Raw genomic sequence first — 53,288 nt, forward strand, 5'->3', positions numbered from 1 at the left:
TAATAACTGATTATAAATTTTATGTTGAAATTCATATTGATCTAAATAAGAATGTAAAAGTTATAAATACAAGTGAGAAAGATAAAGATTTACATAAGGAAATCGTACGAGTGGTAGAAGAGTTTAAAGTTAAAAAAGCAGCAAAGCTAAATGGCAAAAGTGTGGCAGTAACATTTATTCTACCTTTTAAGATAAATAGTAAAATTAATAATTTATTCAATTAATATGATTACAGTTATAGCTGCTATTGCACAAAATTACGCTTTAGGTAAAGACAACGATTTAATTTGGCATTTACCTGCAGATTTAAAAGATTTAAAAAAGTTACAACAGGTCATTATATTTTAATGGGTAGAAATACTTTTGAATCTATTGGTAAGCCTTTGCCAAATAGAACCACAATTATTATTACAAGAAATAAAAATTACTTTAAAGATGGTTGCTTAATTGCTAATAGTTTAGAAGAAGCTATTGAAATGGCGAAAGAAGAAGAAAAGATTTTTATAATTGGTGGTGCACAAATTTACAAAGAAACAATTGCTAAAAATTTAGCAGATCGACTAGATATTACATTGGTGCATAAATCTTTTGAAGCGGATGTATTTTTTCCGGAAATAGACCCAAAAATTTGGAAAGAAGATTCTAGAGAAGATTTTACAGCGGATGAAAAAAATAAATTAGATTACAGTTTTGTTTCTTATACAAAAGCTAATTAATTCTTCCGGTTCTAAAACCGCCTCCCAAACTCATTTTATATTTTCTTTGAGCAAATAGAAAATAATTAAAAAGTTTGTAGTTAACTTCATAGCCATAATCTGTGTTAGAATTATAATCTATTATGTTTTCATAAATTCCTTGATTATAACTTGTTGGATTCTGAGCGCGCTGATTCCAGGTAAGTACCCAAGCTTTATTTCTAGCTTCTAGATAATTTTGGTCATAAAACCCTTCGGTTTTGCAACACTAGCAAGGTAAGATGAAAAACCCGGATCAATAATAATTATCTCGTATTCTAAACTATCATTTGCAATTACCACAGGTTCTTCTTTTGTGCTATTATTTGAGTTGCTTAATGTAGATGCACAAGAAAAAAGTACAATACAAGATAAAATTAGAAAAGAAATATATTTTAAGATTTTCATAATCAGAGATTTTAATGTTAGTAAAGTTGCAAAAAATAATCTGAAATAGATTGATTTTTAATTGATTTAACATTAATTTTATCCATTAACTAACCTTTAATTATGAAATATTTAATTCTACTTTTTGTCTTTACTTTTCAATTTTCTCAAGCTCAGATTTTATCAGAAAGAGAAAGAGCAATATTAAAAGATAATTTATTAGAAGATCGATTTACTAATTTATTGCCACAATTAATGGATGCTGCAGACATAGATATGTGGCTGTTAATTTCTAGAGAATACAACGAAGATCCTGTTTTAAAAACCATGTTACCCGCTACTTGGTTAAATGCACGAAGAAGAACTATTATTGTTTTTTATAGAGATAAAGCTAAAAATACGTTAGAAAGATTAGCAGTTGCAAGATATGATATTGGTAAAAATATAAAATCTGCTTGGGATAAAGAAAAAGAGCCAGATCAATGGAAAGCTTTATCGGAAATTATAAAGAATAGAAATCCGAATAAAATAGGAGTAAATATTTCTAAATATTTTGCTTTGGCAGATGGTTTGGTTAAAACAGATTATGATGAGTTATTAGAAAACCTACCAAAATCGTATGTTAATAAAGTGGTTTCTGCAGAAAAACTTGCCATTGGTTGGATTGAAACAAGAACTGCCAAAGAAATGAAATTGTACAAAGAGCTAGTACAAATTACACACAATATTATTGCAGAAACTTTTTCATCAAAAACAATCATTCCAGGTAAAACTACTACAGAAGATTTGGTGTGGTGTCTACGTCAAAAAGTAACCGATTTAGGTTTAGAAACATGGTTTCATCCTACTATAGATATCCAAAGAAATAACGAAGTTTTAAAATCGCATATAGAGTCTTTTTCTAAAGGAAAAGAGAAGAAAATTATCTTAAAAGGCGATTTATTACATTGCGATTTCGGAATTACCTATATTGGTCTAAATACAGATTGCCAGCAGCACGCATATGTTTTAAAGGATAACGAGAATTCTGTGCCAACATTTTTAGTAGATGCCTTTAAAAAAGGAAATCGAGTACAAGATATTTTAACTTCTAACATGAAAGTTGGTAAAACAGGAAATCAAATATTAAAAGAATCTTTAATTCAAGGAAGAAAAGAAGGTTTGATTCCTTCTATATATACGCATCCTTTGGGTATGTTTGGGCATAGTGCTGGTACAACAATTGGTATGTGGGATTCTCAAAACGGAGTGCCAGTAAACGGAGATTATCCTTTACATAAAAATACAGTATATGCCATAGAATTAAATACAACTGTAGCTTTAAAAGAATGGGGCAAAAACATTAGAATTATGTTAGAAGAAGCTGGTTTTTTTGGAAATAATATTTTTGAATATGTAAATTCTAGGCAAACAGAAATTATACCAATTAAAATTAAGTAGATGAAAAATAGGTGTTTTTGGGTAACAGATAGTCAATTATATATTGATTATCATGATAACGAATGGGGAAAACCAGTTTTTGATGATGAAACACTCTTTGAATTTTTAGTTCTAGAAACTTTTCAGGCAGGTTTAAGTTGGATAACAATTTTAAATAAAAGAGAAAACTTTAGAAAAGCATTTGATAATTTTGATTATGAGAAAATTTCTAAATATTCAGAAAAAAAATATGAATCTTTGCTTCAAGATGCTGGTATTATCAGAAATAAACTAAAAATAAGAAGTGCAATTACAAATGCGCAATTGTTTCTTGAAGTACAGAAAGAGTTTGGTTCATTTTCTAAGTTTATTTGGTCATATGTAGATCATAAACCAATTTTAAATAAATTTCATAAAAGAGAAGACGTGCCAGCAACTACTAAATTATCTGATATTATATCTAAAGATTTAAAAAAACGCGGATTCAAATTTGTTGGTTCTACCGTGGTTTATGCTTATATGCAAGCTGTCGGTATGGTTAACGATCACACAACAAACTGTTTTAAATATCCAACAGAATGAAAATTTTAAAAGTACCTGCTAAAGACTTAAAAGCTATATTTTATACATTTAGCAGAAGAATAGGCATATTTATAATATTTGTGTTTTTTCTGTTTTTTGATAGTTTATATTTTGCAGAAAACGTTACAAACTCTCAATTACCCATTAATATTTTAATGTTAATTGGCTTTGTAGTAATGTATTTTAGAGCGAATAAAAGAACCCAAGAGTTAATGATTTATGCGGTAATTTTAGGTTTTGGAGGCGAGTATCTTTTTTCGAGACTTTTAAATATGTACACATATAGATTAGAAAATGTGCCTTTATATGTACCATTTGGTCATGCAGCATTATATGGTCGAATTTTTATGTTTAGCAAAGCACCAATAGTTAGAAAATACCACGAGGCAGTAGAAGAACTGTTTGCTTTAATAATTGTTTTATTGGCAACAGTTTATGTAGTTTTCTTTAACGATGTGTTTGGTTTTGTAATGACTATTGTAGTTTTCTTGCTACTGTGGACTCGTCCAAAAGAAAAGTTATTCTTTTTTTCGATGTACATTTTGGTGGCGATTTTAGAAATAGGAGGTACAGCGTTTGGTTGCTGGAAATGGCCAAGTACGGCCTTTGGTGTTTTCGATTTTTTACCTAGTAATAATCCGCCAAGTGGTATTAGCTTGTTCTATTTTTTATTAGATATTGGTTGTTTCTTTATCTATACTCAACGCAATAAAATAGCTTGGAAAAGATTAAAAAATATAGAAAAGATATAAATTAACTACCTGCCAATAATCGTATAGTTACAAATATAATGATAACCAAACTACCATAAATTAGTACTTTTTTACCAGCGTTTTTGTAATACCTTTCATGACTTTTAATATCTTTTCTGTAGCTATAAACCATTAAAGCTATAAATGATAGAATAAAGAAAATCATAAAAATAATTCTACCGGTTGTAAAATAAGCGCTTAAAAACATAGGTTATAATTCTTTGTAAAATTGAATAATTATTATTTTTTCTTATCTAAAATTTTTCGATACCTTGTAAATATGTAACAAACATTATAAGTTGCAAAATTACGAATTTATAAACTTCTAATAATTAAAATATATATGAAAGATAAAATTAATTCTGTACACGATTTTCATACAGCATTTGGTGCAGGAATAAAAAATGAACCAACTGCAAATATTACAGAAAATAGAAATTTGCTTCGTTATAATTTAATGAAAGAAGAAAATGAAGAATATTTAGAGGCTGCAAATAATAACGATTTGGTAGAGGTTGCAGATGCTCTAGGTGATATGCTATATATTTTGTGTGGCACAATCATAGAACACGGTATGCAAGATAAAATTACCGAAGTTTTTAACGAAATTCATAGGAGTAATATGAGTAAGTTAGGCGAAGACGGAAAACCAATTTACCGAGAAGATGGTAAAGTTTTAAAAGGACCTGACTATTTTAAACCAAATATTAAAGAAATATTAGATAGATAAAACTCAATCGAAATTTGATATATTTTTTTCAACATAAGCTAAAGTCAACTTTACAATATCGTCTTCATATTTATAAAATCGATGATCTAATTCATCCCAAAGATCGATATTAGATTCCTTTTGCATTAAGATGCGTTGTCTTATTGTTTGATCTTTTGGAACTGGAATTTGCGGAAATAACATAATCGCTTCCGATAGAATATCTATTGTTTTTTCTGCATTTATAGCTAAGTACGCGTGAAAAATCTCATGTGCAAATTGACCTGCTGAACTAAAAAAGAATTGAATAAATCCGCCATTTGTAACATTATCTTCTAAAATATCTATATAAATAAACGTTTTTTCAAATTCGTTTAAATTTTCAAAATTATTTTTTTCAGGTATTTTTTTACCAATAATTTCTCCAATTCTTGTAATTTTTTCAGAATCATCATTTAATAAAAGTGCAATTTCTGTTGATGTCATAAATTATAATTTCACACGTTTTAATGCCATAGCTTTAATCATCCAATTGGGTAAAGGTTTTTTAGGGTTTCTATTTTTTAGATTGATATGAATGCCTAAATTTTTAATTAGCGGTACTTTATTTGTTTCGATAAATTCGATAAGCGTACCATCATTATCTTCAATATATCCCCAATGCCCATTTGCATCACCCATATTAAAAGAAGGCTGACTAATCACCTGAAAAGGAACTTCTTTTTGTTTACATTCTTCTTTTAATACCTTTAAATTTTTAACGTCAAAACATAAATGAATATAACCTAAATCTCCCCAATATCTATTTTTAAATATTTTTGTTGGCTCGTTTTCTAAACACTGAATAAGTTCTATTTCACTAGTTCCAAAAACTTCGAAAAGCCACCAACTCGCTTTTTAGAATGTGTAAGTAATATGCGTCTAAACCTTTTACTACCATTTTTTAAATCTTCAAGATCATCAAAATTATCAGTTTTATCGAAAATAACTTTATCATAACCCAAAACGTCTTTATAAAGTTTTAGTGAAACATCAATATTAGAAACTCCGATTGCTGCTCCGTAAATACCACCAACATCAATTTTTTTATTTTGATAGAAAGAAGTGTGCTCTTTTATTTTTAAAATATTATCAAAAGGATCTTTTAAAAAGAAACATTTTACGCCGCTTGGATCTTTTTTAATTTCAGAAAGAATATTTTCGTTGCTGCTTTTTAAGCGGTTATAGGTTGCTGTAATATTATTTGTTTTAACAAATGGAAACTGAATGCCTAAATCGCCTACTTTAAATTCATTTTCTGGTTTAGATGGTTTTCTATTTGTGTATTGCCAAATTTCGTAACCGCCACCACCTTGCATGTTTAAGCCTAGTAAAGCTCTTTTTTTCTTGGTTTACCGCCCATATATTTTGCCATATATGTTGCTTCATTACTATCGTCAAAAATTAAAGCATCTGCACCAAGTTTTGTTGCGTACCATTTAAAAGCAATGTCTGCATTTTTTACACCAATACCAATTTGCTGAATACCGTAAATTAATTTTTCTTTCATTTTATAGTTAGTTTGCAATTTTTGTAAAACAGAGTTTCAATGTTTTCAGAACAAACCTTTTTTAAGCTCTACTAAATTACTGAATCTATTCTGAAGTCTCTTTTATAAGTACGTAAATTTTTTGTAAAGAGTTTTCTTCTAATTTTTCTAAGCAAAAAAAGTCTTGATAAATTAATATCAAGACTTTTAGTATGTGTGTAGAATTGTTTTTATTTCGTTGCTTTATCAAAAGCGTTTTTTCCGCCAACAATTGGTAATGTTATAGAAGTACCATTTAAATCTACAGTTAGTTCTGTGCCAGGTTCTGGTAATAAAGTAAAATTATTATCACTAGAAAAAATCATCAACCCAATTTGTTGTCCTTTTTTGATAATTTGATCATCTGGTTGTAAATCAAAAGTCATTTCATAAAATTTACCTGGTTTTAAAGGAGCACTTTTAGTTAAGGATTTATGATTTTGTAAATCTGCCCAACCACGAGTAATAATATTGTCTGTTATTTTGGCTCTTCTACCTTTGGTCCATGGTAAAGAAACTAACCATACAGATAAGTTTACTGCAGGTTTACTACTTGATGCTTTAATTGTAATAGAAGATAAACCAGAAATATGTAAATCTTCTTTTAGAACATCAGAAACATAAATTAAACGATGATTTGTGTTCTCTGCTTGCGCTAAACTTTCGCCGTAAAAAGAATAATTATCAACTAAAGTTTCTTTTGTATTAGACGAATTAGTTGTTACTAGTTTTCCAGCTTTTGGAGCACCAGATTCTAAATAAAGAGTTACAGGTTTAGCCGCCGGATTTGGATAATCTCTATACGGAGTTGGCTGCGTTCTTTTATCATTTTCTCTAACAATCCAAGCTCTATCATCTTTTTCTACATTATTTTGAACACCGTGTAAATAACGCGTAAACCAACGATTCATCATTTTCATAGGCGGCGGACCACCATGACCGTTTTGGTGATAGAATATCTGAGACGGAAGTCCCATTTCTTTTGCTTTTGCATAAATTCTGTAACTATGCTCTGGCATTACGTTCCAATCATTAAAACCATGCGACATTAATAATGCAGCTTTCATTGGTTTCATATCATTTAGATAATCTCTACCAGCCCAAAAATCATTATAATCTCCTGTTTGCCTATCCATTCCGTTAGCCAGTTCAGTATCTCTAATAACTTTATTATTATGTGGTCTGTTTTCTTCTTTACCACTATGAATGTAATCGTATAAAACATCAATATCTTCACCTAAATATCCGCCAGGAGATCTAACCAAACCGTTAGATCTGTAATAATGATAATAAGAAGTATTTGGTGCAACAGGTATAATTGCTTCTAAGCCTTTAACACCCGTTGTTGCTGCAGCTAACGGAATTGTACCATTGTAAGAAGTACCTGTCATACCAACTTTTCCGGTACTCCAATATGCCTTAACTTCTTTGTTTCCTTCTCTTTCGGTATAACCTTTTGCTCGTCCGTTTAACCAATCTATTACTGCTTTTGGCGCTAAAGATTCATTGTCTCCTCCAACAGTTGGAGATCCATCAGATAAACCAGTTCCTGGTGATGATGAATGCACAACAATATAACCTCTAGGAACCCAAGTTCTAACTTGAGAATTTGAAATTATAGGTCTTTTTCCTCTTCGAACAACTTCTACTCTTGTTCTTTGTTTTTCTTTTGCGCCAATTTCATGTTTAACATCCCAAAATAAACCAGGTGTGTCACTTGCTGTTCCTGCATAATAAGGGCTAGATTCGTAAACAATAGGTAATTTTAAACCTTCTGTTTCTGTTTGTAGAGGTCTTGTAACATCTACATGCATTCTATCTAGTTTTCCGTCACCATCGGTGTCAAAGGTGGTTTCTACCCATAAATCTGTTCGAATCCACTTGCTTGAATCTTTAAAACCTTCAACAATTTGTGCTTCGCCATCTTTAAAAAAAGGTTTCGATTTTTCTTGAGCACTAATGGTAAAAGCAATAAGAAAGATAATTAAAAATTGATGTATTTTTTTCATACGTTATTATTTATTTTAAAACAGAAAATTCTATTGAAGAATCTGTAAATACAGTGTGTGTTTGAGTTTTAAAATCTTTTTCATCTGCTTTGTAAATGTTATCTACATAGGTCTGCGGATTTAAATCGATTAGAGGAAACCATGTACTCTGCACTTGTATTTGTAGTTTGTGTCCTTTTTTAAATGTGTGAAAAACGTCTTGTAATTTAATATTTACAGCTGTTTTTTTATTTGGAGTAAAAGGTTCTGGTTTTTCAAAACTATTTCTAAATCTTCCTCTTAAAACTTCACTTCTAACCATTAAATGGTAGTTGCTCATTTTTAAGTGGTTTTGAAGTTTTTTATTGTCTTCTTTCACATTATCAGGATGTACATCTATAACCTTTACAACCCAATCTGCTGCAGAACCTGTAGTAGCTACTTTTAATTTTGCTAAAATGTCTCCTGCTAATGTAAAATCTTCAGTTAAAACATCTGTTTCAAATACTAAAACATCTGGTCTTCTAGCGGCAAAACGTTGGTCATCTGTCATGTACTTTCTTGGTGTAAAAACCGTTTTAATGTCTTCAGAATAAGGTACAGGATGTTTAATGTCACTAATAAACTTAACAGCTTTCGTCGATTTTTTTGATGCAGTTAATTCTTGGTTTTCAGATAAAAACCAGTTTTCTTTTACAATGTTTTTTGGTGGCCAAGTATCATAAGATTTCCATACTTTTCTACCGTGAATCAAAAACATAGGCTTCTGGTAAACCGTAGTTTTTATCTCCATTTCCTTTTAAGAAATGATTAAAAAATTTAGTTTCAATTTCTTTTTGAAATTTTAAAGAAATAGAGTCGCCAAAATAATAATTACCAACATAATTCTCTACGCCAGTTCTAGACCATTTACCATGATCCCAAGGGCCGAAAACCAATGTGTTATAATTGTCTTTACCGTGTTTTTCTATAGCTTTGTAAGTTTCTAAAGGTCCGTATAAATCTTCTGCATCAAACTCACCAGCAACAACCATTGTTGCAACTGTAGATGGAACTCTGTTTAAATGCTGAATAATTCCTTTACTTTTCCAGTTTTCATCATAATTAGGATGTTCTACAATTTCCTTCCGAAAAAATCATCAATTCTATCTTTGTTTTCAGCAGAAGTTACATCTAATTTGTCATATTGAAAATACTCATTTAAATTTTTTAAAGGTCCTTTGTCTAAGAAAAATTGATATTGATCTTTAGATTCCATTTTAGGAAAAGAGTACCAAGCAGAATCTGTTGGTGTGTCTTTGTAAGTACCAAATAAAGAAATTGCTCTAAAATAACTTAATAAAAAAGCTCCGTTATGATGAAAATCATCAAAGAAAAAATCACCAATACTTGCTTGAGGTGAAGCAGCTTTTAATGCCGGGTGTGCATCTATAGAAGAAACAGTTGCATAATGTCCAGGATATGAAATTCCCCAAGTACCAACATTTCCGTTATTATTCTCAACATTTTTAACCAACCAATCGATAGTATCGTAAGTATCAGAAACTTCATCAGATTGGTCTGCTTCTTTATTTGGGATGTAGGCGCGCATGTTGTCATAAACACCTTCACTCATCCATCTACCACGAACATCTTGATAAACCACAATGTTGCCTTCTTTCATTAGATGAACGTTTGGGCCAATTTTAGATTTCATTTTACCTTCTCCGTATGGCGCAGAACTATACGGAGTTCTTTGCATTAAAATAGGGTATTTTTTAGAAGTATCTTTTGGTGAATAAATTGTTGTATGCAATTTAGTACCATCTCGCATTTCGATATCAACCTCTTTTTTTGTGTAATTATCTGCAACGTAAGAATCTTTTTTGTTTTCTTTTTCTGTTGTTTTTTCACAAGAAGTGATGATAAAAATGCTAAATAATAATAAGATAAATTTTGTTTTCATAATGATGATTGGTTTGTGGTTATAAAACTACAAAAACTTAACTTAAATTGCTCTAGTAAAGCATAGAAGAGGCTTAGTTAAAATCATAATTATTTCTTAAAATTGATTGTGTCTTCTAGTTATACATGGTTTTTTAGACTTTATCTTTTATTTTTGTATTGATAAATTTAAAAACTATAAATTATGAAAACTTCAATTTTTACACTTGTGATGTGTTGTTTTTTGTCATTTTCTAATTTTGCTCAATCTAAAAGTGACGCTATTAAAGTAGGTGATGTTTTTACAGTAGGCAAAGTTGAAATGAATAATTATAAGCACATTAAATTTCCTAGAAATAACTTTATTATTAAAAGAGGTGGTATTGCAACTTATAAAAATGTTGTAAATAAAGAAGTGAAAGTTACTTCTTTAGAAGAAAAAAAGATGGTAGTTTAGAAGCTGTAATTGAACTAACATCTCGACGTTATTTTTTTAAAAGCCACAAATACATTAAAGTAGATTTAAATAAAGCATTAAATTCTAAAGAATTAATTGCAAGTTAATTTTGCTTTTATAAACTAAATTAAAATTAAAAAACTTTCTTCCTAGAAAGTTTTTTTATGCTTTATATTGTGATTTCTTAAAATTCTATACTTATGAAAAATATATTTTTATTGTTTTTGTGTTTTTTTAGCTTGAGTTGCTCAAATAAAAAAGTAGAACAAGTAGACATAAAAGAAAAACCATTACCAACATTAGTAGACGGAAGATATAATGTTGCATTTCTTATTATGGATGGTACATTTAATACAGAACTAACAGCACCATTTGATATTTTTCAGCACACTATTTTTAGAAAAAATATAAAAGCTATGAATGTTTTTACGGTAGCAAATACAAATGAAGCTGTTACAACATTTGAAGGAATGAGAATTTTACCAGATTATAATTATCTAAAAGATAAGTTACCTAAAATAGATATTTTAGTTGTTCCGTCTGCAGAACATCATTTAGATACAGATTTAGATGATACAAAAATGATAGATTTTGTAAAACAAGCTGCTAAAGATGCAAGTTTTATTACTTCTCATTGCGACGGTGCTTTTGTATTAGCCAAAGCAGGGTTGTTAAAAGATAAAATTTCGACAACTTTTCCTAGTGATATAGATAAAATGAGAGAAACCTTTCCTGGTTTAGACATTAGAAAAGAAGTTTTATTTGTGCACGACGGTAACGTAATTACTTCTGCTGGTGGCGCAAAATCTTTTGAAGCTGCTTTGTATTTATGCGAGTATTTGTACGGAAAGGAAATAGCGAAATCGTTAGCAGGTGGTTTAGTTTTAGATTGGAATTTAGAAAATGTACCACATTTAATTGTAGATTAAGCAATAATTTTGCGTAATAAATTCCTATTTACTTGCGCATTTCTTGTAGAGCTTGTTTTTCATCAAAAAATAGAAAAATTCCTTTTAAGTCTAAGTAGTTGACAGATTTTCTCCTTATTTTTGCAAACTATGCAAGAAACAAAGAAACATCAACTAACAGATTGGTTACCAACTACAAACAAAGAAGTTAAAATTCGAGGTTGGGAAGAATTAGACGTGATTCTATTTAGCGGAGATGCTTATGTAGATCATCCGTCTTTTGGGCCTGCTGTAATTGGTAGAATTTTAGAAAGTTATGGTTTGCGTGTGGCAATTGTACCACAACCAAGTGTAAACGATAACTTACAAGATTTTGAAAAATTAGGTAAACCTCGTTTATTCTTTGCCGCTACTGGTGGTTGTATGGATCCGATGGTTTCTAATTATACAGCAAGTAAAAAAAGACGAGATAAAGATGCATATACACCTAACGGAGATAAAGGTTTTAGACCTGATTATGCAACCTCTGTATATTCTAAAATTTTAAAAGAAAAGTTTCCTGATGTACCTGTTTTAATTGGAGGAATTGAAGCATCGTTAAGACGTGTAACTCATTATGATTATTGGTCGGATAAGTTACTGCCTTCTATTTTAGAAACTTCTAAAGCAGATATGTTGGTTTACGGAATGGGAGAACAACCCTTGCGTGAAATTGTAGAGTTGTTGCAAAAAGGTGTGCCTTTTTCTAGCTTAAAAAACATCAAACAAACTGCGGTTTTAATCAATCAAAAAGAAGAAAAAATACCTGTAGTTAATGGTTGGGAAGATGTTACAATTAATTCTCATGAAGCATGTTTAAAAGATAAAAAAACATTTGCTTCTAATTTTAAAGTGATAGAACAAGAATCTAACAAGTTAAAAGCTAGAAGAATTCTACAAGGAATAGGAGAGAATACCTTGGTAATTAATCCGCCTTACCCAACAATGACAGAAAAGGAAATTGATGGGTCTTTCGATTTACCTTACACTCGTTTACCGCATCCAAAATATAACAAACGTGGACCAATACCTGCGTTTGAAATGATTAAATTCTCAATAAATATACATAGAGGATGTTTTGGTGGATGTAGCTTTTGTACAATTTCTGCGCATCAAGGTAAATTTATTGCAAGTAGAAGTCAAGAATCTGTCTTAAAGGAGGTTGATAAAGTTGCAAATATGCCGATTTTAAAGGATATTTATCTGATATTGGTGGTCCGTCTGCAAATATGTATCAAATGAAAGGTAAAGTACAATCTATTTGCGATAAGTGTGTTGCACCAAGTTGTATTTCGCCAGTAATTTGTTCTAATTTAGATACTTCTCACAAACCTTTAACAGAATTATATCAAGCTGTAGATAAACATCCGAAGATAAAAAAATCTTTTATTGGTAGTGGAATTAGACATGACATGTTGGTGCGGAATTCAATAAAAATGCAGATGCAAAAGAATTAGATGCGTATACAGAAGAAGTAATGACAAAACATGTTTCGGGCGTTTAAAAGTTGCGCCAGAACATACATCTGATCCTGTTTTAAAATTGATGCGTAAACCCTCGTTTAAATATTTTCATTTATTTAAAGAGCGTTTTGACAAAATAAATATCAAGAGAAGATTAAACCTACAATTGATACCTTATTTTATTTCAAGTCATCCGGCAAGTGAAGTAGAAGATATGGCAAATTTAGCTGCAGAAACCAAAGATATGGGGTTTCAGTTAGAGCAAGTTCAGGGTTTTACACCAACGCCTATGACTGTTGCAACCGTAATTTATTATTCAGGTTATCATCCATATACATTAAAACCAACCAAAACTCCTAAAACAAAAAAGGAAAGAGAAGATCAGCATAAATTTTTCTTTTGGTACAAAAAAGAAAATAAAGATTGGATTCGAAATACGTTAAGTAAAGTTGGTAGGCGGATTTATTAAAAGTATTATTACCCGAAACAAATTCGTGGCAAAAGAATAAAAAAGCAAAACCTGCTAAAAATACTTTTGATGATGCTGTTCCTTTTAATAGAAGAAAGAAAAAGTTAGTAGAAGTTCTTCTAAAAAAGAAGACGATAAATTAATAAAAAGTGATAACCATTAAATTTACTATGATTTAATGGTTATTTTTTTACAGCAATCATCATATGCGGACTAAATGGAAGTAAATACTCGTCATTCTGAGTTAATTTCTGTAAAGATTTTAAAGTTTTAGATTTCTTTTTATCTAACATATTTGCAAAGTATTCATTGTCTAACCAAATCATACCTTCGACAGCATAAAGATTTATAAAAGAAAGGTTTTGCTCTAAAAACTCTGTTTTTAAAGTTGCAGGTTTATGATAATAGGCATCAGCTAATAAAAAAGGAAAATCTTTAGGTGCATTATGCACACCAGTAGTCAATTCTTTTTTACACATATCAAAAAATGAATTTGCATGTATCATTCCGTTCATGAGCCCAACGACAGTAGATGCAGTAGCGTTTATTGCGAAACCTAAAATAATTCCGCCTTTTTTAAGAACTCTTTTTGCTTCTAGTATTGCTGCAATTCTATCTTCTCTTTTTGTAGATGATATAAAGGGCCATGTAATATCACTAAATCTGCTGAGTTGTCTTTGAAAGGAAGTTTTTTTGCTTCGCCAATAGTTGCAGAAAAAGGTCTTTTTAATTTTTTTGCTCTTTTTTCTGCAAGTTTTATATGTTTTAAAACAGGTTCTATTAAATGCACTGTATGATTTTGTTTTGCTAACCATTCAGAATATTTGCCAGTTCCACCACCAACATCTACAACAGTAATTTTATCTTTTAAAATATGAAGTTGTATTAATTCTTTAATACGTTCAAATTCAAAAATCCCCATACCTTTTTCTAGGCGAGTTTCTTCGGAAGCTTTGTTGTAAAAATCTTCTAATTCTTTACTAATTAATTGCTGTTTCTTCAAGTTGTACTTTTAAAAAAGTTAAAAGTAAATAATTTAAAACAATTAAGTATAAAACCGTAAAAGTGATTGTAAATAAATATTATCTAACGTGTGTTTTTAAGAAAGCTATAGTTCTTTCCCAAGATAAATCTGCAGCAGCTTCATCAAATCTTGGTGTTGTATTGTTATGAAAACCATGATTAACTTCGGGTAAAAATGTGCAGTATATGTTATTTTATTTTCTTTCAATACTTTTTCAAATGTAGGCCAACCTTCGTTTACCCTTTTGTCTAAACCAGCATATTGTAAAAGTAAAGGAGCTTTTATTTTAACTGCATCTTTTGCTTCGGTTGTCTACCGTAATAAGGTACAGCAGCAGATAATTCTGTAATCTTACCGCCATCATATTAGAAATCCATCCGCCAAAACAAAAACCTACAACACCAACTTTACCGTTGCAATCTTTATGATTTTTTAAATAATTGTAACCAGCAATAAAGTCTTCTAGCATTTCTATTCGATCTCTTTTCTTCTGCATTGCTCTACCTTCATCATCACTTCCTGGGTAACCTCCTAAAGGGGCTAATGCATCTCGAGCTAATGTTATAAAACCATCTAAAGCTGCTCTTCTACCAACATCTTTTATATACGGATTTAAACCTCTATTTTCATGAACTACTATTAAGCCAGGTAGTTTTCTAATATTTTTTGCACGTTTAGAAAGTAATCCATTCATTTTTTTACCTCCTTTTGGAGATTCGTAATGTATTGTTTCTGATTTTAATCTTGGATCGTCTGGTCGAACCGTAATGGCATCAATATAATTAGGAGAAATAAAACTTAACAAAGAAGGTAAGGTAATTGCACCAACAGCAAATAAAGAAAGTTTTTGTAAAAATTCTTTTCTGTCCATTTTATTGTGCGCATAATCGTCATATAAATCAAAAACTTCTTGACTTATATCTTCTTTTTTTAAATTTTGCATATTGCTTTTATTTAGGATTCTAATTTAAATCTAAATTACTTAAAAATGAAGTAAATATTATATTTAACGGTTAAGTTTAAGTTAAACTGCCTTTTCGAGAGCTATATAATGCGTTGTGTTTCTTATTGATAAAGGGAAGATTTTAATTTCGCATTTATATGCAGTTTTGTCTTTCTTATAATTTAAAACTGTTTCTTCAAAAGGCTTGTTTGCTATTAATTTTTTTCTAATTCTAGCTCTTGTCTCTTCACATGTATTATCTCCCTGAAGAAAAGTTGGCGTTTTGTTAATAGCGTACTTTTTACTGAAACCTGTCATTTTTTTAAAGCCATCATTCACCCAAATAATTTCCTGAGCTTTATTCGTTAGCACAATTGTTTCGAAATCTTGATTTTTAAAAATAGCATCTACATCATTACACCAATTAAACTTATTTGCAAAGTCTTTTATTGTATTGATATCGTTTTTCCTGTTGATTTTTTTATTTCTTCAGTAAAATAATCTATGTAAAAGTCAAAACTTTTTATTGGGGCTTTAAGAAAATCCGAAGATGAAATTTGACTTTTTAAATACGTATAATCGTGTTCACTTTGTGAAGACATAAACAAATCTAAACACATCATACCAGCCAAATTATTTCTCATAATAAAAAGAGTTTTTAAATTAAAAAGCTAAGCTATAAAAAAATGCTTAGAATTTGTGTTAAAAAACTTATTTACAGACTTTACAGTCCTTTTTATCTTGAATTTCACCTATTAAATTCCCTTTTTTATCGAATTTAAAGCCACAACAATCGATAAAGCCTTTTGCAATTAGTTTTCTTGCACGTTGAATTTGAGATTTTGTGGTTGATAAACTTTGTTCTAATTTAAAGGCAATATCCTGTTGTTTTAGACCTTTGATATCAGATAAAAATAATGGTTTTCTATATTTTTCTCGGCAGACTTTGTATAATTCCTCTAAGGCAATCTTTTTCTGTGTGGTTATTTAGAGTAATGTTCGTTTCAGATTCGAAATTTGCGATTTCAAAAGTTTGATTTGTGGTTTTCCAATAATTTAAAACTGAATTTCTAGCAATGGTAAAACACCAAGATTTTAATTTATTTAAATCTTTTAAAGTATGAAGATTGGTGTGTATTTTTATAAAAGTTTCTTGTAAAATATCATCTGCTATTTCAGAGTTTTTTACTTTACTTAGTATAAAATTTTTTAAATCATCAGAATAAGATGTCCAAACTTCTTTTGTAGTCATTTTTAAATGTAAAAAAATATAAAAAACGAAACAATTTTAAAGTGTTAAGATTGTTTCGTTTTTTGTGAATTAATTTTTAGCAATTACAAGAATTACATGTGCAATTAACGCAAGTGCAGTCTTTACAAGATCCGTTTTTGCAGCCATTACAATCGCATGTACAATTTTTATTTTTCATGATATTTGTTTTAATGTTCATATAATAGACTCAAAAAAGTTTAAAAAGACGCATTAATTTAAAATCTTTTTTATTTAAAATAATAGTATTATTAAAAAAAGAGTGGAGATTTGAATTTTAAAGTACAATTGATTGAAGTAAAAAACAGATAAAAACGCTATTAAAAAGATTTAAGTAACGCAGTAAGTTTATAAAAAAACTCCGCATAATTTATGCGGAGTTTATCAATTATTAAAAGAATGATTTTTTTAGACTTATTAGAACTTAAAAGTAAATTACTTAGTTTTAATAACAATAACACCATTTGCTCCTCTAACACCATAGCTAGATGAATCTGGTCCTTTAAGTATGGTGACTTTTTTTACTTCATTTGGATCTATAGCTGCAAATACACTTTCCGGTACTTCAATATTATTAAGAACGAATAACGGATCCATATTTCCGGAGAAACTATTATAACCTCTTATTCTTATAACATTATCAGCAGAAATACTAACTCCGAAACTTTTCCTCTTAGATAGTCATAAATAGAATTAAACTGTATTGAGTTTCCTGAGACTTCATTTGCAGCATTTTTTACTATTACTTTTTCATTACCACCTCTTATGTAAATGTTAATTTTCTCTTTTCCGTTGTATGCAATTTTAGTAATTCCAATCTCTGGATGAAATGCACTAATTGTTTTTGGTTTTTTATTTAATCGAGTTTTAAATACTCCATTAAAATTAGTAGTTTTATCTTGCTTTACATCATCTATTAAAATAATTGCACCGAGAAATAGGTTTATTTCTTTGGTTTTTTACTTTGATAGTGATTTTTTGTGATTGAGAATTAATACCAAAACTTAATAATAAAAAGCTTAGTAGAATAGTGAATTTTTTTCATGTAAATAATTTTTAGGTTGTTAAGGTAATAAAAAGATATTACATATTTCTTCTATACTGTCCACCAACTTTAAACAGCGCTTCTGTAATTTGTCCTAACGAACAAACTTTGGTCGCCTCCATTAGTTTATCAAATAAGTTTTCATTCTGAATAGCCGCTTCTTGTAAAATTTCAATTTGAGCAGCAACTTTTTCAGGATTCGCTTTGTTTAATAATTCCTTAGTTTGTATTTGATGTTTTTTCTCTTCTTCTGTTGCTCTAATAACTTCTGCCGGTTGCACTGTTGGTGAACCTTTAGAACTTAAAAACGTGTTAACACCAATAATTGGGAATTCTCCGTTATGCTTTAGTGTTTCATAGTACAAGCTTTCTTCTTGAATTTTCGAGCGTTGGTACATTGTTTCCATAGCTCCTAAAACACCACCACGTTCTGTAATTCTATCAAATTCTAATAAAACAGCTTCTTCAACTAAATCGGTTAATTCTTCAATAATAAAAGCACCTTGTATTGGGTTTTCATTTTTAGTTAAACCTAATTCTTTGTTGATGATTAACTGAATCGCCATTGCTCTTCTTACAGATTCTTCTGTAGGTGTTGTAATAGCTTCATCATAGGCATTTGTGTGTAAAGAATTACAGTTGTCGTTTATTGCATATAGAGCTTGTAACGTAGTTCTAATATCATTAAAGTCTATTTCTTGAGCGTGTAAAGATCTACCGAAGTCTGAATATGATACTTTAACATTTGTGCTCTCGAATTTGCTCCGTATTTATTTTTCATGGCTTTTGCCCAAATTTTACGAGCAACTCTACCAATTACAGAGTATTCAGGATCAATTCCGTTAGAGAAGAAAAAAGATAAGTTTGGTCCGAATTTGTTAATATCCATTCCTCGACTTAAATAATATTCTACATAGGTAAATCCGTTAGATAAAGTTAACGCCAATTGGGTAATTGGGTTTGCGCCAGCTTCTGCAATATGATAACCAGAAATAGAAACAGAATAAAAATTTCTAACTTGTTTTTCTATAAAGTATTCTTGCACATCACCCATTAAACGTAATGCGAATTCCGTAGAAAAAATACAAGTATTTTGTGCTTGATCTTCTTTTAAAATATCTGCTTGTACAGTTCCTCTAACTTGCGCTAAAGTGTCTTTTTTAATTTGCTGATAAACATCCGAAGGTAAAACCAAATCACCAGTTAAACCTAATAACATTAGTCCTAAACCATTGTTTCCTTCGGTAAATTACCTTGATAAGTTGGTCTTTCTAATCCTTTATCATCATAAATTTCTTTGAATTTTGCTTCAACATCTGCTTCAAGATTATTTTCTTTGATATATTTTTCGCAGTTCTGATCGATGGCAGCATTCATAAAGAAACCTAGCAACATTGGTGCAGGACCATTAATTGTCATTGAAACTGATGTCATATTATGGCTCAAGTCGAAACCAGAATACAATTTCTTAGCATCATCTAAACAACAAATCGAAACTCCGGCATTACCAATTTTACCATAAATATCCGGTCTTTCACCAGGATCATTACCATATAAGGTAACAGAATCGAAAGCTGTAGACAAACGTTTGGCATCCATTCCTAAACTTACATAATGAAAACGTCTGTTGGTTCTTTCCGGTCCTCCTTCTCCAGCAAACATTCTTGTAGGATCTTCACCCGTTCTTTTAAACGGATACAAACCTGCTGTAAACGGAAATTCTCCAGGAACATTTTCTTGTAAATTCCAACGTAATAAATCACCCCAAGCTTCATATTTAGGTAATGCTACTTTTGGTATTTGCGTATGAGAAAGTGATTCTGAATGTGTTTCTATGTTAATTTCTTTATCACGTACTTTAAACGTATAAATAGGGTTTTTATATTTTTCTACTTTTTCTTGCCAATTTAAAATGATTTCCCAGTTATAAGGATTTAAATTTAGTTTAACCTTTTCAAATTGAGCTACTAATAATTTTACAAAATCAGTATCATCATTGTTTAAATCATTAATTATTGTATCTAAATCAATACCAGCTTTTGTAATTGCTACGGATTTTTCTACAATAGATTCGATAGTTTTGTGAATTCCGTATAACTTTTGCGCAACCTTAACTTGGTCGTTAGCAGTTTTGTCGTAAGCTCTGTTATTCTCTGCAATTTCAGATAAATAGCGAACTCTTGCTGGCGGAATTACAAAGATTTTTTCTGACATCTCTTTAGTAATTTCCATTTTAGATTTCAAATCAGCATTTGTTTTTTCTACCAATTTATCCATAATACTTTTATACAAAGTATTCATTCCTGGGTCATTAAATTGAGAAGCAATTGTGCCATAAACAGGTAAGTCATCTTGATGTATATGCCATAAATTATTATTACGCATATATTGTTTTTTTACATCTCTAACAGCATCTAAAGCACCTCTTTTATCAAACTTATTAATTGCAACTAAATCAGCAAAATCTAACATGTCTATTTTCTCTAATTGAGTAGCAGCACCAAATTCTGGCGTCATAACATATAAAGAAGTATCAGAATGTTCTATAATTTCTGTATCAGATTGCCCAATTCCGAAGTTTCTAAAATAATTAAATCGAATTCAGCAGCTTTTAAAACCTCTACCGCCTCGTTTACATATTTAGATAAAGCTAAGTTAGATTGACGAGTTGCTAAAGAACGCATATAAACTCTAGAGTTATTAATTGCGTTCATCCTTATTCTGTCACCTAAAAGTGCACCACCAGTTTTTCTTTTTGATGGATCAACAGAAATTAAACCAATTGTTTTTTCTGGAAAATCAATTAAAAAACGTCTAACCAATTCATCTACTAAAGAAGATTTTCCTGCACCACCAGTTCCTGTAATTCCTAAAACCGGAGTTTTAGAATTCTTATTTTTATTATGGATTTCATCTAAAGTATCCTTTGCAATTTCAGGAAAGTTTTCTGCAGATGAAATTACTCTTGCAATATGTCCGATTTCTTTTTCGGCTAATTTAGATACATCAATATCAAGTTTATCTCCAATTGCAAAATCAGATTGTTGTACCAAGTCATTTATCATTCCTTGCAAACCTAATTCTCTACCATCATCCGGAGAATAAATTCTTGTAATACCGTAATCCATTAATTCCTTTATTTCTTCCGGAAGAATTACACCGCCACCGCCACCAAAAATTTTGATGTGTCCGGCGCCTTTTTCTTTTAATAAATCGTACATGTATTTAAAATACTCGTTGTGACCACCTTGGTAAGAAGTAATTGCAATGGCATTTACATCTTCTTGTATTGCGCAGTTCACAACTTCTTCTACAGATCTATCATGGCCTAAATGAATAACTTCTACGCCAGTAGATTGTATAATTCTTCGCATGATGTTAATAGCAGCATCGTGTCCATCAAAAAGAGCGGCAGCTGTTACTATTCTAACTTTATATGTAGGTTTATATGGTGTAATTTGTTCCATTCGTAATAAATGTTATAATTTGAAGTTGCAATTTACGAAAATCTTAAAAAATTCTACAATTCTTTATCGTTTTATAAATTAAAATTATCTTATTAAGTTGATGTTGGTTAATTTCTTTAAATATGGCATAATAATTGGTGTATTTTAAGCAGAATTTAACTGTTAAAATAATCATTATGAGATATATTAAAATTACGTTATTGCTATTTGTTATTGTTTTTTCGTCGTGTAATTCTGTAAAAGTAGTTACAGATTACGATACAAAAGTAGACTTTAATAAGTACAAAACCTTTGCTTTTTATAAAACAGGCATAGATAAAGCAGCTATTTCAGATTTGGATAAAAAAAGAATTTTGAATGCTATAGAAAGTGAGTTATTGCTTTTAGGATTCACAAAGTCTACAAACCCGGATATGTTAGTGAGTATTTTTACAAAATCTAGAGAAAAAGTAAATGTAAATCAAAATAATAATTTAGGTTATGGTTTTGGTTGGGGATGGAATCCTTGGATGTGGAATGGAAACAATAATATTAATGTGTCGCAGTATACAGAAGGTACTTTATTTATTGATTTTATAGATAAAAATAAAAAAGAGTTGGTTTGGCAAGGTGTTGGTACGGGTGCCTTAAAAGTTCAGAACAGAGAAAAAAAGGAAGAAAGAATAAAGGAGTTTGTAAAAGAAATTGTGTCTAAATTTCCTCCAGAAAAAAAGAATAATATTTAATTGAAAAGCGCTCGTAAGAGCGCTTTTTTTATGTTTTAAATTGATACTTTTGCATTATGTATAATAAAAGAATTCCTTTAGAAGAAGGCGATTACTATATAAACGAGCAGGGTTATAAGGTTTTTACAGAAAAGTTTCATCTTAGAAGAGGTTACTGTTGTAAAAGTGGTTGTAAACATTGCCCTTATGGTTATGATAAAAAAACAGATTCTTTTAAATAAATAGTGACTTTAAAATTTTAAAAGTATCTTAATAGTATAAAGTGTAAAAAAATAAATAATGATAAAAAGAATATTAGTTTTAGTTGTAGCGCTTCAATTTGTAGGTTGTGCAGAGTTGCAAAATGTAGTAAAGAATTTACCTAGTGGAGGTGGCTTAACCCAAGATCAAATTGGTAATGGTTTAAGACAAGCTTTAGATAACGGTATCAAGAATCAAGTTACTAAGTTAACCTCTAAAGATGGCTTTTATAGAAACGAATTAGTTAAAATAATTTTACCGGAAGAACTTCAGGCTGTAGATAAAGGTTTAAGAAGTTTAGGGTTAGGTAATTTAGCTGATGAAGGTATTAAGGTTTTAAATAGAGCGGCAGAGGATGCTGTTAAAACTGCCACACCAATTTTTGTAAATGCGGTAAAAGAAATAACTTTTAATGATGCAAAAAACATCCTTTTAGGAGATAAAAACGCCGCAACTAATTATTTGCAAACAAAGACAGAGCAAAACTTATATGCAAGTTTTACACCTGTAATAGATAAGTCTTTTTCTAAAGTTGGTGCAGATAAGGTTTGGAATAATTTAATTTCAAAATACAATAATATTCCTTTTGTTAAAAAAGTAAATCCAGATTTAACGAATTATGTAACTACAGAAGCTTTAAAAGGAGTATTTACGATGATAGAGGTTGAAGAAAAAGGAATTAGAGAAAAAGTGGGATTAAGAAATACAGCGCTACTAAAGCAAGTTTTTGCTTTGCAAGATTAATAAAATACTGATTTTTAACAATTTGTCTTTAAATATTTTATTATATTTAAAGACAAATTGTTTTAATTATGTCACGTATACATCAACTACAAACCTACAGTAAGCATTTAGAAGACAGTTATTTTAAATTGTTAGAAAAATCTAACAGCTATCGTTTTATAGATGAAACTATAAGTGATTTTGCTGCATATAAAGCCATGAGAATTTTAGAAAAATTAAACAAACTTAATTACTTGCAACGTTAATTTTTTTCAAAGTTATGTCTCTCATTTTTAGTTTTTTAAGTTTTTGATTAACTTTTATTTAACAAGTTTTGTTAAATTATTCTTTATTGATTTGATGTTTTAATAAATTTTCCTCAAAAAATTCAACTTACAATCCATGTTCGTTAAGGAATTGTTAAAGTATCTACCACGCCTGTGTTAATTTTTTCTTTTGCAACCTTCATTCTTAACATAATATTTAGATTCGTTTTATAATAATAATTCAACTCAAATATTTTATGAAAAAAATTAAAAAGAATGTTTTGTTGCTATTTCTCTTTATGGGAGCAATTGTGGCAAATGCGCAGCAAGTTTCAGTATCCGGAACAGTAACTGACCCTTCCGGTATTTTGCCAGGTGTTAGTGTCTTGGTAAAAGGAACTACCAATGGTACAGAAACAAATTTTGATGGTGTTTACAAGATAAATGCAAGCAAGGGAGATGTTTTAGTATTTCGTTATTTAGGTTATAAAACTATTGAAAAAATAATAGGTAGCTCTAATGTTATTAACGTAAGCTTAAAAGAAGATAGTAGTGTTTTAGATGAAGTTGTTGTTGTGGCTTATGGTACAACAACAAAAGCTGCATTTACAGGTTCTGCAGATGTGGTTGGTGCTAAAGATTTAGCATTAAGAAATGTTACTTCACCTATTGCAGCTATAGAAGGTAAGGCTACTGGTGTTCAAATAGTATCTTCTTCGGTCAACCGGGTTCTTCCCCAGGAATCGTTATTAGAGGAGTTGGTACGTTAAATGGTTCAGCTACACCTTTATATATTGTAGACGGTATTCAATTTGAAGGTTCGTTAAATACAATAAATCAAGAAGATATCGAATCTATGACTATTCTTAAAGATGCAGCTTCAACAGCTCTTTATGGTGCTCGTGCTGCAAATGGTGTAGTTTTAATTACTACTAAAAGTGGTACTAAAGGTAAAACACAAGTAAACTTTTCTACACAGTATGGTTTAGTAACTAGAGGTATACCAGAATATGATTATGCCAATCCTGGTCAATATTACGAGTTAATGTGGGAAGCTTACAAGAACTCATTAACAGGAGAAGATAGAGAATCGAGAGCTTCAGCAGAAATTTATAATCGTCTAGGTTATAATCCTTTTAATGTTGCTAATGATCAAATAGTTGGTGTAGATGGTAAATTAAATCCAAACGCTAATTTAATTTATAAAAGTTTAAACTGGTATGACGAATTAGATCAGGTTGGTACAAGAGTTAATCATTCTGTAAATGTGGCTACTGGTGGTGAGAATCACAAAGTATTTTTCTCTACATCTTATTTAGATGAAGAAGGTTATATAATAACATCTAAATTCGATAGAATTACTACTCGTCTTAATGCAGATTTTGATGTTAACAAATGGTTGTCTATCGGAGGTAGTGCAAACGTTTCGATATCAGAATCTAAAGGACCACCGTCTAGAGGAACTAGTATCGCAAATCCATTTGCTTTTGCTAAAAACATAGCTTCAATTTATCCAGTTTACTTAAATGACGCAAATGGTAACTTAATATTAGATGCTGCTGGTAATCCTCAGTATGATCTAGGAGAAGGAGATTTTTCTTTAAATCAAGGTTCAAGACCATACAATGCTGGTCGTCATGCTATAGCAGAAGCTATTTTAAACGATGAGTTAAATAGAAATAATACTTATGGTTTTAGATATTATGCAGATTTTAAATTAGCAGAAGGGCTAAATTTAAAATTTAATTATGGTAGAGATATTAATGAAGGAATTAATAAAAGTTATGAAAATCCAATTGTTGGAGACGGACAACCTACGGCTAGATATGGTGAAACTAGATTTAGAAGAGATGTGCAAAACTTTTCTCAAGTTTTAAGCTTTAAAAAATCTTTTAATGATGTGCATAATTTTGATATTACTGCAGGTCACGAAAGCTATGATAGAGCATTTTCTAATAATAATGCTTTAGCAACTACAGAAACTGCAAGTGGTATATTTGAATTCGACAATTTTTCTGTGCCAGTTAGTTTAAATGGTTCTAGTACTTTAAAAAGAGTAGAAGGTTATTTTGCTAGATTAAACTATAATTTTGATAATAAATATTACTTAACAGCTTCGGCTAGAAGAGACGGTTCGTCTTCTTTTAGTAGAGACGCTAGATGGGGTAACTTTTATTCTTTAGGAGCTTCTTGGAGAATTGACCAAGAAAAATTTATGGAAAACGTTTCATTTATAGATCGTTTAAAATTAAGAGCATCTTATGGTCAAGTAGGTAACGATAACTTAGGGTTCTTTATTTCTCAAGCTTTATACAGTATTACATCTAATGCAGGTGCACCTGGTCTAGTTTTTACTGATCCAGGAAATAATGAATTAACATGGGAAACTGTAGGTAGTTGGGATGTTGCTTTAGAATTCGGTTTATTTAATAATTTCTTAGAAGGTTCTATAGAATACTATAAAAAGAATTCTACAGATTTATTATACAACTTACCAATACCTTTATCTAATGGTATAAATTCTGCTCCTTTTAATATTGCAGACATGTATAATTCAGGTTATGAATTAGGATTAACAGGGCATTTAATTAACAAGAATGATTTTAAGTGGGATTTAAGTGTACAAGCTTCTACATTTAAAAATGAAATTACGTCTTTACCAGATCCTTTTGTTACTGGGTCAAAAAGATGGGAAGAAGGAAGATCTAGGTATGATTTTTATATTTTTCATTCAGCTGGTGTAGATCCTGCTAACGGAGACGCATTATATTATATGTTTGAAGACGGAGAAAATGGAGATAGAGTACCTGTTTTAGATGCAGACGGTAATCACGATACTACCAATAGTTGGCAAGATGCAGGTAGAGCTTATGCAGATGAGACTACTATTCCGGATGTATTAGGTTCTATATCTAATTCTTTTTCTTATAAAGGTTTCTCTTTAGATTTATTATTTACTTATGGTATTGGAGGTAAGTTTTTAGATTACGGATATTCAGATATGATGCATTCAGGATCATACGGAGATTCATATCACCCAGATGCTTTAAACGCATGGAAACAGCCAGGTGATATTACAAGTGTACCAAGATTAGAAGTTGGAAATACAAATCAAGTTCAGGCACAATCAACTAGATTTTTAACTAGTGCTTCTTTTTTAGCTTTAAAAAATGCAAACTTTGGTTACGCTTTTAATAATGATATTACAGAGAAATTTGGTGTAAATAGTTTAAGGGTTTATGTTTCGGTGAAAATTTATTTTTACAAAGTGCTAGAACAGGTTTAAATCCACAGTATAATTTAGGAGGAACTCCTTCAGAAATGATTTTAATCCATCTAAGACTATAACTTTTGGTTTAAATGTGTCATTTTAATAAATAATAAAAAATAAAGAATAATTATGTTAAAAAAATAAGCGCATTGTTGCTAGTGGTTTTAACGATCACTTTAACATCATGTAACGAAGATTTTTTAGAAACTAAACCAACAGATGCAATTTCTGCAGGAGATGCATTATCTACGCCGAGAAAATATGGCATTGGTTTTAAATGGGCTACATAGATTAATGTATGCTCAAGCAGGTATAATTCCTGGTGGATCTAATAGTAGAGCTGGTATGCAATACTGGATTCCGATGTTTGATGTTTTAACTGGAGATTTAATTCATACGGCTAGGGCTAATGGATGGATGAGAGCAGAATTACAATGGAATGTTCATACTTTAGAAACTTCTGAATCAGTAAGTCAATTATGGTATCAACGTTATCATTTTATAGCTAGTTGTAACGCAATAATTAATAAAGTAGAAGAAGATGGTTTAACCATCGATGCTAATATGAGTAATATATTAGGGCAAGCTTATGCATATAGAGCTTGGGCTTATCATTCTTTAGTTACAACTTATGCTAAAGGATATTTAATTGGTAATCCTTCTACAGACCCTGGTGTGCCTTTGTTATTTAAAACAGAAGCGCCTTATACAAGTGAACCAAGATCTTCTGTTCAGGCCATTTATGATCAGATAAATTTAGATTTAGGAAAATCTATTGAATTTTTTGAAAATGCATCTGCAAGAGTAGATAAATCTCAATTAAATATAAATGCAGCATATGGTATCAAAGCTAGAGTTGCTTTATCTGAAGGTGATTGGCAAGCTGCTTCTGATGCGGCAAAGAAAGCTCGTGAAGGTTATCCTTTAATTAACGAATCAGATTGGAAGTCCGGGTTTAACACAGTAGATTTATCAGAAGTAATTTGGGGAGGTAATGTAATTCAATCTGAAACTACATTTTTCCGTTCTTATTTCTATTATATTTCTCCTACCTTTCAAGGAAGTCAAAACAGAGGTAACCCTAAAACAATAAGTAAAGAAGTTTACGATGCGATTCCGGATACAGATTACAGGGCAGATTTATTTTTACCAATGGCTCCTAATACAAATGGTGCAGCTGCAAATGGTGAAGGAGGAAGCTTTTTAACAGATCCTAACTATGATACTGAAGAGGAGTTTGATGCAGCTAAAGCAGAAATTGTAAGTAAATGGGGTGTTACAACAAGACATAATACTCACCCATACATGCATGTGAAATTTAGACAAAAAAATCCAGGAACTATAGATCCAGATGATGTAATTTATATGCGTTCTTCTGAAATGTATTTAATTGAAGCAGAAGCAGAAGCTATGATGAACGATGTAACTGGCGCTCAAACAGCTTTAAAACCTTTAGCTGAAGAAAGAGATAGTGCTTTTGATGTAACTGTTTTCGATACAAAAGAAAAACTAATGGATCAAATTAAACTTCAAAGAAGGGTTGAGTTATATGGAGAAGGGTTTAGTTGGTTAGATCATATTCGTTGGGATGAAGGTATTGATTTAACAAATTCGGAGCTGCAGAAGTATTGTATCAAGCCGGATTTAAACAAGACAAACCTTCTTTAAATGATGCTTGGATCTGGAAAATTCCTCAAAGAGAAATTGATGCAAATCCAAATTTAACTGAAGCAGATCAAAATTAAATCTGATTTATAGATGTAAAAAGCCACCTTTAAAAAGGTGGTTTTTTTGTGCTAAATTTTAGTTTACAAAACTAATTATTTAAAGCATTAAATGATTCTATATCGTTTCTTAATTTTTTAAAATAATCAAACGCTTTTATAAGTCTGGTTCCGTACCAAGAAAAATATTCGCCATCAACCAAATATACTTTCGAGTTAGAAATAAAATCATTTTTATTTTTTTCTTTAAAAGGAAAAGGTTCTGATGATAAAAAGATACAATCTATGTTTCGGGTTTTTAAATCATCAATGTTTATCTCTCGGATATCGACTTAAATTTTTATAAATATTATTAAAATTATTTATTTCTAATAAGTGATTAATGAATGTGTTATTAGCAGCAATCATCCATGGGTTTTTCCATATAAAATAAACAACATTTAAGGTAGGTTTATTTTTAATAAATTGATTGAAATCGTTCAATTTTAATTCAATTTCTGATATTATTTCAGAAGCTTTATCTTCACAAAAAAGAATTTTTCCGTAATAATCAATTAAATTAAGTACGTCTTTAATAGTAAACAAATCAGAAACATAAGTTTTAGTGATTTTGCTGCATTTTGTTACGATTTCTTTTGTATTTTCTTCTTTATTGCAAAGAATAATTGTTGGGTTTAGGGCTTCAATTTTATCTATCTTGATATTTTTTGTGCCACCAACAACTGTTTTTTCTTTTAAAAGATTTTTAGGATGTACACAAAACTTTGTAATACCAACAATTTGAGCTTCTAAACCTAAATCGACGAGCAGTTCGGTTATGCTAGGTACTAATGATATGATTCTTAAATCGTCTTTCAATACTTATATTAAAGTAGCCATTTTAACCTGAAGTTCTTCAGCTTTTTTAGCAGCTTCATTGGCAAAGTTTACATCTTTAGAAGCATATATAATTCCTCTAGAAGAATTTATTAAAAGTCCGATGTTTTCTGATAAACCATACTTACATACATCCTCTAAATTACCGCCTTGTGCACCAACACCTGGCACAAGTAAAAGAATTTGGTACTATTTTTCTAATTTCTTTAAAATATTCGGCTTTTGTTGCTCCAACAACATACATTAGATTTTGAGAGTTTTGCCAGTTTTTAGAAGTTTCTAATACGTGTTTATAGACTTCTAAATCATCAATTTTTTTTGTTTGAAAATCAAAAGCACCTTCATTAGAAGTTAATGCCAACATAATGGTGTGTTTGTTTTCAAAAGCTAAAAAAGGTTCTACGGAATCTTTACCCATATATGGCGCAACAGTTACAGAGTCAAATGCTAAATCTTCAAAAAAAGCTTTTGCGTACATTGTAGAGGTGTTTCCAATATCACCACGTTTTGCATCTGCAATTGTATAAATTTCTGGATAATTTTTATTTAAGTAATTAATTGTTTTTTCTAAAGATTTCCATCCTTTTAAACCATAAGCTTCATAAAAAGCGGTATTTGGTTTATAGGCAACACATAAATGGTGTGTAGCGTCAATTATTGCTTTATTAAATTCGAAAATAGGATCTTCTTCTTTAAGCAAATGTTCCGGAATTTTGTTTAGATCTACATCTAATCCGATGCATAAAAACGATTTTTTCTTTCTAATTTGAGCTACTAATTCTTGTGTTGTCATAATTTTAATAAAGTTGTACAAAAATACTTAATTTCACTTTAATTTGTAAGATTTAATAAGTAAAGAAGACCATAAAATAAATTATTATGTATCTCTGATGAAAAAAATCTTATTAATTTTAGTAGTAATCATTTCTAGTTGTAATTTAGAAAAGCCAACCGAATTTTCAAATTTAGCTTTAGAAGAAGTTGTTTTTGATTTAAATGGATCTCAAAAAACATTTAAAAGTGTTTTAAATCAATATAAAGGTAAGAAAATTGTAATAGATGTTTGGGCCTCTTGGTGTTCAGATTGTTTAAAGGGTTTGCCAAGTGTTAAGAATCTTCAAAAAGAATATCCGGATGTAGTTTTTTTGTTTTTATCTGTGGATAAAAGTCAAACGGCATGGAAAAATGGAATTAGAAGGTTTCAAATTAATGGAGAACATTATAATTTACCTAAAGGAATGAACAACGGCGACTTTGTGGATTTTATAAACCTTAGTTGGATTCCTAGGTATTTAGTTGTTGATGTAAAAGGAGGAATCTTACTGTTTAATGCAACAAGGGCTTCAGATAGAGCTATTGTATATGCTCTAAATAAAGCTATATAAATCGTTTTAGTAACTAATTTCGATTGTAACTAATAATTTAAGTTCCATTTCTTAAATTTACATCAGAAATTAAAATTAAAAATATAGCTGTTAAGGCTTTTAAAATAATAATTATGAGAACAAAGATTGTTGCAGGAAATTGGAAGTTGAATAACAATAAAGAAGAAAGTAAAAGTTTAATAAAATCATTAAAAAAAGCGATTAAAAATTTACCGTTAGAAAATACACGTGTAATAGTAGCGCCTACTTTTGTAAACTTATCATCTTCTGTTAAAGCGGCAAAAAAATCTGTGATAGAAGTAGTTGCTCAAAATATGCATCAGGCTAAAAATGGTGCCTTTACAGGTGAGGTTTCTGCAGATATGTTAAAAGCTATCGGAGTAGAAACTGTAATTTTAGGTCATTCTGAAAGAAGAACTTATTTTAATGAAACTGATGCTGCATTGGCAGAAAAAGTGGATGCGGTTTTAGAAAACGGTATGGAAACAATTTTTTGCTTCGGCGAATTGTTAGAAGATAGAAAGTCAGATAATCATTTTAAAGTAGTAGAAAGCCAGCTTTCTAACGCTTTATTTCATTTAGAAGCAAAAGATTGGGGTAGCATAATTTTAGCTTACGAACCAGTTTGGGCAATAGGTACAGGTGAAACTGCAAGTCCAGAACAAGCACAAGAAATGCACGCTTTTATTAGAAGTATTATAGAGAAAAAGTATACTAAAGAAGTAGCAGATAGTGTTTCTATTTTATATGGCGGAAGTGTGAAACCTGCAAATGCTGAAGAAATTTTCTCTAAACCAGATGTAGACGGAGGATTAATAGGAGGAGCAGCTTTAAAAGTAGAAGATTTTACAGGAATTATTAATGCTATCTAATTAGGTAACTTTAAAAGAAAACCAATAAATTTGCATCGAGATATTTTCTCGATGCATTTTTTTGATATAATAATTATGGATAACATATATATAGAGTACAATTTTACTGTTTCACCAAAAGAACCAGCAACAGAAATTTTAATAGCAGAGTTAGGAAACGTTGGTTTTGAAAGTTTTGTAGAAAATGAAAACGGAGTAACAGCTTATATTCAGAAAAGCGAATGGAATAAAGAAATTCTAGAATCTATTTTTGTTTTAAATTCTGATGAGTTTTCTATAGAGTATTCAAAAAATGAAGTAGAACAAACTAACTGGAATGCAGAATGGGAAAAAAACTTTACACCAATCAAAGTAGATGATTTAGTTAGTATTCGTGCACCTTTTCATGAAAACCCTAATTTAAAATATGATATTGTTATAGAGCCAAAAATGAGTTTTGGTACAGGTCATCATGAAACTACACATATGATGGTACAACATTTAATAAATTTAGATTTAGAAGGTAAATCTGTTTTAGATATGGGATGCGGTACAGGTATTTTAGCAATTTTTGCAGAAATGAAAGGAGCTTCTAAGTTAGAAGCTATAGATATAGATAATTGGTGCTACGAAAATTCATTAGAAAACGTAGCTAGAAATAATTGTAAGAATATTGCTGTTTTTGAGGGAGATTCATCATTATTAATTAATAAAAAATTCGATGTAATTATTGCAAACATTAATAGAAATATCTTATTAATGGATATGAAAATCTATACAGAATGTTTAAATGAAAACGGCGTTTTGTTATTAAGCGGGTTCTATGAAGATGATATTCCTGTTATAGATGCAGAAGTTTCTAAATACAATTTAAAGCTAGAGACTTTTATTAAGAGAAACGATTGGGTGGCGTTAAAGTACAATAAATAAATTTTTAATATATTTATAATATGAGCACAAAAGAAAAAAATCAAGAAGAGGTAGACGTATTAGAGCAGGAAGTTTTTCAGCACGAAATAGTTTTGCATAATGATGATGTGAACACTTTTGATCATGTAATAGATTCTTTAGTAAGTGTTTGTGATCATACAGTAGAGCAAGCAGAACAATGTGCAACTTTAGTGCATTATAAAGGTAAGTGTACTGTAAAGTCTGGTGAATTTAAAGATTTAGAGCCAAGATGCTCTAAATTATTACAATTGGGTTTATCAGCAGAATTAATATAAGGTGTATGGAAAACGTTTTTAAGTATTTCGAATTTTCTGACTTTTTTAAAGATGAGTCAGGTTCTTTTTCCGGGAATGAAATTTGTTTTACAGATTTAAATGAAACTCATTTTTTAATTTTCGAGAAAGAAGATTCAATATATAATTTATATGTTTCTAAATTTTCAAATAAAAAAGAAGTAGGGCAAAAGCGCCGGAAATTTTAGAACTAGTAGTTCAAAATTACGATAAAAGTAAACCGAGAACATAGAATTGCATTGAGGCAATATTTAGGCTAAACTTGAGGTAAATCTCAAGTTTTTTTATTTTTTTATAAAAACCATGTGACTTTTATATTCGTATGTGTCTTATATAATAGAAAGCAAGAAATGAATTTAAGATTTATAATAATATTTGTAGTGGTTTTGACGGTTCCTTTTTTAGGTTACAGTCAAATGGTTCCACCTCCAATTCCACCGCCACCGCCACCAGGTCTTCCAATAGATGGTTTTACAGGTGTCTTATTGGCTATAGGTGTAGCTTATGGTTCAAAAAAATTATTTAAAGATAGTAGTAGTTAGTTTTAATACTAAGTTTGGTTAGATAAAAGGCCTTAAACGAAAGTTTAAGGTCTTTTTGTGTAAAAAAACCCACTTCAAAAGAAGTGGGACGCTTATTGCGTAAAGATAAGGGGTATAATATATTGTTATAAATTTTAAGAATAGTATTAAAAACTTAAATTTAGTTAATTGTTTTTGAATAATAACTATTAAAACGGATTTAATTTTTTAATTAAATAAAAAAGCTTCCATATAAATGGAAGCTTTTTTTGTGACCATGCTAGGATTCAAACCTAGAACCTCTTGAGCCGTAATCAAGTGCGCTATTCAGTTGCGCCACATGGCCTTTTTGCGGGTGCAAATATAAATGCATTTTTTTAAACTAAGAAATCTTATGCGGTTTTTTTACGAATTTATTTCTTTAGCATACGTATCTATAATAGTTTGGGCTTTTTCAATATCAGATTTTAAGATAAGTAGTTCAACAGCTGTTCTATGTTCTCCAAAGCCACCTAATCCGGCCGATTCTACTCTATCTTTAATTATTGAACCTATGTTGATGCTGTCTAATCTGTTTTGTAGTCCTTTTACAATAATAAAAGAACCGAGAGAATATTGTTACATGTTCTGTTTTCATAATATATAGTTTTTTTTATTCTAATGAGTTCTGTGTTACAAAAGCTCGCCAACCAATGATAGCCATTTGCAGTTTTGTAGCTTTAGAGAGATCTAAACCTCTTTTAGTATAAGAAGGTAGAAAAAGTTTATTAATTTTTGCAAGAAATTTAAATACTCGTTTTTTCATTAGATGTTAATTTCAATATCAAATTTAATGAAAATAAACAACTCTTTTTAAAGAGTTGCTTTATATGAAGATTAGAATAGTACAGAAAAAATAATGTCTGCAATATCTTTAACGGTTTTTGTAATAATAAGTATCATAATATAAGTTTTAAAAGTTAATAAATTGAGGTAATTTCGAAATTGTCTTATCAATATATATAGATTGAAAGCTTGCTACCAAACACTTTAATACTTATTTATTAGATTGATTTTAAGTTTGTAATTAAAAAATAATAATTAGTTATAATATGTAACTTAGTATTCTTTATATAAGTTTGTTTTATTAATCAGTAACTGTAATAATGTTTTAATATGTAATTAAATTAAGCGTTTTATTTTATTGTTTTTTCAAAATAAAGCAAAACAGATATTTTATATGTAGTATTTTTCGCTTTCTATCTTTTCACTTTATCTTAAAGTGATAATAATGTATCTTCGCAAAAAACAAATTTTATGAGTATTTTTTATGTAATTATTGGTTTAGTTATGTTGGTTGTTGGTGGTGAGTTTTTAGTAAAATCTTCTATAGGTTTGTCATTTAAACTAAATATATCTAAAATGGTTATTGGTATGACGGTAGTTTCTTTTGCTACTTCTGCACCGGAGTTACTTGTAAGTTTACAAGCTGCTTTAGATGGCTCTCCGGCAATTGCTATAAATAATGTTATTGGTTCTAACATTGCAAATATTGGTTTGGTTTTAGGTATTACAGCGATTATTGGGCCAATAGCTGTAGATAAAGGATTCTATAAATTGAATTGGCCGGTTATGATGGTGTTTTCTTTGGTTCTTTATTATTTTTAAAAAATGACAATATTTTAACTACAGCAGAAGGAATTATTTTATTAGTAGGTTTAGCTATTTTCTTATTTGTTTTAATAAGGAATGCACGTAAAGAAGATGTTTCTTTAGAGGATGTTGATGAAGCTTTGGAGTCAATTGGTTACGGCAAAATTTTTATTTGGTTGTTAATTGGAGCTATTGCACTTTATTATGGATCTGAATTTCTAGTTGACGGAGCCAAGGATATTGCTAAAAACATGGGGGTAAGTGAAGGAGTGATATCAATAACAATGATTGCGATAGGAACTAGTGTACCAGAATTGGCTGCATCTGTAATAGCGGCTGTTAAAGGAGAAAAAGCAATATCTCTAGGTAACTTAATAGGTTCTAATATATTTAATATAGCATCTGTACTAGGTGTAACATCTTTAGTTAAAAACATCTATGTTACAGAAGATCAAATTTTGTCAAGAGATATCTTTTGGATGCTAGGTTTTGCTGCTGTTTTAATTCCTTTAGTTTTTCTGCCTAAAAAGTATATTTTAAGTAGGTTTAAAGGTATATTTCTATTTATTGCTTATGTACTATTTATCTATTTAGTTCTTTAAAAATTAGACATAAAAAAAGCTCGCAATTTGCGAGCTTTTTTAGTTTTGATTATTAGTCTTAGCTAATGTTTGCAGACTTTACAGTCTTTATAATTCTACCAGCAATTTTGTATGGATCTCCATTAGAAGCAGGTCTTCTGTCTTCTAACCATCCTTTCCATCCTTTTTCTACTGTAATAATTGGTATTCTAATTGATGCTCCTCTATCAGAAATTCCCCAAGAAAAATCGTTAATAGATGCAGTTTCATGATCACCAGTTAAACGTTGGTCGTTAAACTCACCGTAAACAGCAATATGTTCTTTTACAACTGGTCTAAACGCTTCACAGATTTTACCATAAATTTCTTCAGAACCACAAGTTCTTAAAACTTCGTTAGAGAAGTTTGCGTGCATACCAGATCCATTCCAATCCATATCTTTTCCTAATGGTTTTGGATGGTAATCGATATAGTAACCATATTGTTCAGTTAATCTATCTAATAAGTAACGTGCAATCCGGATTTCATCACCTGCTTTTTTTGCTCCTTTAGCAAATAATTGGAACTCCCATTGACCAGATGCAACTTCTTGATTGATACCTTCAAAATTTAAACCTGCATCAATACAAAGATCTGCATGTTTTTCAACTAAAAGTCTTCCGTGAGTATTTTTTCCACCTACAGAACAGTAATACATTCCTTGTGGAGCTGGATAACCACCAATAGGGAAACCTAAAGGTAATTGAGTTTTCGTATCCATAATAAAGTATTCTTGTTCGAAACCAAACCGAAATCGTTATCATCATCATCAATTGTAGCTCTACCATTAGAAACGTGTGGTGTTCCGTCTGCATTTAAAACTTCAGTCATAACTAAATAACCGTTTATTCTCGCTGGATCTGGATAGATTGCAACAGGCTTTAATAAACAATCAGAGTCACCTCCGAAGCTTGTTTTGTAGATGAACCATCAAAAGACCAATTACTTAATTCTTCAACTGTTCCTTGAAAGTTTTCATGTTCTTCAACTTTGGTTTTACTTCTCATGTTCTGAGTAGGGTAATAACCATCTAACCAAATGTATTCTAATTTAATTTTTGCCATAATAAATAATTGTGTATGATGTTAACATTACAAAAATGAAATATTTTACCTACATATCAAAAAAAATAGGGGTAAAATGTCTAATTTTGTAAAAAAATAATTTAATCCCTAATTTTAATGGGGGTCATTTATTTAAAAGTAAAAAAAGACTTAAAAAAATAACAATATGTCAATTATTAGGTTCAATGCTTTACAGGAAACTTTAAGAAGAAAACCAATTAAAGTACAACAAAGTGAAAAAAGATCTACTCTTTTTGGACAGAATGTGTTCAATAAATATGCTATGCAACAGTATCTTACACGTTCTGCCTATGAAAGTGTAATGAATGCTATTGAGCATGGTACAAGAATAGATAGAAAAATTGCAGATCAGGTTGCAGTTAGTATGAAAGATTGGGCCATGTCTAAAGGTGCTACTCATTATACGCATTGGTTTCAGCCATTAACAGGCGCAACTGCAGAAAAGCATGACGCTTTTTTCGAGTCAATAAATGGTAGTTTAGCAATGGAAAAGTTTGACGGAGAACAATTGGTGCAACAAGAACCAGATGCTTCTAGTTTTCCTACAGGTGGTATAAGAAATACTTTTGAAGCAAGAGGTTATACTGCTTGGGATCCTACATCGCCTGCTTTTATTTACGAAAGAACATTATGTATACCTACTATTTTTGTTGCTTATACAGGTGAGGCTTTAGATAATAAAACTCCTCTTTTAAGAGCTTTACAAGCTATCGATACGCACGCTACAGCTGTTTGTAAATATTTTGATAAAACAATTAGCAAGGTAAATGCAACTTTAGGTTGGGAGCAAGAATTTTTCTTAGTTGATAATGCATTGGCATTGTCTAGACCAGATATTCAATTAACAGGTAGAACATTATTAGGCCATTTTTCTGCAAAAGGTCAACAATTAGACGATCATTATTTTGGTATTATTCCGGTGAGAGTTATGAGCTTTATGCAAGATTTAGAAGAAGAGTGCATGCTTTTAGGAATTCCTGTAAAAACAAGACATAATGAAGTCGCTCCAAATCAGTTTGAAGTCGCCCCAATTTTTGAAGAAGCAAATTTAGCAGTAGATCATAATTCTTTACTGATGGATGTAATGCAGAAAGTTGCAAAACGACATAATTTTAGAGTTCTTTTTCACGAAAAACCATTTGCAGGAATTAACGGTTCGGTAAACATAACAACTGGTCTTTATCATTAGATAATGGTACAAATTTGCTAAGTCCAGGTAAAACGCCGATGAAAAACCTACAATTTCTTACATTTTTTGTAAATACAATTAAAGCGGTTTACGAATATGAAGAATTGTTAAGAGCTTCTGTAGTATCTGCAGGAAATGATTTTAGGTTAGGAGCAAGTGAAGCGCCACCGCCAATAATTTCTGTATTTATAGGAAATCAATTATCCGCAGTTTTAGATGAATTAGAAAATGTTACTAAAGGTAAATTATCACCTCAAGAAAAAACAGATTTAAAATTAAATATCATTGGTAAAATTCCAGAGATTTTATTAGATAATACTGATAGAAATAGAACTTCTCCTTTTGCTTTTACTGGAAATAAATTTGAGTTTAGAGCAGTAGGTTCTTCTGCAAATTGTGCAGGACCAATGACTGTTTTAAATACAATTGTTGCAAAACAATTAAAAGAATTTAAAATTGAAGTAGATAAATTAATCGAAACAAAAAGTCTTAAAAAAGACGAAGCAGTCTTTAATGTTTTAAGAGAATATATTAAAGAGTCTAAAAAAATTAGATTTGATGGAGACGGTTACGGTGATGCTTGGGAAAAAGAAGCTATAAAAAGAAGATTAAGTAATAATAAAAATACACCAGAGGCATTAAAAATTATTACTTCGGATAAAGTTGTAAGCTTATACGAAGAAATGGATGTAATGAGTAAAGTAGAAGTAGAGGCTCGTTACGAAATAAAATTAGAAGAGTACACCAAACGAATGCAAATAGAAAGCAGAGTTTTGGCAGATGTTGCAAGAAACCATGTTGTGCCAACAGCTATAATTTATCAGAATACATTATTAGAGAATACTAAGAATTTAAAAGAAATTTTTGGAGATGAGTTTAAAAGGATAGCCAAAGAGCAAGTAGAATTAATTATGGTAATCTCCAACCATATTACAGAAATTAATGCTTTGGTAATTAAAATGGAAGAACAAAGATCGAAAGCAAATAAGCAAAATGGGTTAAAATCTGCACAACAATATTGTAATAAAGTAAAACCTTTTTTCGAAGAAATTCGTTTTCATTGCGATCAATTAGAAACAATGGTAGATGATAATATTTGGCCTTTAACAAAATACAGAGAGCTGTTATTTACTAGATAAAAATATAACAGAACAAGTATGGCTTTTTTAATCAAAAGACTAAATTTGCATCAACAACAACACAACAACATGAGTAAAGAAGTTTCTAAAAGATACGCACAAAGAGGTGTTTCTGCATCTAAAGAAGATGTACATAATGCTATTAAAAATATAGATAAAGGTTTGTTTCCGAAGGCATTTTGTAAAATTGTGCCAGATTATTTAACAAACGATGATGACTATTGCTTAATAATGCACGCAGATGGTGCTGGTACAAAATCTTCATTAGCATACATGTATTGGAAAGAAACTGGTGATGTTTCTGTTTGGAAAGGTATTGCTCAAGATGCATTAATAATGAATATCGACGATTTATTATGTGTTGGTGCTACAGATAATATTATGTTATCGTCTACTATTGGACGAAATAAAAGTAAAATTCCTGGTGAAGTTTTATCAGCAATTATAAATGGTACCGAAGAATTAATTGAAGATTTAAAGAAATTCGGAGTTACAATTCATTCTACAGGAGGAGAAACTGCAGATGTTGGAGATTTGGTGCGAACAATTATTGTAGATTCTACAGTAACTGCAAGAATGAAACGTACTGATGTAATTGACAATGCAAATATAAAAGCTGGTGATGTAATTGTTGGTTTAGAGTCTTTTGGACAAGCAACTTATGAAACTGAATATAATGGCGGAATGGGTTCTAACGGATTAACTTCTGCTAGACACGATGTTTTTCATAAATATTTAGCAGAAAAATATCCAGAAAGCTTTGACGCGGCTGTGCCAGAAGATTTAGTGTATTACGGTAATACAAAATTAACAGATAAAGTAGAAAATTCTCCTATCGATGCAGGTAAATTAGTTTTATCTCCAACAAGAACATACGCGCCAATTATTAAAGAAATTTTAAATAATTTTTCTTCGGATAAAGTGCATGGTATGATTCATTGTTCGGCGGAGCGCAAACTAAAATTTTACATTTTGTAGATAATTTACACATTGTAAAAGATAACATGTTCGAAATACCACCTTTGTTTAAATTGATACAAGAACAATCTAAAACAGATTGGAAAGAAATGTATCAAGTATTTAACTGTGGTCATAGAATGGAAGTGTATGTTTCTCCGGAAATTGCAGAAAATATTATAGAGATTTCTAAATCTTTTAATGTTGATGCTAAAATTGTAGGTAGAGTAGAAGTATCAGAAACTAAAAAATTGACAATAAAAAGTGAGTTTGGTACTTTTGAGTATTAAGCTTATTAAAAAAATAAATTTTACTAAAAACTCTAAACATTACCGTTTAGAGTTTTTTATTGAATTATCTTTTCTTAAAAACGAAATCAATCTTAAAATCGTTGTTAGAAACTTCGGCTTTTAAAAGTTTGTTCTCTAGGTAGTATTTTATTTTTGTGGGAAACTCATTTTCTAAATTCTCACAAATAAAAGAAGTGTCGGTTTGTTTTGTAAATTTAAAAAGAGTAGCAGTTTCATTTACGCCTGTAACTTTTAAATATAAAGTATCTTTTAAATTAATAATTTCCATTTGTTCGTAAAAAGTGGTGTCTTTACCTTTTAGAGTAATCCCTTCTCCTGTGAAATTTTTATGCCAAGTTTCTAATGTTAAAGTGCTATCTGCTTTTTCTACTCGAATCCATTTTCCTATTAAAAATGAAGGTTTTTCTAATATTGTTTTTTCTTTATTACAAGAAAAAATAATTAAGAAACAGCATAAAATTAGTGTTGGTTTCATTTTTAAAATTTAGAAATATTCAAATATACTCAAAACGAAACATTTAACTTTCCGATAAAAATTGTAAATTCGCAATCCAAGAAAAGAGTAGAAGATGTTAGATAAATTAAGAATTGTTAAGCAACGTTATGATGAGGTTTCTGATTTGATTATTCAGCCGAGAAATTATCATGGATCAAAAGCGTTACGCGCAATTAATGAAAGAATATAAAGATTTAGGTGATGTAGTTAAAAAGGGTGATGAATATCAAACTTTAACAAACAACATCGAAGAAGCTAAAGAAATTTTAGCCGACGGTTCTGATGCAGAGATGAACGAAATGGCAAAGATGGAAATTGAAGAAGCTAATGTTAGAATTCCTCAATTAGAAGAGGAAATTAAAATATTATTAATACCAAAAGACCCAGAAGATTCTAAAAATGCGGTTGTAGAATTACGTGCAGGAACTGGTGGAGATGAAGCAAGTATTTTTGCAGGAGATTTATTTAGAATGTATTCTAAATATTGCGAAAGTAAAGGGTGGAAAGTTTCTACTGTAGATTATTCTGAAGGAACAAATGGTGGTTTTAAAGAAATTCAGTTTGAGGTTTCGGTAATGATGTATATGGTACTTTAAAATTTGAAGCGGGTGTACATCGTGTACAAAGAGTTCCGCAAACAGAAACTCAAGGTAGAGTTCACACATCTGCAGCAACATGTATGGTTTTTCCTGAAGCAGAAGAATTTGATGTAGAAATTAATCCGAAAGATGTAAGAATAGACTTTTTCTGTTCTTCGGTCCTGGTGGGCAATCTGTTAACACTACATATTCTGCTGTACGTTTAACACACATTCCTACAGGTTTAGTGGCGCAATGTCAAGATCAAAAATCGCAACATAAAAATAAAGAAAAAGCATTTAAAGTTTTACGTTCTAGATTGTATGATATGGAGCTAGAAAAGAAAAATGCAGAAGATGCGTTAAAACGTGGTTCTATGGTTTCTTCCGGAGATAGAAGTGCAAAAATTAGAACGTATAATTATGCACAAGGTAGAGTTACAGATCATAGAATTGGTTTGTCTTTATATGATTTACCAAATATTGTAAACGGTGATATTCAGAAAATAATTGACGAATTAATGCTTGCTGAAAATACAGAAAAGTTAAAGAGTTTAAATGACGGAATTTAATTTTATCGTTAATTCATAAAAAAAGCCTTAGATTTAAATCTGAGGCTTTTTTATTTCAGGTATTTTTTAAATGATATGAATTAATTTAATTTTTAAGTTGAAGTTATCTTTACATAAAAACAAATTTTATGATAGCTACAAAAATTATAGGATTAACTTCTGCGTTAACAAAGAGTAAGAAAGCAAAAATAGGTTTACTTTTATTAGAGATTGCAATTATTGCAGTAGCTTATAAAAGTAATAAACAAGAAAAAGCAAGTTTAGGTACTGATGAAAGTATGTAAAATAAAAAAGCGATTAAAGTTCATTACAAACTAATAACCGCCTTTTTCGTGTTAAACAAATATTCGTTAAAAAATCCAATAAATTATACAATTTGGGGGAATTTGATCTAATAACACTACAAAGATATAGTAGTTAAGAGTATCTCACAATCCCTGAAATCAGTGAAATTTTAGTATCCCCGAATTCAGGGATACATAACCCTGAATTCAGGTATAAGTAAACTAATTTCCAAATAAGTGTAATTCTGTAAACTCTTTATTTATAGTGATAGATTGATTTTTATCACTATTAATATTGTCTAGTTCAATTTCAACATTATCTATTTGAACAGATTGAATTGCAAATGGTAAATTATGAAAGTTGATTTTAAAACTATGATAGTTTGCATCAAAATCTCCAGATTTGTGTTGTTGTAAAATTAATTCTTCTTTTTTACCAGTAACTTTAAAAGTTCTTAAACTAAATCTTCCTTTCTTATAGTCGTAACCATCGTGAGCATCGTCAAATAATTGAGAGGTTTCCTTTCCTTTTTTGTAATAAACATCTAATGTTATTTCATCAAATTCTTTTTCACCCACATATTGTTGTACAGGATATTTAGGAATAACAGCACCTTCTTTAATAAAAATTGGCATGCTATCAATATCTGCATCTACCCACATTTCTTTACCACCTTCTACAACTTCGTTTGTCCGAAGTTATACCATTTTCCTCTTGGTATATACATTCTTCTACCTTTGGCATTCGGTTCTATAATTGGACAAATTAAAATTTGTTCTCCGTAAACAAACTCATCACTTCTATAATGTGTAGAGGTATCTTCTTGATCGTATAAAACCAAAGATTTTAAAATAGGACTACCATCATTTATATATTTCCAAAAAGCGGTATATAAATAAGGCAATAATTGATATCTAAGTTCCACGAATTTTCTAACAATATCTGTTATTTCAGTTCCAAAAACCCAAGGTTCTTGATCTCCGTGATCTCCGGAAGAATGTACTCTACAAAATGCATGAAATACACCTAACTGAATCCATCTAGCAAATAATTCTCCTTGAGGTTGTTCTGCAAAACCACCAATATCACTTCCGGCAAAAGAAAAACCGAGACATTGCCATTCTTTGGGCTTGATTGTTTGCAATTGCTAAATGTTCCCAAGTTGCAACATTATCTCCCATCCAGGTTGATGTGTAACGTTGTGCACCGGAATATGCAGATCTTGTAATTACAAAAGGTCTTTTTGGATATGCATATTTTTTTAAACCATGGTAAGTTGCACGTGCCATTTGTGTCCCATAAATATTGTGTGCTTTTCTATGAGAACAAGGGTTGCCATCATAATCATGACGCACATCATTTGGAAAAGATTTGTTGGGAACATCCATTACTGCAGGTTCGTTCATATCATTCCAAACTCCTTTTACACCAATATCTTCTATCAATTCTTTAAACAAACCGAGACCACCATTCTCTAACCTCGGCTTTGTATAATCAGGAAAATAACATTCACCAGGCCAAACTTTACCTTTCATATAAGGTCCGTCTGCTCTTTTACAAAAATAATCTTTGTCTAAAGCTTCTTTAAAAACGTCGTATTCTAAATCTATTTTAATTCCTGGATCTATTATTACAACAGTTTTAAAACCATCGTCTTCTAATTCTTTCACCATTCTCTTAGGATCTGGAAAATGATTTTTATCCCAAGTAAAACATCTAAAACCATCCATATAATCGATGTCTAAATAAATTGCATCACAAGGAATTTGTAAATCTCTAAATGTTTTTGTGATTTGTTTTACATTACTTTACGGGTAATAACTCCATTTACATTGATGAAAACCTAATGCCCATAACGGTGGTAATGCATGTGGTTTACCTGTTAAATCTGTATAATTTTTAACAACATCATCCATTTTTGGTCCGTAGATAAAATAATAATTCATTTCACCACCTTGCGCCCAAAAACTTGCTACATTTCTTCTTTCATGTGCAAAGTCAAAATGAGTTTTAAAAGTATTGTCAAAGAAAACTCCGTAAGATTTGTTGTCTTGTATTGCTGTATAAAACGGAATTGCTTTATAAATAGGATCTGTATTTTTACCAAAAGCATAAGAATCTGTTGCCCAATTTTCGAAACGTTTTCCTTTTAAATTTACTTCTACAGGTTTGTCACCTAAACCATAAAAGCTTTCTCCTTTTTGGCAGATTTTACTCATTTTTACAATGTCGCCACCAAACTCATAGCTTTCTTCCCAATGAAAACCAATTTCGTCTTCATTAATAAGTTTATTGTCAAGAGCATCGAACAATTTTACTTGTAAACTTAGTTTTTCTACTTTACAGATAAGTTTAGATGTTGTAATGATATAATTTTTTTCATCTTCTGATACATCTAAAAAACTATATCCTCTGCTAGCGTGTATAGTAACACCATAAGAAAAATCATTTTCGAATTTACCAGTTGTGCTGTATCGAAAACGAATTACACTGTCTCTAACAACAGTAACTTGTAAAACAACACCATTTTTTGTGTTAAAATAAAGTGTATCTACATCCTTTTGGTAACTTATTATTTCTGATGGAAATAAATTTCCTTTCTGTTCTAATTCTGTATTAACAATCATAATCTTGGTTGTTTAAATATTCATTCAAAAATCGTTAAAGTTTTAGATTTTTTAGTAATAAAAATGTTATTTCTACGATAACGTTTAAGTCTGTGTTAAAAACAAAAATATTACTTATTTATTTAAAAATTAGGCAAATAAGATTTCTTTTCTATGTTAAGAAAAGATTTTTTAAAGTCTTAAAAATGACGTTTATTTTTGTGAAGTTTAAAATTTAAATCCTCTTTTTTTATGATACTATTAGTATTTTTATAAAGAGGATTTATATTTTAAGTTTATTTAAATTTGAAAGCTAACATACTTAGCGGGGGTAAGTTTAATTCGATTGAATTTAATCTATTATTCCAACTTTTTTTATTAGATTTTAGTTTAACGTTTTTGTAATTATTGGTTCCATTAAAAATTTGCTTATCACTATTAAAAACTTCTTTTAATGTACCCGATTTCGGTAAGCCAATTCTGTAATTTTCTCTAGGAACAGGTGTTAGGTTTAAAACAATTATTACATCATTTTTTGGTTCGTTTCCTTTTCTGATGAAAGATAGTACAGAATTCTCATGATCGCCATGATCTATCCATTCGAAACCTTCAAACGAAAATTGTTTTTGATGTAAAGCTGGTTCTGTTTTGTAAAATAAGTTTAGTTCTTTAACCAGATTCTGAACACCTTTATGAACATCATGTTCTAATAAATGCCAATCTAAACTTCCGTTAAAATTCCATTCACTTGTTTGACCAAATTCTGCACCTTGAAATAAAAGTTTGGTTCCTGGATGTGTATACATAAAACTATATAATAGCCTTAAGTTGGCGAATTTTTGCCACTCATCACCAGGCATTTTCTCTACAATTGCTTTTTTTCCGTAAACAACTTCGTCATGCGAAAGCGGTAGCATAAAGTTTTCTGTAAATGCATAATTTAAACTAAAGGTTAAATCGTTTTGATGATGTTTTCTATAAATTGGTTCTTTGGCAAAATAGTCTAAAGAATCATGCATCCAACCCATCATCCATTTCATTCCAAAACCTAAGCCATCAGAAAAAACAGGACTAGAAACTTTAGGAAAAGATGTTGATTCTTCTGCAATTGTTTGAACATCTGGGTAGTTTTCGTAAACGGCAACATTCATTTCTTTAATAAATGCAATTGCTTCTAAGTTTTCTCTACCACCAAATTCATTAGGTTCCCATTCGCCATCTTTTCTAGAATAATCTAAAAATAACATGGATGCTACAGCGTCTACTCTTAAACCGTCTGCATGATATTGATCTAACCAAAACAATGCATTGCTTATTAAGAAAGACTTTACTTCATTTCTTCCGTAGTTAAAAATTAAACTTTTCCAGTCTTGATGATATCCTTTTCTAACATCTCGGATGTTCGTATAAATTAGAGCCATCAAAAAATCCTAAACCATGTGCATCCGAAGGAAAGTGAGACGGAACCCAATCTAAAATTACACCAATATTATTTTCGTGAAATTTATCTACTAAATATTTAAACTCATCAGGATAACCAAATCTAGATGTTGGCGCAAAATAACCCGTTAATTGATATCCCCAACTTGGATCATAAGGATATTCCATTATCGGCATAAATTCTACGTGTGTAAAATTCATTTCTACCACATAATTTACCAATTCTTCGGCCAATTCATTATAACTTAAAAATCGATTTTCTTCAATTTTTTGTTTCCAAGAGTTTAAATGAACTTCGTAAACGGAATAAGGAGCGTTTAAAGCGTTCTTTTCTTTACGAGATTTCATCCATTTTTTATCTTTCCAAGAATAATTGTCTTCCCAAACTATTGATGCTGTTTTTGGTGGATGCTCGCATCTTCGAGCATAAGGATCTGCCTTTTCTGTTACAATATTGTTATTGTTACTTTGTATTTTATATTTGTAAACACTTCCTTTTTCTACAAAAGGGATAAAGCCTTCCCAAATACCACTAGAATCCCATCTTACATTTAATTGATGTTCTTTGTCATTCCAATAATTAAAATCTCCTACAACAGAAACTTCTTTAGCACTTGGTGCCCAAACTGCAAAATAGGTGCCAGTTATACCATCAACTGTTGTAATGTGCGAGCCAAATTTTTCATATAATCTGTAATGCTTACCAGCTTTAAATAAATTAATATCAAAATCTGAAAATAGAGAATGTGCTATAACTTTAGACATGTAATGCTTTTAAAAATTGAAAATAAACAGATATTAAATTATTGTTCCTTTGGGTATAATTGCACCTTTTTTAACAACAACAATTCCTTCTTTAATTTGATAAGTTTCTGTTTCGATATCTTCTAAATGTGGTCCGCCATTAATTTTAGTATCATCACCAATTCGACAATTTTTATCTATAATACAATTGTTAATTGTACATCTGTCTCCAATACCAACTTGATTTTCGATATTATTTTTTTTGATGTCTTCTAATGATTCGTAAAAATCGTTACCCATCATGTAAGTATTTGTAACGATTGTCTCTTTACCAATTCTAGAACGAATACCAATCACAGATTTTTCTATTTTTTCTGCATTTATAATACATCCATCAGCAATTATTGTTTTGTTAAGTTTTGTATTAGAAATTTTTGATGTTGGTAAAATTCTCGCTCTTGTATAAACTCTGTTTTCGTCGTATAAATTAAACTTAGGCAAATCGTCGGTTAGTCCTAAGTTTGCTTCGAAAAACGAATCAATGTTTCCTATATCTGTCCAATAACCTTCATATGGATAACTCATTGTTTTGTGTTCTCCAATTGCTTGCGGAATTATTTCTTTACCGAAATCGATAGTATCTGGGTTGGCCATTAATTCTACCAACAATTCTCGATTAAAAATATAAATTCCCATAGATGCTAGGTAATTTCTACCTTCATCTTTCATTTCATCACTCACATCAGATGTCCAATCTGGTAAAAGCTCTGCGTTTGGTTTTTCTATAAAAGAAGTTATTGTGTTGTTTTCATCTGTTTTTAAAATACCAAAAGAAGTTGCGTCTTTAGCATTTACAGGATATGTTGCTATCGATATTTTTGCGCCACTTTCTTCGTGTTTAGCAATCATATCTCTAAAATCCATGTTATATAATTGATCTCCTGATAAAATTAAAGCATATTTAAAATCGTGTTCTAAAAAATGATGCATGCTTTGTCTTACAGCATCAGCAGTTCCTTGAAACCATTTATCACTTTCCATGGTTTGTTCTGCTGCTAAAACATCTACAAAAGCAGAACTAAAAAAGCTAAAATGATATGTATTTTTTATGTGCTGATTTAAAGAGGCAGAGTTAAACTGAGTTAAAACATACATTCTTTTAATATCTGCATTTATACAATTTGAAATAGGAATATCTACCAAACGGTATTTTCCTGCAATTGGTACAGCAGGTTTAGATCTATCTTTAGTTAAAGGATACAATCTAGAACCTTGACCACCTCCTAAAATAATTCCAAGTACTTTGTCGTTTATCATTTGTTTAATTTTTAAAGAATTATATAAATTGACATATTCTCTAGCCGAATTGCTCCAAGAATGGTCTATTTGCATTATATTTTGAATGTTATTATTAAATGTTTGCTTGTCTTTATAAAAGTCTGTAGCTCTTAAAATAGCATTGGTAACATTAGAAACTGTTACGCCTTTATGACAAATTCCGAAGCCATTTTGATCTTTAATATCTACAATTGTATCTTTTAAACCACCAATGGCGTTTACAACTGGCACAGTGCCGTATCGTAAAGAGTACATTTGATTAAGCCCACAAGGTTCTACGCGAGATGGCATTAATAAAAAATCTGCAGCAGCATAAATTATATGTGCTAATTTTTCATCATAACCAATAAATGTGTTAAAGTTGTTTTTAGGTATTTTGTTAAGCTTTTCTTCGGTTTCTTTATGACCAGAACCTAATAAAAATATAGAAATATTATTATTGGATAATGCAGTTGTAAAAATCTCTGGAAATAAATCTGCACCTTTTTCACCAACTAAACGTCCAATAAAAGCAAACAGAGGTTTATCGATATCTAAATTATATTTATCACAAAGCCATTTTTTATTAGCTAGTTTTCCTTTTTGGGCATTTTCAATAGTATAATGTTCTATTAAACGATTGTCTGTATTAGTGTTCCAAACATCTGTGTCGATTCCGTTTAATATACCAATACATTTTTTGCTTTCATGACTTAATAATGCCTCTAAACCATTGGCATTATTTTTTAATTCTTCCATATAAGAAGGCGATACCGTTGTAACTTTCCACGTACATTTAATTGCTGCAGCTAACGGATTTATGCTTCCGTCCCAATCTAAAAGACCAACTTTTGTAAAATCGAACGGAGGAATTAAATTTACTTTATCATGAGAAAACCAACCTTGGTATTGTGCATTATGAATAGTTAAAATGGTTGGCGTATCTTTTAAAGCTATGTATTTATGACATTGCGAAACCATAAAAGGAATTAATCCTGTATGGTGATCATGAACGTGCAGAATATCTGGTTTATTATCTAGGGATAAAATCCAGTCTAAGGTGGCAATTTGAAACGCTAAAAAACGATTTGTATCATCATTAGAATAAACATATTCTTTATAAGTTAAATCTGGTATGTCAATAAAAAAATGTCAAAACCTAAATCATTGTCTTTAAGTTTTAAAACCTTAAAGTTGTAATAGTTGTGTCCTAAAGCGATAAAGTTTTCATGAATTTTATCAAAAGAATTTTCTTTAGTAAACTTATTATTGTAAAAAGGCATTACCACATTACTGGTAGTGCCTATTTCTTTTGGTACTTTGGTAAAGCACCTACAACATCTGCGAGACCACCTACTTTTGCAATAGGAAAGCACTCTGCACTAATATGTAGTATATTCAAAACTTATTTAGTTGATTAGTTCTTAAAGTTACAAAATATAAGTAGAACTATAAATTTTGAATGCAAAAATTAATATTAACCTAAGAATCAGTTATTTAATTTATATTTATCTCAATTTAACTAATTTTAATTACGAATTTCTTTGTTTATTAATTTCGTCTTGTAATTCTCTTCTAAGTTTTTGTTCTCTTTCAATAGATTTTTTTCTATGTTTTTCATATTCAGATTCTACCTCTATAAGATCACTTTTAGCTTTTTTAGTAAGTATATTGTTTCTAGTGTATTTAAATATAAAATAGGCTAGACTTAGTAACAAGACAAGTATGATTGTCCATAATATTAGGTTGTACGTTGTTTTACTAACTTGTGCACCTAATAAAGATATAGAACCTTCTTTCTTTATTGCAGTTGCTAACTTGTTTTTTGTATCGTTAAGCGTTTCTAAAGTTTTTTTTGTGTTTTCTCTTTCTGTATTTAGAAGTCCGTTCTTTTCGATTACTAATTCTTTAGAATTTTTAAGAGAATCTAAAACATTTTGTTTTAACTGTAAAAACTTGTCTTTACTTATAACCTTATATGTTTGGTAAGTTGTAGAAGTTCTATATATTTTATCGAACTGCCCGCTAAGTGATGTGTCTTCTGGTTTTGTAGTTTCTTGTGCAATTGAAATTACAGTAATAAATAAAGCTGTAAGTGTTATCAGTTTTAATCTCATTTTATAATATTTGATATAATTTTTAAAATAATAAAAGTAATAAAAAAACCCAAACGTATACGTTTGGGTTTTTATTATAAGCAAGTAATTTATATTTATTTAATTTTCTCTACAACTGCCTTAAAAGCGTCCGGGTTGTTAACAGCTAAATCAGCTAAAACCTTACGGTTTAATTCGATATTATTAGCTTTTACTTTCCCCATAAACTGAGAGTAAGACATTCCGTGTAAACGAGCTGCAGCGTTAATACGTACAATCCATAAAGAACGGAAGTTTCTCTTATTGTTTTTACGGTCACGGTATGCATAAAGCATTCCTTTTTCAACCGCATTTTTTGCTACTGTGTAAACGTTTTTTCTACGTCCGAAGTAACCTTTTGCTGCCTTCAAGATTTTTTTCTTCTTTTTCTTGAGGCTACTGAATTTACTGATCTTGGCATAATTTCAATGTGTTTTGTAGTAGGCGATTCTTTTCAGAATACTTTTCATATTTGGCCTAACTCCATGGTTAATAATTAAATTCCCTGGTTAAACTTATTTTAAGTTTAACTGTTGCTTAATGTTAGACTCATCTGCTTTATGTACTAAAGCTGCATGAGTTAACTTTAATTTACGTTTTTTAGACTTCTTTGTTAAGATGTGACTTTTAAACGCGTGCTTTCTTTTTAATTTTCCAGTACCAGTAACTTTAAATCGTTTTTTGGCGCTAGATTTTGTTTTCATTTTCGGCATTTCTCCTTCGTTTTTATCTTGCTTATAAGATTGTTATTTTACTTTTTTAGGAGCAATAAACATAATCATACGTTTACCTTCTAATTTAGGAAGCTGCTCCACTTTACCATACTCTTCTAATTCTTGTGCTAACTTTAAAAGTAAAATTTGTCCTTGTTCTTTAAATATAATAGAACGACCTTTAAAGAATACAAACGCTTTTAATTTAGCTCCTTCTTGTAAGAATTTAATGGCATGCTTTTTCTTAAATTCATAATCATGCTCATCTGTTTGAGGTCCAAAACGTATTTCTTTAATAGTTACTTTAGTAGCTTTAGATTTTAAAGCTTTTTCACGTTTCTTTTGCTCATACAAGAATTTCTTGTAATCAATAATTTTACAAACAGGTGGTTTCGCTTTTGGTGAAATCTCTACCAAATCCAATTCCTGTTCTTCGGCTAATTCTTTAGCTTTAGCTAAAGAATATACACCAACTTCTACATTATCGCCCACAAGACGAACTTCGTCAACATATTTTATTTTTTCATTAATCCTATGTTGATCTTCTTTGATTACTCTTAACGGTCTTCTCGACCTACTTCTACGTATTGCTATGACTTATAAATTTAAATTATACATTTAGTTGTGTTACCAACCTTTTATTTTTGTTGAAATTCAAAATTAATTAAAATTTCTTCAATGTTTTACTTTCTTCTGTTTTAATTAAAGAAATAAATTCTTCAATTGTAAAGGTTCCAATATCACCTTCTCCATGTCTTCTTACAGAAACTGTGCCATCTTGTTCTTCTTTCTCACCAACAATTACCATAAAAGGTATTTTGCTTACTTCTGCATCTCTAATCTTACGACCAGTTTTCTCACTTCTATTGTCTACTAGGGCGCGAATTTCGGAATTTTCTAACGATTCTAAAACTTTTTCTGAATATTTTTGATATTTATCACTGATTGGCAATAAGATAACTTGATCTGGAGTTAACCAAAGTGGGAAATTTCCGCCTGTATGTTCTAATAAAACAGCAATAAATCTTTCCATAGAACCAAAAGGTGCTCTATGTATCATTACTGGTCTGTGTTGTTGATTGTCAGATCCTTTATAGGTCAAATCAAAACGCTTAGGTAAGTTGTAGTCTACTTGTATTGTACCAAGTTGCCAGCTTCTACCTAAAGCATCTTTTACCATAAAATCTAACTTTGGACCATAAAAAGCAGCTTCACCTTCTTCTACAACATAATCCAATCCTTTGTCTTTTGCTGCACTAATAATTGCATTTTCTGCAATTTCCCAAGTGTCGGTATCTCCAATGTACTTCTCTCGGATTGCTTTTATCTCTTATAGAAACTTGAGCTGTAAAGTCTTCAAAACCTAAAGATCCAAATACATAAAGTACCAAATCAATTACATCTTTAAATTCTTGATCTAATTGTTCTGGTGTACAAAATATATGTGCATCATCTTGAGTAAAACCTCTTACACGTGTTAAACCATGTAATTCTCCACTTTGCTCATACCTATATACTGTACCAAATTCTGCAAAACGTTTTGGTAAATCTTTATAAGAATATGGTTTAAAATTGTATACTTCACAGTGGTGAGGACAATTCATTGGCTTTAGTAAGAATTCCTCATCCATTTTAGGAGTTTTTATTGCCTGAAAGCTATCTTCTCCATATTTTTCATAATGACCGAAGTTACATAAAGCTCTTTTTGACCAATATGCGGTGTCATTACCATTTCATAACCAGCTTTTTTCTGAGCTGCTTTCAAAAAGTTTTCTAACCTAGAACGTAAAGCAGCACCTTTTGGCAACCATAAGGGTAAACCAGCGCCAACTTTTTGTGAAAAAGTAAAAAGTTCTAATTCTTTACCAAGTTTTCTATGATCACGTTTTTTAGCTTCTTCTAAAATTTGTAGATATTCAGTTAACATTTTTTGTTTCGGAAATGAGATTCCGTAAACTCTTGTCAATTGATTATTCTTTTCATCACCACGCCAGTAGGCACCAGCAACACTCATTATTTTTATCGCTTTTATAATTCCAGTATTAGGAATGTGCCCTCCTCTACATAAATCTGTAAAATTGCTATGATCACAAAAAGTTATATCACCGTCAGTTAAATTCTCTATTAATTCAACTTTATATTCATTGTTTTCTTTCTTATATAACTCTAATGCATCTGCTTTAGAAACAGATCTTAAAGAAAACTCATGTTTACCACGAGCTATTTCTAAAAATTTAGTTTCTATTTCTTTAAAGTTTTTATCAGAAATTATTTCATCGCCTAAATCTACATCATAATAAAACCCATTTTCTATTGCGGGTCCTATTGTTAGTTTTGCTTTAGGATAAAAACTTAAAATAGCTTCTGCTAAAACGTGAGCAGATGAGTGCCAAAATGCTTTTTTACCACCTTCGTCATTAAATGTATATAAAATTAAAGAACCATCGGAGGTTAACGGAGTGGTGGTTTCAACTGTTTTATCATTGAAATTTGCAGAT

At 30.2% G+C, this 53,288-nt stretch carries 48 protein-coding genes, 1 tRNA gene and 16 pseudogenes (2 of these 65 running past the window's edge); 30 read left to right on the forward strand and 35 right to left on the reverse strand.

What is annotated here, in order from left to right; translation table 11 throughout:
- A protein-coding gene (locus ACZ1HD_RS03225) for a hypothetical protein (protein ID WP_472688632.1) crosses the window boundary here: on the forward strand, positions 1–224 show its 3' portion. It extends 205 nt beyond the left edge of the window; the window shows 224 of its 429 coding nt (coding positions 206–429); its start codon lies off the left edge, out of view; it ends in the stop codon at positions 222–224.
- 1 nt (position 225) lies between these two features.
- A pseudogene (locus ACZ1HD_RS03230) lies at positions 226–716 on the forward strand (dihydrofolate reductase).
- On the opposite strand, the pseudogene ACZ1HD_RS03235 reads toward ACZ1HD_RS03230, so the two are convergent.
- Positions 709–897 (reverse strand): annotated as a pseudogene (locus ACZ1HD_RS03235) (DUF6146 family protein); the annotation flags it as partial. The pseudogenes ACZ1HD_RS03230 and ACZ1HD_RS03235 overlap by 8 nt on opposite strands.
- 26 nt (positions 898–923) lie before the next feature.
- On the reverse strand, positions 924–1,142 hold the full coding sequence (locus ACZ1HD_RS03240) for a hypothetical protein (RefSeq protein ID WP_472688633.1): 219 nt from the start codon (positions 1,140–1,142) through the stop codon (positions 924–926).
- Between the two features lie 102 nt (positions 1,143–1,244).
- On the opposite strand from ACZ1HD_RS03240, the gene ACZ1HD_RS03245 reads away from it, so the two are divergent.
- The 3 genes from ACZ1HD_RS03245 to ACZ1HD_RS03255 are packed head-to-tail and all read left to right on the forward strand — an operon-like array spanning position 1,245 to position 3,874.
- On the forward strand, positions 1,245–2,561 hold the full coding sequence (locus ACZ1HD_RS03245) for a M24 family metallopeptidase (RefSeq protein ID WP_472688634.1): 1,317 nt from the start codon (positions 1,245–1,247) through the stop codon (positions 2,559–2,561).
- Positions 2,562–3,122, forward strand: a complete 561-nt coding sequence (locus ACZ1HD_RS03250; protein ID WP_375240257.1) for a DNA-3-methyladenine glycosylase I — start codon at positions 2,562–2,564, stop codon at positions 3,120–3,122. It begins immediately after the preceding gene.
- On the forward strand, positions 3,119–3,874 hold the full coding sequence (locus ACZ1HD_RS03255; RefSeq protein ID WP_375240258.1) for a hypothetical protein: 756 nt from the start codon (positions 3,119–3,121) through the stop codon (positions 3,872–3,874). The genes ACZ1HD_RS03250 and ACZ1HD_RS03255 overlap by 4 nt, the downstream gene beginning before the upstream one ends.
- Position 3,875: 1 nt before the next feature.
- Here the strand turns inward: ACZ1HD_RS03255 and ACZ1HD_RS03260 are convergent, their stop codons facing one another.
- Positions 3,876–4,082 (reverse strand): hypothetical protein, encoded by a 207-nt coding sequence (locus ACZ1HD_RS03260; protein WP_077811171.1) that lies wholly within the window; start codon positions 4,080–4,082, stop codon positions 3,876–3,878.
- Positions 4,083–4,217: 135 nt separating this feature from the next.
- Here ACZ1HD_RS03260 and ACZ1HD_RS03265 point away from each other — a divergent pair, with 135 nt between their 5' ends.
- A complete protein-coding gene (locus ACZ1HD_RS03265) occupies positions 4,218–4,604 on the forward strand; it encodes a pyrophosphohydrolase domain-containing protein (protein WP_077811172.1) in 387 nt (128 codons plus the stop codon).
- 3 nt (positions 4,605–4,607) lie between these two features.
- Here the strand turns inward: ACZ1HD_RS03265 and ACZ1HD_RS03270 are convergent, their stop codons facing one another.
- The 6 genes and pseudogenes from ACZ1HD_RS03270 to ACZ1HD_RS03295 form a co-directional block, all read right to left on the reverse strand.
- A complete protein-coding gene (locus ACZ1HD_RS03270; protein WP_472688635.1) occupies positions 4,608–5,069 on the reverse strand; it encodes a DMP19 family protein in 462 nt (153 codons plus the stop codon).
- Between the two features lie 3 nt (positions 5,070–5,072).
- Positions 5,073–5,288, reverse strand: coding sequence for a hypothetical protein (locus tag ACZ1HD_RS03275; RefSeq protein ID WP_472688636.1), 216 nt, complete (start codon positions 5,286–5,288; stop codon positions 5,073–5,075).
- 146 nt (positions 5,289–5,434) lie between these two features.
- On the reverse strand, positions 5,435–5,941 hold the full coding sequence (locus ACZ1HD_RS03280) for a VOC family protein (protein ID WP_472688637.1): 507 nt from the start codon (positions 5,939–5,941) through the stop codon (positions 5,435–5,437).
- An 8-nt stretch (positions 5,942–5,949) separates the two neighbouring features.
- Complete coding sequence (locus tag ACZ1HD_RS03285) at positions 5,950–6,132, reverse strand: hypothetical protein (RefSeq protein WP_472688638.1); 183 nt, start codon at positions 6,130–6,132, stop codon at positions 5,950–5,952.
- A 209-nt stretch (positions 6,133–6,341) separates the two neighbouring features.
- Positions 6,342–8,159, reverse strand: a complete 1,818-nt coding sequence (locus ACZ1HD_RS03290; protein WP_472688639.1) for a Xaa-Pro dipeptidyl-peptidase — start codon at positions 8,157–8,159, stop codon at positions 6,342–6,344.
- Between the two features lie 10 nt (positions 8,160–8,169).
- A pseudogene (locus ACZ1HD_RS03295) lies at positions 8,170–10,083 on the reverse strand (CocE/NonD family hydrolase).
- Positions 10,084–10,266: 183 nt separating this feature from the next.
- Here ACZ1HD_RS03295 and ACZ1HD_RS03300 point away from each other — a divergent pair.
- From ACZ1HD_RS03300 to ACZ1HD_RS03320, 5 genes are all read left to right on the forward strand, one after another.
- Positions 10,267–10,518 carry a hypothetical protein gene (locus tag ACZ1HD_RS03300; protein WP_472688640.1) on the forward strand — a complete coding sequence of 84 codons (252 nt, stop codon included), beginning with the start codon at positions 10,267–10,269 and terminating at the stop codon, positions 10,516–10,518.
- A gap of 200 nt (positions 10,519–10,718) precedes the next feature.
- A complete protein-coding gene (locus ACZ1HD_RS03305; protein ID WP_472688641.1) occupies positions 10,719–11,447 on the forward strand; it encodes a DJ-1/PfpI family protein in 729 nt (242 codons plus the stop codon).
- 129 nt (positions 11,448–11,576) lie between these two features.
- Positions 11,577–12,707, forward strand: coding sequence for a YgiQ family radical SAM protein (locus ACZ1HD_RS03310; RefSeq protein ID WP_472688642.1), 1,131 nt, complete (start codon positions 11,577–11,579; stop codon positions 12,705–12,707).
- A complete protein-coding gene (locus ACZ1HD_RS03315; protein ID WP_472688643.1) occupies positions 12,704–12,922 on the forward strand; it encodes a hypothetical protein in 219 nt (72 codons plus the stop codon). The genes ACZ1HD_RS03310 and ACZ1HD_RS03315 overlap by 4 nt, the downstream gene beginning before the upstream one ends.
- A gap of 88 nt (positions 12,923–13,010) precedes the next feature.
- Positions 13,011–13,397 (forward strand): DUF3362 domain-containing protein, encoded by a 387-nt coding sequence (locus ACZ1HD_RS03320; RefSeq protein ID WP_472689263.1) that lies wholly within the window; start codon positions 13,011–13,013, stop codon positions 13,395–13,397.
- Positions 13,398–13,579: 182 nt separating this feature from the next.
- On the opposite strand, the gene ACZ1HD_RS03325 is transcribed toward ACZ1HD_RS03320, so the two are convergent.
- The 9 genes and pseudogenes from ACZ1HD_RS03325 to ACZ1HD_RS03365 all read right to left on the reverse strand — a co-directional run bounded on the left by ACZ1HD_RS03325 (position 13,580) and on the right by ACZ1HD_RS03365 (position 21,146).
- Positions 13,580–13,876 (reverse strand): hypothetical protein, encoded by a 297-nt coding sequence (locus ACZ1HD_RS03325; protein ID WP_472688644.1) that lies wholly within the window; start codon positions 13,874–13,876, stop codon positions 13,580–13,582.
- Positions 13,877–13,992: 116 nt separating this feature from the next.
- A complete protein-coding gene (locus ACZ1HD_RS03330; protein WP_472688645.1) occupies positions 13,993–14,400 on the reverse strand; it encodes a class I SAM-dependent methyltransferase in 408 nt (135 codons plus the stop codon).
- A 79-nt stretch (positions 14,401–14,479) separates the two neighbouring features.
- A pseudogene (locus ACZ1HD_RS03335) lies at positions 14,480–15,364 on the reverse strand (dienelactone hydrolase family protein).
- An 81-nt stretch (positions 15,365–15,445) separates the two neighbouring features.
- Positions 15,446–15,736 (reverse strand): PAS domain-containing protein, encoded by a 291-nt coding sequence (locus tag ACZ1HD_RS03340; RefSeq protein ID WP_472688646.1) that lies wholly within the window; start codon positions 15,734–15,736, stop codon positions 15,446–15,448.
- Positions 15,737–15,810: 74 nt separating this feature from the next.
- The gene (locus tag ACZ1HD_RS03345; RefSeq protein WP_472688647.1) at positions 15,811–16,008 is read right to left on the reverse strand and encodes a hypothetical protein; all 198 of its coding nucleotides are present in this window, start codon (positions 16,006–16,008) and stop codon (positions 15,811–15,813) included.
- Between the two features lie 67 nt (positions 16,009–16,075).
- Positions 16,076–16,351, reverse strand: coding sequence for a sigma factor-like helix-turn-helix DNA-binding protein (locus tag ACZ1HD_RS03350; RefSeq protein WP_472689264.1), 276 nt, complete (start codon positions 16,349–16,351; stop codon positions 16,076–16,078).
- The gene (locus tag ACZ1HD_RS03355) at positions 16,290–16,616 is read right to left on the reverse strand and encodes a sigma factor (protein WP_472688648.1); all 327 of its coding nucleotides are present in this window, start codon (positions 16,614–16,616) and stop codon (positions 16,290–16,292) included. The genes ACZ1HD_RS03350 and ACZ1HD_RS03355 overlap by 62 nt, the downstream gene beginning before the upstream one ends.
- Before the next feature lie 453 nt (positions 16,617–17,069).
- The gene (locus ACZ1HD_RS03360) at positions 17,070–17,231 is read right to left on the reverse strand and encodes a TonB-dependent receptor plug domain-containing protein (RefSeq protein ID WP_472688649.1); all 162 of its coding nucleotides are present in this window, start codon (positions 17,229–17,231) and stop codon (positions 17,070–17,072) included.
- 486 nt (positions 17,232–17,717) lie between these two features.
- Positions 17,718–21,146, reverse strand: a pseudogene (locus tag ACZ1HD_RS03365) (methylmalonyl-CoA mutase family protein).
- A gap of 176 nt (positions 21,147–21,322) precedes the next feature.
- On the opposite strand from ACZ1HD_RS03365, the gene ACZ1HD_RS03370 reads away from it, so the two are divergent.
- From ACZ1HD_RS03370 to ACZ1HD_RS03405, 8 genes are all read left to right on the forward strand, one after another.
- Complete coding sequence (locus ACZ1HD_RS03370; protein WP_472688650.1) at positions 21,323–21,871, forward strand: DUF4136 domain-containing protein; 549 nt, start codon at positions 21,323–21,325, stop codon at positions 21,869–21,871.
- Positions 21,872–21,927: 56 nt separating this feature from the next.
- A complete protein-coding gene (locus ACZ1HD_RS03375; RefSeq protein ID WP_172830876.1) occupies positions 21,928–22,092 on the forward strand; it encodes a DUF5522 domain-containing protein in 165 nt (54 codons plus the stop codon).
- A 58-nt stretch (positions 22,093–22,150) separates the two neighbouring features.
- Positions 22,151–22,855 carry a DUF4197 domain-containing protein gene (locus ACZ1HD_RS03380; RefSeq protein ID WP_340934995.1) on the forward strand — a complete coding sequence of 235 codons (705 nt, stop codon included), beginning with the start codon at positions 22,151–22,153 and terminating at the stop codon, positions 22,853–22,855.
- Between the two features lie 68 nt (positions 22,856–22,923).
- A complete protein-coding gene (locus ACZ1HD_RS03385) occupies positions 22,924–23,100 on the forward strand; it encodes a hypothetical protein (protein ID WP_172830877.1) in 177 nt (58 codons plus the stop codon).
- Positions 23,101–23,357: 257 nt separating this feature from the next.
- Positions 23,358–23,870: a carboxypeptidase-like regulatory domain-containing protein gene (locus ACZ1HD_RS03390; protein ID WP_472688651.1), complete on the forward strand. Its 513-nt coding sequence runs from the start codon at positions 23,358–23,360 to the stop codon at positions 23,868–23,870.
- A complete protein-coding gene (locus ACZ1HD_RS03395; protein ID WP_472689265.1) occupies positions 23,849–26,386 on the forward strand; it encodes a SusC/RagA family TonB-linked outer membrane protein in 2,538 nt (845 codons plus the stop codon). Before ACZ1HD_RS03390 ends, ACZ1HD_RS03395 begins: the two co-directional genes overlap by 22 nt.
- A 143-nt stretch (positions 26,387–26,529) precedes the next feature.
- Positions 26,530–26,661 carry a hypothetical protein gene (locus tag ACZ1HD_RS03400; RefSeq protein ID WP_472688652.1) on the forward strand — a complete coding sequence of 44 codons (132 nt, stop codon included), beginning with the start codon at positions 26,530–26,532 and terminating at the stop codon, positions 26,659–26,661.
- Complete coding sequence (locus ACZ1HD_RS03405) at positions 26,633–28,039, forward strand: RagB/SusD family nutrient uptake outer membrane protein (RefSeq protein ID WP_472688653.1); 1,407 nt, start codon at positions 26,633–26,635, stop codon at positions 28,037–28,039. The genes ACZ1HD_RS03400 and ACZ1HD_RS03405 overlap by 29 nt, the downstream gene beginning before the upstream one ends.
- Before the next feature lie 362 nt (positions 28,040–28,401).
- Here the strand turns inward: ACZ1HD_RS03405 and ACZ1HD_RS03410 are convergent, their stop codons facing one another.
- Together ACZ1HD_RS03410 and pyrF are read right to left on the reverse strand one after the other, a co-directional pair.
- Positions 28,402–28,953 (reverse strand): ABC transporter substrate-binding protein, encoded by a 552-nt coding sequence (locus tag ACZ1HD_RS03410; protein ID WP_472688654.1) that lies wholly within the window; start codon positions 28,951–28,953, stop codon positions 28,402–28,404.
- 3 nt (positions 28,954–28,956) lie between these two features.
- A pseudogene (gene pyrF, locus ACZ1HD_RS03415) lies at positions 28,957–29,764 on the reverse strand (orotidine-5'-phosphate decarboxylase).
- 97 nt (positions 29,765–29,861) lie between these two features.
- Between pyrF and ACZ1HD_RS03420 the strand changes: the two are divergent.
- From ACZ1HD_RS03420 to ACZ1HD_RS03445, 6 genes are all read left to right on the forward strand, one after another.
- Positions 29,862–30,356: a TlpA family protein disulfide reductase gene (locus ACZ1HD_RS03420; RefSeq protein ID WP_472688655.1), complete on the forward strand. Its 495-nt coding sequence runs from the start codon at positions 29,862–29,864 to the stop codon at positions 30,354–30,356.
- A gap of 113 nt (positions 30,357–30,469) precedes the next feature.
- Positions 30,470–31,228, forward strand: coding sequence for a triose-phosphate isomerase (tpiA, locus tag ACZ1HD_RS03425; protein ID WP_340934984.1), 759 nt, complete (start codon positions 30,470–30,472; stop codon positions 31,226–31,228).
- Between the two features lie 75 nt (positions 31,229–31,303).
- Complete coding sequence (gene prmA, locus ACZ1HD_RS03430) at positions 31,304–32,137, forward strand: 50S ribosomal protein L11 methyltransferase (protein WP_079738208.1); 834 nt, start codon at positions 31,304–31,306, stop codon at positions 32,135–32,137.
- 20 nt (positions 32,138–32,157) lie between these two features.
- Complete coding sequence (locus ACZ1HD_RS03435) at positions 32,158–32,433, forward strand: ATP-dependent Clp protease adaptor ClpS (RefSeq protein WP_077811192.1); 276 nt, start codon at positions 32,158–32,160, stop codon at positions 32,431–32,433.
- Between the two features lie 5 nt (positions 32,434–32,438).
- Positions 32,439–32,639: a hypothetical protein gene (locus ACZ1HD_RS03440; RefSeq protein ID WP_472688656.1), complete on the forward strand. Its 201-nt coding sequence runs from the start codon at positions 32,439–32,441 to the stop codon at positions 32,637–32,639.
- A 117-nt stretch (positions 32,640–32,756) separates the two neighbouring features.
- On the forward strand, positions 32,757–32,993 hold the full coding sequence (locus ACZ1HD_RS03445; protein ID WP_340934979.1) for a PID-CTERM protein-sorting domain-containing protein: 237 nt from the start codon (positions 32,757–32,759) through the stop codon (positions 32,991–32,993).
- A 251-nt stretch (positions 32,994–33,244) separates the two neighbouring features.
- On the opposite strand, the gene ACZ1HD_RS03450 is transcribed toward ACZ1HD_RS03445, so the two are convergent.
- The 3 genes from ACZ1HD_RS03450 to ACZ1HD_RS03460 all read right to left on the reverse strand — a co-directional run bounded on the left by ACZ1HD_RS03450 (position 33,245) and on the right by ACZ1HD_RS03460 (position 33,777).
- Positions 33,245–33,318 (reverse strand) — tRNA-Arg (locus ACZ1HD_RS03450).
- A 59-nt stretch (positions 33,319–33,377) separates the two neighbouring features.
- Positions 33,378–33,569 (reverse strand): putative signal transducing protein, encoded by a 192-nt coding sequence (locus tag ACZ1HD_RS03455; RefSeq protein ID WP_472689266.1) that lies wholly within the window; start codon positions 33,567–33,569, stop codon positions 33,378–33,380.
- A gap of 55 nt (positions 33,570–33,624) precedes the next feature.
- Complete coding sequence (locus ACZ1HD_RS03460; protein ID WP_079738210.1) at positions 33,625–33,777, reverse strand: SsrA-binding protein; 153 nt, start codon at positions 33,775–33,777, stop codon at positions 33,625–33,627.
- A gap of 491 nt (positions 33,778–34,268) precedes the next feature.
- Here ACZ1HD_RS03460 and ACZ1HD_RS03465 point away from each other — a divergent pair.
- Positions 34,269–35,206, forward strand: a pseudogene (locus ACZ1HD_RS03465) (calcium/sodium antiporter).
- Positions 35,207–35,264: 58 nt separating this feature from the next.
- On the opposite strand, the pseudogene ACZ1HD_RS03470 reads toward ACZ1HD_RS03465, so the two are convergent.
- Positions 35,265–36,288, reverse strand: a pseudogene (locus ACZ1HD_RS03470) (glutamine synthetase beta-grasp domain-containing protein).
- Positions 36,289–36,454: 166 nt separating this feature from the next.
- Between ACZ1HD_RS03470 and ACZ1HD_RS03475 the strand changes: the two are divergent.
- Both ACZ1HD_RS03475 and ACZ1HD_RS03480 read left to right on the forward strand, forming a co-directional pair.
- A pseudogene (locus ACZ1HD_RS03475) lies at positions 36,455–38,637 on the forward strand (glutamine synthetase III family protein).
- Between the two features lie 69 nt (positions 38,638–38,706).
- Positions 38,707–39,884, forward strand: a pseudogene (locus ACZ1HD_RS03480) (AIR synthase related protein).
- 64 nt (positions 39,885–39,948) lie between these two features.
- Here ACZ1HD_RS03480 and ACZ1HD_RS03485 read toward each other — a convergent pair.
- Positions 39,949–40,380 (reverse strand): hypothetical protein, encoded by a 432-nt coding sequence (locus tag ACZ1HD_RS03485; RefSeq protein ID WP_340934970.1) that lies wholly within the window; start codon positions 40,378–40,380, stop codon positions 39,949–39,951.
- A gap of 94 nt (positions 40,381–40,474) precedes the next feature.
- Between ACZ1HD_RS03485 and prfA the strand changes: the two are divergent.
- Positions 40,475–41,550 (forward strand): annotated as a pseudogene (gene prfA / locus ACZ1HD_RS03490) (peptide chain release factor 1).
- A 128-nt stretch (positions 41,551–41,678) separates the two neighbouring features.
- Complete coding sequence (locus ACZ1HD_RS03495; RefSeq protein WP_154066961.1) at positions 41,679–41,834, forward strand: hypothetical protein; 156 nt, start codon at positions 41,679–41,681, stop codon at positions 41,832–41,834.
- Between the two features lie 222 nt (positions 41,835–42,056).
- On the opposite strand, the pseudogene ACZ1HD_RS03500 reads toward ACZ1HD_RS03495, so the two are convergent.
- The 10 genes and pseudogenes from ACZ1HD_RS03500 to thrS form a co-directional block, all read right to left on the reverse strand.
- Positions 42,057–44,462: pseudogene (locus ACZ1HD_RS03500) on the reverse strand (glycoside hydrolase family 31 protein).
- Between the two features lie 275 nt (positions 44,463–44,737).
- A pseudogene (gene glgB, locus ACZ1HD_RS03505) lies at positions 44,738–46,646 on the reverse strand (1,4-alpha-glucan branching protein GlgB).
- Positions 46,647–46,679: 33 nt separating this feature from the next.
- Positions 46,680–47,942, reverse strand: coding sequence for a glucose-1-phosphate adenylyltransferase (locus tag ACZ1HD_RS03510; protein ID WP_472689267.1), 1,263 nt, complete (start codon positions 47,940–47,942; stop codon positions 46,680–46,682).
- Positions 47,943–48,014: 72 nt separating this feature from the next.
- Positions 48,015–49,085, reverse strand: a pseudogene (locus tag ACZ1HD_RS03515) (glycogen synthase); the annotation flags it as partial.
- Between the two features lie 160 nt (positions 49,086–49,245).
- The gene (locus tag ACZ1HD_RS03520; protein ID WP_472688657.1) at positions 49,246–49,344 is read right to left on the reverse strand and encodes a glycogen/starch synthase; all 99 of its coding nucleotides are present in this window, start codon (positions 49,342–49,344) and stop codon (positions 49,246–49,248) included.
- A gap of 130 nt (positions 49,345–49,474) precedes the next feature.
- Entirely contained in the window at positions 49,475–50,059 is a 585-nt protein-coding gene (locus ACZ1HD_RS03525; protein WP_340934956.1) for a hypothetical protein, read from the reverse strand.
- 95 nt (positions 50,060–50,154) lie between these two features.
- Positions 50,155–50,498, reverse strand: a pseudogene (gene rplT / locus ACZ1HD_RS03530) (50S ribosomal protein L20).
- 94 nt (positions 50,499–50,592) lie between these two features.
- The gene (gene rpmI / locus ACZ1HD_RS03535) at positions 50,593–50,790 is read right to left on the reverse strand and encodes a 50S ribosomal protein L35 (protein ID WP_077811208.1); all 198 of its coding nucleotides are present in this window, start codon (positions 50,788–50,790) and stop codon (positions 50,593–50,595) included.
- 33 nt (positions 50,791–50,823) lie between these two features.
- A complete protein-coding gene (gene infC / locus ACZ1HD_RS03540; RefSeq protein ID WP_472689268.1) occupies positions 50,824–51,321 on the reverse strand; it encodes a translation initiation factor IF-3 in 498 nt (165 codons plus the stop codon).
- Positions 51,322–51,454: 133 nt separating this feature from the next.
- Positions 51,455–53,288, reverse strand: a pseudogene (thrS, locus tag ACZ1HD_RS03545) (threonine--tRNA ligase); it runs 108 nt beyond the window's last position.

This window comes from Polaribacter sp. HA6-7 (genome assembly GCF_055693625.1).

Coding starts and splice junctions, on each gene's coding strand:
- ACZ1HD_RS03240 (WP_472688633.1), bottom strand. CDS start 1,142: ATGAAAATCTTAAAATATATTTCTTTTCTAATTTTATCTTGTATTGTA.
- ACZ1HD_RS03245 (WP_472688634.1), top strand. CDS start 1,245: ATGAAATATTTAATTCTACTTTTTGTCTTTACTTTTCAATTTTCTCAA.
- ACZ1HD_RS03250 (WP_375240257.1), top strand. CDS start 2,562: ATGAAAAATAGGTGTTTTTGGGTAACAGATAGTCAATTATATATTGAT.
- ACZ1HD_RS03255 (WP_375240258.1), top strand. CDS start 3,119: ATGAAAATTTTAAAAGTACCTGCTAAAGACTTAAAAGCTATATTTTAT.
- ACZ1HD_RS03260 (WP_077811171.1), bottom strand. CDS start 4,082: ATGTTTTTAAGCGCTTATTTTACAACCGGTAGAATTATTTTTATGATT.
- ACZ1HD_RS03265 (WP_077811172.1), top strand. CDS start 4,218: ATGAAAGATAAAATTAATTCTGTACACGATTTTCATACAGCATTTGGT.
- ACZ1HD_RS03270 (WP_472688635.1), bottom strand. CDS start 5,069: ATGACATCAACAGAAATTGCACTTTTATTAAATGATGATTCTGAAAAA.
- ACZ1HD_RS03280 (WP_472688637.1), bottom strand. CDS start 5,941: ATGCAAGGTGGTGGCGGTTACGAAATTTGGCAATACACAAATAGAAAA.
- ACZ1HD_RS03285 (WP_472688638.1), bottom strand. CDS start 6,132: ATGAAAGAAAAATTAATTTACGGTATTCAGCAAATTGGTATTGGTGTA.
- ACZ1HD_RS03290 (WP_472688639.1), bottom strand. CDS start 8,159: ATGAAAAAAATACATCAATTTTTAATTATCTTTCTTATTGCTTTTACC.
- ACZ1HD_RS03300 (WP_472688640.1), top strand. CDS start 10,267: ATGAAAACTTCAATTTTTACACTTGTGATGTGTTGTTTTTTGTCATTT.
- ACZ1HD_RS03305 (WP_472688641.1), top strand. CDS start 10,719: ATGAAAAATATATTTTTATTGTTTTTGTGTTTTTTTAGCTTGAGTTGC.
- ACZ1HD_RS03310 (WP_472688642.1), top strand. CDS start 11,577: ATGCAAGAAACAAAGAAACATCAACTAACAGATTGGTTACCAACTACA.
- ACZ1HD_RS03315 (WP_472688643.1), top strand. CDS start 12,704: ATGAAAGGTAAAGTACAATCTATTTGCGATAAGTGTGTTGCACCAAGT.
- ACZ1HD_RS03320 (WP_472689263.1), top strand. CDS start 13,011: ATGCGTAAACCCTCGTTTAAATATTTTCATTTATTTAAAGAGCGTTTT.
- ACZ1HD_RS03325 (WP_472688644.1), bottom strand. CDS start 13,876: ATGTGTAAAAAAGAATTGACTACTGGTGTGCATAATGCACCTAAAGAT.
- ACZ1HD_RS03345 (WP_472688647.1), bottom strand. CDS start 16,008: ATGAGAAATAATTTGGCTGGTATGATGTGTTTAGATTTGTTTATGTCT.
- ACZ1HD_RS03355 (WP_472688648.1), bottom strand. CDS start 16,616: ATGACTACAAAAGAAGTTTGGACATCTTATTCTGATGATTTAAAAAAT.
- ACZ1HD_RS03360 (WP_472688649.1), bottom strand. CDS start 17,231: ATGGATCCGTTATTCGTTCTTAATAATATTGAAGTACCGGAAAGTGTA.
- ACZ1HD_RS03370 (WP_472688650.1), top strand. CDS start 21,323: ATGAGATATATTAAAATTACGTTATTGCTATTTGTTATTGTTTTTTCG.
- ACZ1HD_RS03375 (WP_172830876.1), top strand. CDS start 21,928: ATGTATAATAAAAGAATTCCTTTAGAAGAAGGCGATTACTATATAAAC.
- ACZ1HD_RS03380 (WP_340934995.1), top strand. CDS start 22,151: ATGATAAAAAGAATATTAGTTTTAGTTGTAGCGCTTCAATTTGTAGGT.
- ACZ1HD_RS03385 (WP_172830877.1), top strand. CDS start 22,924: ATGTCACGTATACATCAACTACAAACCTACAGTAAGCATTTAGAAGAC.
- ACZ1HD_RS03390 (WP_472688651.1), top strand. CDS start 23,358: ATGAAAAAAATTAAAAAGAATGTTTTGTTGCTATTTCTCTTTATGGGA.
- ACZ1HD_RS03405 (WP_472688653.1), top strand. CDS start 26,633: ATGGCATTGGTTTTAAATGGGCTACATAGATTAATGTATGCTCAAGCA.
- ACZ1HD_RS03420 (WP_472688655.1), top strand. CDS start 29,862: ATGAAAAAAATCTTATTAATTTTAGTAGTAATCATTTCTAGTTGTAAT.
- tpiA (WP_340934984.1), top strand. CDS start 30,470: ATGAGAACAAAGATTGTTGCAGGAAATTGGAAGTTGAATAACAATAAA.
- prmA (WP_079738208.1), top strand. CDS start 31,304: ATGGATAACATATATATAGAGTACAATTTTACTGTTTCACCAAAAGAA.
- ACZ1HD_RS03435 (WP_077811192.1), top strand. CDS start 32,158: ATGAGCACAAAAGAAAAAAATCAAGAAGAGGTAGACGTATTAGAGCAG.
- ACZ1HD_RS03440 (WP_472688656.1), top strand. CDS start 32,439: ATGGAAAACGTTTTTAAGTATTTCGAATTTTCTGACTTTTTTAAAGAT.
- ACZ1HD_RS03460 (WP_079738210.1), bottom strand. CDS start 33,777: ATGAAAAAACGAGTATTTAAATTTCTTGCAAAAATTAATAAACTTTTT.
- ACZ1HD_RS03485 (WP_340934970.1), bottom strand. CDS start 40,380: ATGAAACCAACACTAATTTTATGCTGTTTCTTAATTATTTTTTCTTGT.
- ACZ1HD_RS03495 (WP_154066961.1), top strand. CDS start 41,679: ATGATAGCTACAAAAATTATAGGATTAACTTCTGCGTTAACAAAGAGT.
- ACZ1HD_RS03510 (WP_472689267.1), bottom strand. CDS start 47,942: ATGATAAACGACAAAGTACTTGGAATTATTTTAGGAGGTGGTCAAGGT.
- ACZ1HD_RS03525 (WP_340934956.1), bottom strand. CDS start 50,059: ATGAGATTAAAACTGATAACACTTACAGCTTTATTTATTACTGTAATT.
- rpmI (WP_077811208.1), bottom strand. CDS start 50,790: ATGCCGAAAATGAAAACAAAATCTAGCGCCAAAAAACGATTTAAAGTT.